This is a genomic window from Novosphingobium sp. (assembly GCF_027489515.1).
In the GTDB taxonomy this organism is placed as follows: domain Bacteria; phylum Pseudomonadota; class Alphaproteobacteria; order Sphingomonadales; family Sphingomonadaceae; genus Novosphingobium.
Window position 1 is genome coordinate 230686 of the sequence record NZ_JAIXZS010000083.1, and the last position, 46667, is coordinate 277352.

The window sequence follows — 46667 nt, forward strand, 5'->3', positions numbered from 1 at the left end:
CACGTCGGGCAGCTTGTCTCCAACCGCAATAGTCATGGGCAAGGATCCTCTTTCTGTTGATCTGTGCGTTGATGCGCGAGGGTGGATATAAGCGCGCAGTGTGACAGCGCAACCACTGCGGCAATCACCAGACAGCCGGTCCGGCGCATGGTTAAGTCCGCTTCACCGCGAGTCTTGAAGAACCGGTAAATCCTGAAAGCGAGAGTTGTTCCCGAAGCTGGGAGGCTTTGAGGGGAGATTCGGGACATGCGCCATGAAAAGCTTTCACGTACGATCACCGGCGGGGCCATCGCCTGCGCGATGGTGGCGTCGGCCACGACATCCGCCAGCGCGGCGCCAACATGCTGGTCGGCCGACCTCGTTCGGGCGGCAAAGCTCAGGCAGCTTGATGTCATGCTGATGGTCGGCTCGTTGCGCTGCCGCAGCACCGGACAGGATTATCGTGCCGCCTACGACCGCTTCCTGCTTCGCCACCGGCCCGCGCTGGGCAAGGCAAACATGGCTATTCTTGGCGAAATGCGCGGGCGCTTGGGTTCGGTCGGCGCGCTCGACACGCTCGACCGGGCAAGCGTGCGCATGGCCAATCGATATGGCGAGCAGGCAGGTTATGGCTGCGGCGATCTGGCCGAGGTGACTGCCGCACTGGCCGAGAGCGGCGGCGAGGCGCTGGTGTCCGCAGCCGAAACTCTGGTTGGCGAGGATGTGGCGCTCGAGGCCTGCCCGGTGCAGGTGGCGGTGGCCTCGCTGCCCGTCCGCCGCAAATAGCTGCGGGTTCGCCGCGGGGTGATATAAAGACTTCTTTATATACCAATTGCGCAAAGACGAGAGGCCCGCTAAGGGGGTGGCATGCGAGCCCACCTCCCGGCGGGCTTTTTGTCGTTTGAAATGCAATCTTGGAGACTGCCTCGTGGCCAGCGTGCTTGACGCCCGAAAAGACTATGTGATCGCCGATATCGGCCTTGCCGACTTCGGGCGCGCCGAGATCAGGATTGCCGAGACCGAAATGCCCGGTCTGATGGCGCTGCGCGAGGAGTTCGGCCCTTCGCAGCCGCTCAAGGGCGCGCGCATCACCGGTTCGCTCCACATGACGATCCAGACCGCCGTGCTGATCGAGACGCTTGTCGCACTCGGCGCCGAAGTGCGCTGGGCGACCTGCAACATCTTCTCGACGCAGGACCACGCCGCGGCCGCCATCGCCGCTGCCGGCATCCCGGTCTTCGCCGTGAAGGGCGAGAGCCTGGCCGATTACTGGGACTACGTCGGGTCGATCTTCGATTGGGGCGATGATCTCACCGCCAACATGATCCTCGACGATGGCGGCGATGCCACGATGTTCGCGCTGTGGGGCGCGCGCGTCGAGGCGGGCGAGACGCTGTTCGAGCCGAGCAACGCCGAGGAAATCGAGTTCGTCCGCGCGCTGACGGCGTTCCTGAAGAAGAAGCCGGGCTACCTCACCGCTTCGGTGAAGGCCATCAAGGGCGTCTCCGAAGAGACCACCACCGGCGTCCACCGGCTCTACCAGATCGCCAAGGATGGCAAGCTGCCGTTCCCCGCGATCAACGTGAACGACAGCGTGACCAAGTCGAAGTTCGACAACCTCTATGGCTGCAAGGAATCGCTGGTCGACGCGATCCGCCGCGCGACAGACGTGATGCTGGCCGGCAAGGTTGCCTGCGTTGCGGGCTTTGGTGATGTTGGCAAGGGTTCGGCCGCTTCGCTCCGCCAGGGCGGCGCGCGCGTGATGGTCACCGAAATCGATCCGATCTGTGCGCTGCAGGCGGCGATGGAAGGCTATGAAGTCGTCACCATGGAAGAAGCGGTGAAGCGCTGCGACATCTTCGTGACGGCGACCGGCAACGAAGACGTTATCACCGCCGATCACATGAAGGCGATGAAGCCGATGTCGATCGTGTGCAACATTGGCCACTTCGACAGCGAGATCCAGATCGCGGCGCTGTCAAACTACAAGTGGACTGAAGTGAAGCCGGGCACCGACCTTGTCGAGTTCCCCGACGGCAAGCAGATCATCGTGCTCGCCAAGGGCCGCCTGGTGAACCTCGGCTGCGCCACCGGCCACCCCAGCTTCGTGATGAGCGCAAGCTTCACCAATCAGACGCTGGCGCAGATCGAGCTGTTCACGAAGGCCGATCAGTACAAGAATGAAGTCTACGTGCTTCCCAAGCACCTCGACGAAAAGGTCGCGGCGCTGCATCTTGCCAAGCTCGGCGTTCAGTTGACGACGCTTTCCGAGAAGCAGGCGTCCTACATCGGTGTCTCGCAGCAGGGTCCGTTCAAGCCGGATCATTACCGCTACTGAGCCAAGCCTCAGGCACACGCAGGGGCCTTGGCGCCGCTGCAATCAGGAAGGCCCGCGCAGCTGCGCGGGCCTTCTTCGTATGCGGACCGCTAATGCCACATCAATCCCACAGCTTGTGGCTTCTGTAACATTGTATTTTGACGCGCCGCACCCTAGCCAAGCAGCGATGGTCCTGCCGCCGTTTGCCCTTGTTCTCGTTGCGCTGGTCCTTGCTGCCTGGACGCTGGCAGCCGCGTGGGCAGTGCTATCCGCGCGCGGACGGTTGGCCCGGGCCGAGGCGACGCAGCGCCTTGCCCGGCGCCTCTCGCGCATGATCGAGGAAGCACCCGCTCTGCCCCTGCTGGTGCGGGCGGATGGCCGAATCGAAGGGCCATCGCGGTTGGCCGGATGGTTCGGTCTCGATGCCGTGCCGGGATACCTCAGCGAACTCGACGCAGGTGAGAAGGGGCTCGACGAGGTTCAGCTTTCGCAGCTCAGCGATGCAGTGCGCAAGGCGCAGAAGACCGGAGCGCCGTTCGAGCTGGCGCTCACCCCGCGCGGCGGCCAGCGCAGCCTAGGCGCACGTGGGCATCTGGCGGACCCGCAAGTCTCGCCCGGTGGCGCAGCGCTGGTGTGGTTCTTCGACTTTAGCGACAGCGTGGCCGAACTGCGCCGCCTGCGCGCCGAAGCCGCGTCTGCGCGCGCCGATTTTTCCGCGTTGGCGGGTCTGATCGAGGCGGCGCCGCTGCCGATGTGGTTCCGCGGGCCGGACATGGCACTGCGCCTCGTCAACAGTGCCTACGTGAAGGCGGTGGGCGCCGCGAGCGCGGCGGATGTGGTCGCCGCCGGAACCGAACTGATCGAGCCGATCGACGGCGTGAGCGCGGCCAAGATTGCGCAGCAGGTTTTCAGTCGCCGTCTGCCGATCGAGCGGGTGGTCTCTGCGACCATCGGCGGGCAGCGGCGCTCGATCCGCGTTTCGGACCTGCCGCTGGGCGATGACGGCGTTGCGGGCTACGCGGTCGATACCGAGGAAATGGAAGAGCTGCAGCGCCAGTTCCGCCGCTTCCGCGAGGCGCAGCGCGAAATGCTCGATACGCTCTCGGCGGGGATCGCGCAGTTCGACGAGAAGCGCAATCTGGTCTTCGCCAACCAGCCGTTCCTGCGCATCTTCAGCGTGCCGCAGGCCTGGGTGGTCGATACCCCGCCGTTCGATCGTGTGCTCGACCGCATGCGTGACAGCGCGCGCCTACCCGAAGTGCGCGACTTCCCGGAATGGCGGCGCGAACGGCAGGGCTGGTTCCTTTCGCGCGAACCGCGTGAGGAATCCTGGCACCTCGGCGATGGCACCCACCTGCGCGTGATCGGACAGCCGATGCCGGATGGCGGCCTGCTCATGATCTTCGAGGACCGCACCGAGCAGCTGCAGCTTTCTGCAACGCGCGATACGCTGCTGCGCACCCGTACGGCGACGTTTGACAACCTGTTCGAATCGCTCGCGGTGTTCGGGCCCGATGGCCGTCTTCAACTGTGGAACCGGCGCTTTGCCAGCGAACTGGGGCTCGAGGAGGAGTTTCTCGCCACGCATCCGCGCGCCGACGTGCTGCTCAGCCGGATCGCCAAGCTGCTCAAGCGGCCCGCGCAGGTCAGCACGATCGGCCAGGTGATCCAGTCCGCCTCCTTGGAGCGCAAGCAGCAGAGCGGGCGCATTCTGCTCGCCGACGGGCGCTCTTTCGCGATTGCCGGGGTGCCGCTGCCCGATGGCAACGGCCTCCTCACCGTGCTCGACATCACCGATTCCGAGAAGGCCGAAGCGGCGCTGCGCGAACGCAATGCTGCGCTGGTCGAGGCGGACGCGGTGAAGACGCGCTTCATCGCCAACATGAGCTATGAATTCCGCACGCCGCTCACCTCGATCGGCGGATTTGCCGAGCTCCTGCAGAGCGGCATGGCGGGAGAACTGACACCGCAGGCGCAGGAGTATGTCAGCGCGATCCTCACGTCGGTCGAGCGGCTTGGCGAGCAAATCGAGAATGTGCTCGACCTTTCGCAGAGCGAGGCCGGAACGCTGCCGCTTGCCGCCGAGCCGGTCGACCTGTTCCCGCTGCTGGGAGACGTGGTGCGCGAACGCGCGGAGCGGCTGACGGCGGCGGGGATCACGCTTGATCTGCGCGGCAGCCCGGCCATCGGTACTGCGACCGGGGACCGCAAGCGGCTACGGCGCCTGTTTGGCCAGCTGATCGACAATGCCATCGCCGCGACACCCAACGGCGGCCGCATCCTTGTCGAGGCCTCGCGCCGAAAGGGCGGCAAGGCCGGCAAGGGTGCCCTGCAGGTGGTTGTCTCCGACAATGGCGAAGGCATGGACCCGGCGCAGCTGGCCCGCGCCCTCGAAGGGCTCAAGATCAGCGCGGATGGCCGGTCGGTCGAGCGTCGCGGCGGGGTCGGGTTGCCGCTGGTGCGCCAGCTGGTCGCGGCGCACGGCGGAAGCTTTGAACTTCTGTCAGAAAAGGGCGAGGGGACGAGCGCGATGGTGACACTTCCGTGATAGAGTCTGGCACATGATCATTCCGCTGCCCGATCTTGCCGCAACCGATGCGCTCGCCCGGCGCATTGCGGCGCTGCTGCATCCGGGCGACGTCGTGGCGCTGAGCGGCGGGCTTGGCGCGGGCAAGACGACGCTGGCGCGCGCGATTATTGCAGCGCTCGGCTATGCGGGCGAAGTGCCGAGCCCGAGCTTCGCGATCATCGAAGTTTATGATCCGCCGGCACTGCGGCTGCGGGTTGTCCACGCCGATTTCTATCGGCTTGAGGACCCTGAAGAGGTGGTCGAACTCGGTCTCGATGACTACCGCGCCGATGCCGTGCTGATTGCCGAATGGCCGGAACATGCCGGCGGCTTCGCGCAGGAACCAGCCTGCTTGTCGATAAGGCTCGAAATCCTCGAAAAGGAGCGTGTCGCCATTGTCGAGGCAGGGCCGCATTGGCTAGAGCGCAGGGGATGGAAGTGACCTCACCTGCTACACAGGCCCCTGAAAGCGCGCTTCCCGAAGGGGCGCACCCGTTTCTAGCTGCCGCTGGTTGGGGCACCTCCGTGGTCGAGCCGATCCCGGGTGATGCTTCGGCACGGCGCTATTTCCGCCTGCGCCGCCCCGCTGCGACGGCGATGCTGATGCATGCGCCGCCGCCGGGCGAGGATCCCGAGCCGTTCATCCGCGCGGCACGCTGGCTTGATGCCAACGGCATGCGCGCGCCGCAGATTTTTGCAGAGGACGTGGCCAGCGGTTTCGTGCTGCTGCAGGACTTCGGCGAAGTCCGCATGCGCGAGTATCTCGATGCCTGGCCGCAGGACGAGCGCGAGGTTTATTCGCATGCCGTCGACGCGCTGGTGCAGCTGCACCGCCTTCCGCCTGGGCCGTTCACACTCTATTCGCTGGCGGAATACCAGCGCGAGGCGCGGCTGTTCGTGGAATGGTACTGCCCGGTGCAGGGGCTTGGTGTCGATCTCGCAGGATGGACGCGGGCGTGGGAAGAAGTGCTTGGCCCGCTGCTGTCGCGCCAGCGCCCTGGTGTGACGGTGCTGCGCGATTATCACGCCGAGAACATCATGCTTGATGGCGGTCTCGGCAAGCAGGGCCTGCTCGATTTTCAGGATGCGCTGGTTGGCCATGCCGCCTACGATCTCGTCTCGCTGCTGCAGGACGCGCGGCGTGATGTCGATCCGGCGCTGGAGCGGGCGATGCTCGATCATTACATCGCCGCGAGCGGCGCCGACGCCCATTTCGCCGAGGACTACGCTCGGCTCGGCGCGCAGCGCAACGCCAAGATCGTCGGCATCTTCGTGCGGCTGTGGCAGCGCGACGGCAAGCCGCGCTACCTCGATTATATCCCGCGTGTCTGGGCTCTACTGGAGCGCGATCTGGCGCATCCGGCGCTGGCGCCGGTCGCGCGCTGGTTTGATGCCAACGTGCCCGTTGACCTGCGTGAGCGCTTCGGCGGGACATACAACGCATGAGCAAGCAGCGTTCCTTGGCCAGCGACGTCGCGATGGTGCTCGCCGCCGGTATTGGCAAGCGGATGCGCCCGCTTACCGCGACGCGGCCAAAGCCGTTGGTTCGCGTCAACGGCCGCGCGCTGATCGACCACAGTCTCGACAAGCTGGTCGAGGCCGGGGTTTCGCGCGCAGTGGTCAACGTTCACTATCTTCCCGGGCAGATCGAGGCGCATCTGGCACAGCGCAGCGCGCCGGTGATCGCGGTATCGGACGAGCGCGAAGCCTTGCTCGAGACGGGCGGCGGGATGTTGAAGGCTCTGCCACTGATCGATGCCGATCCCTTCTTCTGCCTCAACAGCGACAATGTCTGGCTCGATGGCCCGCAGACCGTGTTTGCCGCGCTCAGTGCCGCATGGGACCCGGAGCAGATGGATGCGCTGCTGCTGCTCGTCAGCCATGCGCGGGCGTTCAACTATACCGGGCGTGGCGATTTCCACCTCGATCCGCTTGGCCGGATCAGCCGGCGCAAGCCCGGCCGGGTAGCGCCGTTCATCTATACCGGCATCCAGATCGTTTCGCAGCGCCTGCTGCGCGATGCGCCATCGGGTGCGTTCTCGACCGGAGTGTTGTGGGATCGCGCCATCGATGAGGGCCGGCTCTACGGGATATCGCATAGCGGCCTTTGGTTCGAAGTCGGCGCGCCCGAAATGATTGCGCCGACCGAAGCCGCCTTGCAGCGTGGCTGATCGCAAACCTAACGTCTATTCCATTGCCGCGCACCGCGGCTTTGCCGACGCACTCGTGGCAGGCCTGATCCCGCGGTATCACGAGGATGGTTTTGGCCTTGCCCGGCTGACTCTGCTGCTGCCGAGCCGCCGCGCGGTGCGTATCGTTACCGAGGCATTTATCCGCGCCAGCGGCGGAGATGGCGGCGGCGGGCTCCTGCTGCCGCGCATGGCGGTGGTGGGCGAGCTTGATCTTGATGAGACGCTGGGCCCGCTGCTCGATCCGCTCGGCGAAGGCGCCGACCTGCCACCGGCCGCCGATCCCACTGCACGCCTGCTGGCGCTGGCGGAGATGCTTCGCAGCGATCCTGAAACCCGCGCGACCTCGGCGCCGGGGCTCTTGCGGCAGGCGCAGTCGCTGGCGCAGGCGATGGACCGGCTTGCAGTCGAGGATGTCGATCTGGAGGACCTTCTCGATCCCGACGTGGTCGGGCTTGTCGGCGACCTCGCCGAGCACTGGCAGCGCGGGACGGCGCAGTTCGCGCGTATTCTGGTGCACTGGCGCGCGCGCTGCGAGGCTCGCGGCGAAATCGATGCGCCGGTGCGGCGCAACCGGCTCCTCTCGCACGTGGCGGAGCGTTGGCGCAGCCAGCCGCCAGCTCAGCCGGTGGTTGCGGCAGGCGTGACGTCTGCCGCGCCTTCGGTAGCGCGTCTGCTGAGGGTGGTAGCCGATCTGCCGCACGGCGCGGTCATCCTGCCCGATCTCGATCTCGCGCTGCCGCAGTCAATCTGGGATGCGCTTGGCGCGGCGGGCAATACGGATCGCCCCGATGCGCCCGTTTTCGCGCGCGGTGATGTGGCGACGCATCCGCAGTATCACCTCAAGCTCCTGCTTGCGCGCATGGGGATTGCGCGCGGCGAAGTGCAGTCGTGGCACCGCTCCGGCCCGGCGGCTGCGCCGCCCGAGCGTAGCCGCGCGATTTCGAACCTGTTCCTGCCACCTGAGGCGAGCACCATCTGGGCTGATTTGCCGGCAGAAGCTCGGCGGCTTTCCGGCGTGCGCCTGATGGAAACCGCGCACCCCGAGGAGGAAGCGCAGGCCATTGCGGTGCTGGTGCGGCAGGCATTGGCCGAACCCGAAAGGCGCGTCGCGGTCATCACGCCTGACCGCGATCTGGCGCAGCGGCTGGTTGCCCATCTGGAGCGCTGGGGCATTGCTGCAGACGATACCGCCGGCCGTCCGCTGTCGCAGATGCCCGCTGGCCGGGTGCTGCTGCAACTCGCCGAGATTGCCGCAACTGCAGCCGCACCGGTGCCCTTGCTGGCGCTGCTCGGCCATCCGCTGGTGCGCCGCGGGGAGGGGCGCGCGGCATGGCTCGAGCGTGTGCGCGAGCTCGATCTCGTGCTGCGCGGGCCGCGGCCTGGGCCGGGTCTCGCCGCCGTGCGGAGCGCGGTGCTGGCAAAGGGGAAGGAGCATCCGGGCCTTGCCGCGTGGTGGCATGAGACCGCAGCGCTGCTCGAACCACTTCTCGACGATGCCGCGCCGCCATCGCTGGGTAGGGGGCTCGATACGCTTGCGCAAGTGGCCGAGGCGCTGTGCGGACCCGCCATCTGGGCCGAGGCGGACGGCCGCGCGCTGGCCGCCTTTGTCGAGCAATGGCGCGAGGCGGCGCTAGGCAGCGGACTGCCGGTTGAGGGTGCCGATCTCCACGCGCTGCTCAGCGATGCGCTGGGCGAGATCGCGGTGCGCCCGCCCTATGGCGGCCATCCGCGCCTTTCGATCTACGGTCTGCTCGAAGCGCGGATGAGCCGCGCGGAACTGGTGATCTGCGCCGGCATGACCGAGGGCAAGTGGCCAGCGTCGCCCGCACCCGACCCTCTGCTCGCGCCGCCGGTGCTGCGCGCTCTGGGCATTCCGGGCGCCGATTTCCGCATTGGCCTTGCCGCGCATGATCTGGCTGCCGCGCTGGGTGCCCCCGAAGTCGTGCTCAGCCATGCGGCGCGCGATGCGGCGGGGCCGGTGATCCCCTCACGCTTTCTGCTACGCATCCGCGCGATGTTGGGCCGCGAGTTGCAGCATGAGACCGCAGCGGTGCGCATTGCCCGCGCGCTCGACAAGGCACCGCCTGCGCCGGCCTATCCGCAGCCAGCGCCGATGCCCAGCGCGGAGCAGCGCCGCGTCAGCATAGCCTCGACCGCGCTCGACCGGCTGCGCGGCGATCCCTACCAGTTCTATGCGTCGGCGATCCTTGGCCTGCGCACGCTCGATCAACTCGACGCCGCGCCGACGCCGGCATGGCGCGGCACCGCGGTACATGAAGTGCTGCGGCTATGGCATGAAGGCGGCAGCAAGCGCGGCGAACTTCTGCCGCTGGCGGAGCGCACGCTGGCTGAAATGAGTGCGCATCCGTTCATGCGCGGGCTGTGGCGGCCAAGGCTGCTGGCGGCGCTGCAATGGGTCGAAGACTACAATGCCGGCCTTGCGCTGCAGGGCCGGGTGCCAGTGCTGTGGGAGAAGACCGGGGCTACCGAGATCATGGGTGTGAAGCTCCATGGCCGGGCCGACCGGATCGACCGCCTTGCCGACGGCACGCTGGCGGTGGTGGACTACAAGACCGGAAAGCCGCCATCGGGCAAGATGGTGCAGGAAGGCTATTCCCTTCAGCTCGGCCTCGTCGCCCTGATTGCAGAGCGCGGCGGGTTCGAGGGCCTTGGCGGCAAGGTCTATGGCTTCGAGTACTGGTCGCTGCAGAAGAAGTCGGATGTGTTCGGGTACTGCGAGGAGCCTGTCCCGGAGGGCAGGAAGAAGAACGGTCTACCGCGGGATGCGTTCGTCCCCGAAACGCTGCGCTATCTCACCGAGGCCATCGAGAAGTGGATTCTGGGCAGCGAACCCTTCACCGCGCGGCCCAACCCCGACCTTCCAGGCTATACCGACTATGATCAGCTGATGCGGCTTGAAGAATGGCAGGGCCGGGGGAAGGGCGGAGCGTGAGCAAGGTCTATCCGCTCAAGGACAACCAGCGCCTTGCCGTGCAGCCGAGGCGCACGGTCTGGCTCTCGGCCTCCGCCGGGACGGGCAAGACACAGGTGCTTTCCGCGCGCGTGCTGCGACTGCTGCTGCAGGATGGCGTTTCGCCCGATCAGATCCTGTGCCTCACCTTCACAAAGGCGGGCGCAGCCGAAATGGCGACGCGCGTTAACGATGTGCTGGCGCGCTGGGTGCGGTTGCCGGAAACGGAGCTTGCCCGCGAGCTAGGCGATATCGGCGCGTCGATGGGGCCGCAGACTGTTGCCCGCGCGCGAAGCCTGTTTGCCGCAGTGCTCGATTGCCCCGGCGGCGGGCTGAGGATCGAGACGATCCACGCCTTCTCGCAGTGGCTGCTGGGCGCATTTCCCGCCGAGGCCGGGCTCGTGCCGGGCACCCGCGCAATGGAGGACCGCGACCGTGATCTCCTGCTTCGCGAGGTGTTGGCAGATCTGCTGATCGAAGCGGAGGAGCAGGGCGACGAGGCGCTGTTCGACGCGCTCGAAGACCTCAGCCTGCGCATGGGCGAGGATGCCGTGCCCGCCTTCCTGCTGCGTTGCGCCTCGGCGCATGACCTCTGGGACGGTCCGGGGGCTTGGCAGCCGCCACTGCGTCCACGCATCAACCGGCTGCTCGGGCTCGATGCCGAGGAAGACGGGGCGGGCCTTGCCGATCTGGTGCGCGACAGCGTGTTCGATGTGCGCGCGGTCGAAATCTGCATGGAGGCCAATCGGCGCTGGGGGGCACGGACGGGGCTCGATGCGGCTGCGGTGATGCAGGACTGGCTGGATGCCGCACCGGCCGCACGGATCGCCGGGCTGGACGGCTTTGCCGAGGTGTTCCTCACCAAGGCAGGGCAGCCGCGCTCATCGAAAAACCTTGAGAAGCACGAACCAAACTACGCCGACTATCAACTGTGCGTGATCGAGGACCTGCAGCGCGTGCAGGAAATGCGGGCGCTGGTCGATCTGGCCGCCCGGCTTGATCCGGCACTCACACTGGGCCGCCGCTTCGCGCTTGCGTGGGCCGAAGCCAAGGCACGCGAAGGCTTCATCGATTTCGATGACCAGATCCGCGCGGCGGCGGACCTCCTCACCAAGCGTGCCCCGGCGGAATGGATCCGCTACAAGCTTGACCGCCGGTTTGATCACATTCTGGTCGACGAGGCGCAGGATACCAACGCGGCGCAGTGGCGCATCGTCCTCGACGGGCTGGTAGGCGATTTCTTCAGCGGCGAAGGCCAGAAGAGCGAGGAGGCCCTGCGCACGCTCTTCGTGGTGGGTGATTACAAGCAGGCGATCTTCGGTTTTCAGGGCACCAGCCCCGAAAACTTTGCCGCCGCGCGCGAACGGGTGCGACGCGAGCTCGGTGCGCTGGCTGAGGTTACAGCTGATCCTTCCAGGGAGCTCCTGCCGCTGGGGCTGGGACGTTCCTATCGCACTGCTGCTTCGGTGCTGGCGTTTGTCGACCGTGCGATCGCGGCAATTGGGCCCGATCGCTTCGGGCTTCCCGAAGCGCCCGAGCAGCATCAGGGCGACGAGGGGCGCCCCGGGATGGTCACGCTGTGGCGGACCGTCGGCGGCGCGGTGGACGAAGACGAAGAGGCGCCCCCCGGCGAGGGTGACGAAGGCGGAGAGGCGTGGCTCTCGCGGCCCGACCGGATCATGGCCGACCAGATCGCGCAGCAGGTGCGCCAGTGGCTCGATGACGGGTTCCCGCTCCACAAGGGCGGCCCGCGCCGGGCAACGCCGGGCGACATCATGGTGCTTGTGCGTTCGCGCAAGGCGCTCGCTGGGCTGATCGTTGCGCGGCTCCACGCGCGCGGGGTGCCGGTGGCGGGTGTGGACCGCCTGCGGCTTGGCGCACCGCTCGCGGTGAAGGACCTTGTTGCCGCGCTGCGCTTCTGCGCGCAGCCGCTCGATGATCTCAATCTGGCGGCGCTGCTGGTCTCGCCACTGATAGGCTGGTCGCAGGACATGCTTCTCGAACACGGCTACCGCGACAAGGGCGTCCGGCTGTGGGACCACTTGCGGGCCAACGAAGGCCCCGCCACTTACCCGGCGATGGAGCAACTGCGCGGGGCGCTTGGCCGGGCTGATTTCGGCACGCCGGCGCAGCTGCTGCACTGGTTGCTGGTCGGCCCGTGGCAGGGGCGGCGCAAGCTGGTCGCGCGGCTTGGGGCCGAAGCCAACGATCCGATCGACGAGCTGATCAATGCCGCCTCGGCTTATGCTACTAGCCAGACGCCGAGCCTCGTCGGCTTCCTGCAATGGTTCGATGCCGGCGATGGTGAACTTAAGCGCGAGGCGGGCCAGAAGGCCGATCTTGTGCGGGTTATGACGGTGCACGGCTCGAAGGGGCTGGAGGCGCCGATTGTCATTCTCGCCGATGCTGCCGCCGATCCGGATGCCTCGCGGCTGCGCGATCTCTCGCTGGAAGAGGCGGTTCTCGAAGATCGGCGCAAGGTGCCGCTGCCGCCCCTGAACAAGGCCGAGAAGGCCGGCCCCGTGCGCGAAGCGGCCGAACGCGCGGCTCAAGCCGAACGCGAGGAACACTGGCGGCTGCTCTATGTGGCGATGACCCGGGCCGAGGAAGCGCTGTTCATCGCCGGGGCCTTGGGCAGCCGAGCCAAGGAGCCGCCCGAAGAGAGCTGGTATGCGCAGTTTGCGCCGCTGTTTGGCGAAGAGGAGGGTGCCTGGCGGGAGGATCCGATCTGGGGTGCCTCGCGGCAGTTGGGCGGGCTGGGCCCCTTGCCGGCTTCGGTTGCCAAGGTGCAGCCGCCGACCGACCCTGACGAGCCGCTGCCGGACTGGCTCGCCGCGCCGCTCCCTGCCGAACCGCGCCCGCCGCGTCCGCTGGCGCCTTCGGGGCTAGGGGAGGCGGGTGATGCCTCCGATCCGCCGTCGCCTCCCGGCCCGGCAGCCCGCCTCGCCGCCCGGCGCGGCACGCTGCTGCACAAGCTGATCGAACGACTGCCGGAACTCGCTCCTGAACAGCGCGGGGAGGCGGCGCGCCGGTGGCTTGATCGCATGGCCGCCGATTTCGATGCAGATGCCCGCGAAGCCATGGCGGCCGCGGCGCTGCGGGTCCTTGCGGAGCCGGCCTGGGCCGAAGTGTTCGGTCCCGGCTCGCTGGCGGAAGTGCCGATTGCGGCCGTGGTCGGCGAACGCGTGGTGAGCGGAACGCTCGACCGGTTGCTGCTTGCAGAGAGCCACGTCCGCGTGGTCGATTTCAAGACCGACCGCCGCCCGCCGCAAGCAATCGCCGATGTTCCAGTGGCCAGCCTCAGGCAGATGGCAGCCTATGTTGCGGCGCTCGAAGTGATCTATCCCGGGCGGCAGATCGAGGCGGCGCTACTTTATACCCACACGCCGCTGTTGATCGTGATTCCCGAGGACGTGATCGCGGCGCACAAGCCAGCCCTTCAGGGCGCGCAGGAAAGCTTTTAGCGCTGCTTTCTTGCGCCGCGCGCCAGACCGCTTACATACCGGACCAACCCAAAGGAGTTCCCTGCTATGGCCACCAAAGCCGTTACCGATGCCAGCTTCGCCGCCGATGTGCTCGGCTCCGACAAGCCTGTACTTGTCGATTTCTGGGCGGACTGGTGCGGCCCCTGCAAGATGATCGGCCCCGCGCTCGAGGAGATTTCGGACGAGCTTGCCGACAAGGTTTCCATCGTGAAGATGGATATCATGGAGAACACGGCGATCCCCGGCGAAATCGGCGTGCAGTCGATCCCGCTGATGGTGCTGTTCAAGGATGGCAAGGCCGTCGCCCAGAAGCTCGGCGCCGCACCGAAGAGCCAGCTCAAGGGCTGGCTGGAGAGCGTACTCTAACCGAAGAAGCCGCTTTGCCGGTTGGCAAGCCCGAAGCGGGGTGCAAGACTGCGGTCCTGCACCCCAGCTTCGGAGCCAGTACCTGATGCCGACCCCATCCCATCGCCGGATTGCCCTTCTTCTTGCCGCGGGCCTGCTGGCCTCGGCCGTGCCGTTTCCCGCGCTGGCCGCGCCGGAGGGCGATAGTGCCGCGATCGCGCGGATCATCGATGAAGGCATGAACCGGAGCGAGGCGATGACCACCGCCTCTGCGTTGATGGACCGCATTGGCGCGCGTCTCACCAATTCGGAAAACCATCGCAAGGCGGAAGGCTGGGCGATGGAGCAACTGCGCAAGCAGGGTCTTGCCAATGTCCATGTCGAGCCGTTCGATTTCGGGCTTGGATGGAACCTCGACAGCTATTCGGTGGCGATGGTGAGCCCGCGCGTGCTCCCGCTCACGGCGATCCCGGTGGCGTGGTCGCCGGGGACTGCTGGGACCGTGCGGGCTCCGATCTTGATCGCGCCGATCTCGCGCGAGGAGCACTTTGCGGAGTGGAAGGGCAAGCTGGCCGGCAAGATCGTGCTGGTCTCGCTTCCGGGCCAGACGAGCGAGAGCAAGGGGCCGGTCTTCCAGCGCTACACCGATGCAGATATCGCCGAGCTCGATACTTATACCAAGCCGGTGTTCGATCCCGATGCCACCGCGCTGCAAGTGCGTAATCGCCGTTTTCAGGGCAAGCTTGCGGCCTTCCTCAAGGCTGAGGGCGCGCTCGCGCTGGTCAAGATCAGCTACCGCGATGGCAAGCTGGTTCACGGCGAAGGCTATGATTTCCAACCGGGCGAGACGCTGGCGGTGCCGGCAATCGAACTGGCGCAGGAAGATTATCGCCGGCTCGTCCGCCTCGCCAAGACGGGCGCAGCGCCGGAGCTGGCGATCACCGTTGCGGCCCGCTTTGACGACAGCAACTTGCGCGCGGAAAACGTGGTCGCCGAAATCCCGGGGAGCGATCCCAAGGCGGGCTTTGTCATGGCCGGCGCGCATTTCGACAGCTGGATCGCAGGCGACGGCGCCAATGACAACGGGGCGGGGAGCGTGACGGTGATTGAGGCGGCGCGCCTGATTGCCAAGCTCGGCGTCAAGCCGAAGCGCACGATCCGCTTCGTGCTGTGGAGCGGGGAAGAGCAGGGCCTGCTCGGCAGCCGCGCCTATATCGAGCAGCACTTGGCGAGCCGGCCGGTCGACCCCGCGCTCAAGGGCATCGATTCCTACGCGGCATGGCGCAATACCTTCCCGATCACGCCGAAGCCGGAGTACAACCAGCTCAAGGCGTACTTCAACATGGACAACGGTTCCGGCCGGTTCCGAGGCATCTACAGCGAGGGCAATCTCGGCGCGGAAAAGCTGCTCAAGGAATGGCTTTCGCCCTTCGATATGCTGGGCGCAGACAAACTGGTGGTGAGCAAGACTGGCGGCACCGACCACGTGTTCATGCAGGCGATCGGGCTGCCCGGTTACCAGTTCATTCAGGACCCGCTCGACTATGACAGCCGGGTCCACCACTCCAATCTCGATACGGTCGACCACATGCGCGCCGACGACATGCGGCAGGCAGCGGTCATCATGGCGGGGATGTTGTGGCAGGCCGCCAACAGCGACAAGGAACTGCCGCGCGCGGTCCTGCCGACACAGCCGGTGCCGACCGACCCGTTCAAGGTGCGCGATCCTTCGCAGTAACTGCTTAGCTGGCAGCGCTACTGCGCTTCACAAATTCCTCGAATAGCGCGGGCGAAGAGGCTGCAAACAGGCCTTTTTGCCCGTGCTGGTCAGTGCGGTAAGCTGAGCCATCGGGCCGCGCGGCCATGCCGCCCGCTTCGTTGACGAAGAGCACGCCCGCGGCGTGGTCCCAGGGCAAGGTGCGCTCGAACACCGAGATGTCGTTCACGCCAAGCGCGAGGCGCGGATACTGCTCGGCGGCGCAGCGCGGGATATCGACCAGAGTGTAGAATGGCGCGATGCGCTGCTGCACCGCGGCGCGGGCGGCGGGATCGAGAAAGACTGTGCTGATCGCGGCGATGGGCGGCGTCTCACCAGTAGGGCGCGCCATGACCCGCTCGCCGTTGACGAAGGCGCCCTTGCCCTTGTGCGCGATGCAGAGGCGATCCTGCAGCGGATCGTAGATCCAGCCGCTCTGCGTCTCGCCGCCGTCGCTGAGGGCAAGGATAATGCCGAAGGGCGGCTTGCCGGCAGCGAAGTTGTTGGTGCCATCCACCGGATCGATGATCCAACACAGGCCGCTATCAAGCCGCGCGGACAGCGTGGGATCGGCATGGACCGCTTCCTCGCCGACAATCGCCGCTTCGGGAAGGATGCCCGCAAGACCTTCAGCCAGCAGCACTTCCGCCTCGGTATCGGCAATCGTGACCATGTCATTGACCGCCTTGGCAATCACTTCGTGCGCCGCGAGGGTCTGGTAACGCGGCAGGATTGCTTCGGCGGCAACCCGGCGCAGCAGTGCGGCTATCTGGGTATCGAGAGCAGTCATGTGAGGGGGATCATCACGGTTTCGGCATATCCTGGCTGTTGCTGCAGGCGGGCGTACCACGCCGCAAGGTGCGGCAGATTGGCGCGCGGGATCGGCAAAGAATAGAACGTGTGGGCATAGACGCCCATCGGCATGTCCGCGATCCCGAAACGCTGGCCCGAAAGCCATTCGCGCTTGGCGAGTTCGGCATCAAGCACGGCCATCATGGAATTGGATGCTTCGGCGGATGCGGACACGGCCGGGTCGTCGGCGTCCTTGCCTTGCCGGACGCAACCGAGGAAGGCATCGCGCTGTGCATCGGCGAAGTGGAACTGCCAATCCATCCACTTGTCGCCCTGCGCGCGATCGGCGGGTTCGGCGCTGCGGAAATCAGGCGCGTAAGCATCCGCGAGGTAGCGCAGGATGGCGTTCGATTCCCACAGCACGACCGGCCCGTCCTCGATGGCCGGGATCATGCGGTTGGGATTGAGCGCGAGGTATTCCGGAGTGAAGCCGAACGCGCCGCCCATGTCGATCCGGCGGTGCGGCAGGCCCATCGCGATGGCAGCCCAAGCCACCTTCTTGACGTTGTGCGAATTGAGGCGGCCCCAGATGGTGATCATCGGGCGGCTCAGCTGCGGTAGTCGGCGTTGATCGCGATGTAGCCGTGCGTGAGATCGCAGGTCCATACCGTCGCGCGGCCCGCGCCGAGACCGAGATCGACTTCGATGGTGATTTCCCGCCCCTTGAGGTGCGCGGCGACCGGTGCCTCGTCATAATCCGGCAGAGGCTGGCCTTCGCGCGCGGCCCAGGTGCCGCCGAAGCCGATCGAGAGGCGGTCGCGGTCAGCCGGTTCGCCCGCCTTGCCAACGGCCATGACGACGCGGCCCCAGTTGGCATCCTCGCCGGCAATGGCAGTCTTCACGAGCGGCGAGTTGGCAATGGCAAGGCCGACGCGGCGAGCGCTCTCGTCGCTCACTGCGCCGCTCACGGTCACGGCAATGAACTTCTGCGCTCCTTCGCCATCGCGCACGACGAGGTGGGCGAGTTGGCGGCAGACGTCATGCAGCGCGGCGGCAAAGGCATCGGCGCCGGCGCTTTCGGCCGAGACGAGCGGCGCGTTGCCTGCGGCGCCGGTCGCAAAGGCGAGCACGGTGTCGCTTGTCGAAGTGTCGCTGTCGACGGTGATGCAGGAGAAGGTGCGGTTGTTGGCGTCCGAAAGGCAGGCCTGCAGGAACGCTGGATCGACCGCCGCGTCGGTGAACACATAGCCCAGCATGGTCGCCATATCAGGCGCGATCATGCCTGAGCCCTTGATGATCGCGCAGAGCGTGACCTTAACGCCGTCGACCATGACCGTGGCGGTCGCGCCCTTGGCGAAGGTATCGGTGGTGCCGATCGTGTTGGCGGCCTCTTCCCAAGAGCACGGCTCGGCAAGCAGGGCTGCTTCGATTCCCGCGCGGGCCTTGTCCTTGGGCAATGGCACGCCGATAACCCCGGTGGACGAAACGAACACCTGTTCGCGCGGGCAGGCGAGGTGCGCCGCGATCTGATCCATGATCGCCTCGACCGCCTCGCGCCCGCGATAGCCGGTGAAGGCATTCGAATTGCCCGCGTTGACGACCAGCGCCCGCGCCCGGCCCTGGGCAATGTTGATCCGCCCGAGTTCCACTTCGGAGGAGCAGCAGACATTGCGGGTGAACACGCCCGCGACTGCCGTACCTTCGGCCAGTTTGACGAACGTGAGGTCGCAGCGGCCCCAATCCTTGTAGCCGGCGCGGGCGATGCGCGGCGTGGCTCCGGCAATGGCAGGAAGCGCGGGGAAGGGCTGAGCCAGCGGGGAAACGGCATGAGTCATGCCGCGCTGCCTAGCGGCTCATGCAGGGTGCCGCAATTGACTTGGAGCCCGCCGCGGCAGCTTTAGGCCGGCCGCCAGGGGCGATCTGGCAAGCAGTAGAGCGAGTGCAGGCGCTGCAGCCAGGGCGGTGAGGCGCAGGCCAAGGCCTGCAGGCTCACCCGGCTGCGCAAACAGCACCTTCGGTACTTCGAGAACCGGGTAATGGATGGCGTAGAGCGGAAACGAAAGGGCTCCCAGCCACTGGCATGGCCCAACCAGCTTGTCCGGCAGTCTCGCTCCGGCAGCACACGCCATAATGGCGATGAACAGCAGGGCGACGAACGGATCGGCATAGCGTGCCGGGACGCCCAGCGCAGGCGGCGCAACCATGAGAACAGCCATGGCCGCCGGCGCCGTCCACCACGGCAAAGCCGCGCCCGCGCTCTGTCCTGCGCCGCTGCGGCGAAGGACGATGCCGAAAGCATAGGCAGACGTCGCCCGGAAAAGGCCCGCTATGAGCGTCGTGGGGCCAGCGCCAACATCGAGAGATCCATGCCCGAACGCGAGTACGGCGGCGAAGAGCCAGCACAGCGCGGCCGTGCAGAGCAGCGCGCGCATGCCCAGCTTGCGCAAGATCCAGAGATGCAGGGCGTTGAGGAGCAGCTCGCACCACAGCGACCAGTGCGCCTGATTGAGCGGAAAGAGCGGCAGATTGGGATCGCCACCCGGTGCGAGCAGCAGGTGAGCAAGCAACAGGCCTGCGGTGCCCGGCAGACGGGGGTCCGCCGCATGGACAAGCGCGCCGATCAGCGCGCCAAGCGCCAGCAGCGGCCAGAAGCGCGTCACGCGCCCCATCAGCAACCCGGTGGGACTTGTCCCGCCGCGACCGGCCTCGAAGACGGGAACGAGGACAAAGCCGCTGAGCATGAAAAAGAAATCGACGGCAAGGTATCCGCGCGAGAACAGCGATGTCTCTCCAGCGATATCGCTGAAGTGAAACAGCAGCACGAAAAGCGCGGCAAGCCCGCGCAGCCCGTCGAACTGGACGAGGCGTGTGCTTGTGGCGCTCTGCTGCAGGGTACTCGGGGCCGTCATCACCCCAGCCTAGACCGCCGTCTGATAAAAATGCCTAAACTGCTGGTCACCATGATGGGCGCGCATGAGAAATTGCCTTTTCTGCTGAAGCGCCCTATCTGCGGGCTCCGATGCGTTTGCTTCTCGTCCTTCTTGCCCTGCTTTCAGGCCTCTCGCTTTCCGAAGTGGGGGCAATGTCCGCGCGCTCCGAAGTCATCGGTGCGGCTGCAGGTACCGTGCTGGTGGCAAGCCCTCAGCGCACGGCTGCGGTGGGCCTCGCCAAGGCACAGCGCCCGGCGTGCGAACAGCGCTCGGTCCGCACGGTAGTCCTACCCGCTCTCGCGTTCATCCGCGCGATCAGCATCAGGATCTGGGACCGGCCGCTCGAATAGCGCCAAGTTTCCGCTTGCTACCCGCTCCGCGTGAACGCGGACGCCTGACTTGCGCGGCCTTTTTTCGCGCACCCCATTTCAGAACAGGAATACAGCCATGCTCGGCAGCATTGCCAAGGCCATTTTCGGCTCGTCTAACGATCGTTACGTCAAGTCGCTCGACAAGATCGTGCGCGCCATCGCCGCTTACGAGCCCGAAATGCAGGCGCTCAGCGACGCGGAATTGCAGGGCCAGACGGCCAAGCTGCGCAGCCAGCTCGAAGCGGGCAAGACTCTCGACGACATCCTGCCCGAAGCCTTCGCCACCTGCCGGGAGGCTTCGCGCCGCGTGCTGGGCATGCGCCACTTCGATGTGCAGATGATCGGTGGCATCGTGCTCCACCGCGGCGAGATCGCCGAAATGCGCACTGGTGAGGGCAAGACGCTTGTGGCGACGCTCGCCTCCTACCTCAACGCGATCGAGGGCAAGGGCGTCCACGTCGTCACCGTCAACGACTACCTCGCCAAGCGCGACGCGGAATGGATGGGGCAGATCCACAAGTTCCTCGGGCTCACCGTTGGCGTGATCGTGCCCAACATGAACGAGTACGAGCGGCGGCAGGCCTATGAGGCTGACATCACCTATGCCACCAACAACGAGCTCGGCTTCGATTACCTGCGCGACAACATGAAGCACGAGCGCAGCCAGATGGTGCACCGACCGTTCAACTTCGCGATCGTCGACGAGGTGGACTCGATCCTGATCGACGAAGCGCGCACGCCGCTGATCATATCGGGCCCGACCGACGACAAGAGCGAGCTTTACGTCTCGGTCGACGCGGTGGTGAAGCAGATCGACCCCTCGCTCTACGAGGCGGACGAGAAGACCAAGAACATCTCGCTGACCGAGGATGGAGTCGAATGGGTCGAGCGCAAGCTGGAGGAAGCGGGGCTGCTCGTCGGCTCCAACCTCTATGACGTCGAGAACACGATGGTCGTCCATCACCTCGATCAGGCGCTCAAGGCCAATGTCATGTTCAAGCGTGACATTGACTACATCGTGAAGGACGACAAGGTCGTCATCATCGACGAGTTCACCGGCCGCATGATGGATGGCCGGCGCTGGTCGAATGGCCTGCACCAGGCGGTGGAAGCCAAGGAAGGCGTCCAGATCGAGCCCGAGAACCAGACGATGGCCTCGATCACCTTCCAGAACTACTTCCGCATGTATCCCAAGCTTTCGGGCATGACCGGCACCGCCGCGACCGAGGCGCCGGAATTCTTCGACATCTACAAGATGAATGTCGTCACCATCCCGACCAACGTGCCGGTGCAGCGCCGCGACGAGGAAGACGAGTTCTACAAGAACACGCAGGACAAGTTTCAGGCCATCGCAAAGCTGATCCGCGAGCGGTACGACAGCGGCCAGCCGGTGCTCGTCGGCACCGTCTCGATCGAGAAGTCGGAGATGCTCTCCGAGTTCCTCAACAAGGAAGGCGTGAAGCACAACGTTCTGAACGCCCGCTTCCATGAGATGGAAGCGCATATCGTGGCGCAGGCCGGCCGCCTCGGCGCGGTGACGATTGCAACCAACATGGCTGGCCGCGGGACCGACATTCAGCTCGGCGGCAATGCCGAGTTCCGCATCGAGGATGAACTGCGCGACGTGCCGGAGGGGCCCGAGCGCGAAGCCGGGATCGCGCGGATCAAGGCCGAAGTCGCCGAGGAGAAGGCCAAGGTGCTGGCCGCCGGCGGGCTCTGCGTGATCGGCACCGAGCGGCATGAAAGCCGCCGCATCGACAACCAGCTGCGCGGCCGTTCGGGCCGTCAGGGCGATCCGGGTCTCTCGAAGTTCTACCTCTGCCTCGAGGACGATCTGCTGCGCATCTTCGGGCCGGATACGCTGTTTGCCCGCATGATGAATTCGAACCTTGCCGACGGTGAGGCAATCGGTTCGCGCTGGCTCTCGAAGGCCATCGAGACCGCACAGAAGAAGGTCGAGGCGCGCAACTACGACGTGCGCAAGCAGGTCGTCGAATACGACAACGTGATGAACGACCAGCGCAAGGTTATCTACGAGCAACGCGCCGATATCATGGATGCCGAAGCGGTCGATGATGTCGTGCTCGACATGCGGCAGGACACGATCAACGCCATTGTTGCCGATGCCTGCCCGCCGGGGTCTTACCCCGAGCAGTGGAATGTTCCGGCGCTGGCCGAGCGTGTGGACCAGATCCTGGGGCTTGAGCCGCCGTTCGATGCGTGGCTTTCCGAGGACGGCCTCGAGCCTGACGTCATCGAGGAACGCATCGCCGCGATGGCCGAGGAGAAGATGGCTGCAAAGCTTGAGACCGTCGATCCGGCTTCGTGGCGCAATCTGGAAAAGTCGGTGCTGCTCGAGCGGCTCGATCACCACTGGAAAGAACACCTCGCGACGCTCGATGCGTTGCGCCAGGTGGTGTTCCTGCGCGCCTATGCGCAGAAGACGCCGATCAACGAGTACAAGCAGGAGGCCTTTGGTCTGTTCGAGAAGATGCTCGAAGTGATCCGCGAGGACGTGACGCGCATTCTTATGACGAGCGAGATCCGGATGGGCTCGCCCGAGGACTTCCAGCTTCCGGAACTGCCAGACTTTCTGACCAGCCACATCGATCCGCTAACCGGTGACGACGACGCGCGGGCAGTGCCGGCGGGCCAGCTCTTCGGGACCTTTACCCCGCCGATGGCGGGCTCGGGCGCGCTGGCTGCGGCCGGGACCGATCCCTATGCCGGGACGGGCATCAGCCGCAATGCGCCCTGCCCATGCGGTTCGGGGCAGAAGTACAAGCACTGCCACGGTACTTTGGCATAACGGGCTCTGAGCGATCTGCAGTGATGTGCTAGGAATTATGCGCAAGGCATTGAAGGTAAATCCTTCAGCTTTATGTTGCGCCGCCATGACAGGTGACAATTTGATGCTTCGGGACGTGACTGTCAGAGTTAACCGGCCGTGTGACGACGTATTCCGAGTCGAAATCAGCAGCGTGCCGAATTGGCGCAGGCTTGTTGTAAGCACCTTATAATCAAAGGTTTATTGGCCTTCCAAAGGTGTTTGACTCGAGGACTTCGCACTTGCTACCCCCGAGTTAACGATAAGAGCGGGGCCGCAACGACCGCAGCATTGCAGATAAGGGCCTCAACGATGTGGGAGGGTGAGAGCGCCAGCAGACGGAGGGCATTTCGAGCCCTTGCGCGCTGGTTTTCGTTCGCCCTTTTTGCGGCGGCCGTGTCGTTCTCCGCTACTGTTCCTTCTGCAGCATTCGCTCAGGTCAGTACCCCCTCGATCACCGGCCCTAGCCGCGACGAACTGGGCGGCATCACACGTGCGCCGGCTGTGCAACCGCCGCGCTTGTCGGTGTCTGGTGGCATCGAGCGGTCGGGCTGTCCGCTGGCGGATCCTCAGTTTGCCCAGATCAAGACCACCATCGCGTCTGTCACCTTCAACGGGCTGAAGGGGGCAACCGCATCCGAGATGGAGGCGGCGTGGAAGCCGCTGGCCGGGACGTTGCAGCCGATCTCCGTGCTGTGCGAGATCCGCGATGCGGCTGCCACGATCCTGCGCACCAAGGGCTATCTGGCCGCGGTGCAGGTGCCGGTGCAGCGCATCGAGAACGGGCAGGTGCGCATGGAAGTGCTCTATGCCCGGATCACCGCAATCCGGGCTCGGGGCGAGACGCGCGGGGCCGAGCGCAAGCTCATGGCCTATCTGGGCCAATTGACTGAGGACGACATCTTCGATCGCAACAAGGCGGAGCGCTATCTGCTGCTCGCGCGCGATCTGCCCGGCTACAATGTGCAACTGACCTTGCGGCCGGCAGGAACCGCCCCCGGTGATCTCATCGGTGAAGTAACCGTTCTACGTCAGGCTTTTATTGCTGATTTCTCAGTGCAGAACCTCGCTTCGGCGGCAACCGGCCGGTGGGGCGGGCAGCTGCGTGCGCAAGCTTTCGGCATCACCGGTATGGGCGATGCCACGACGCTTTCGTACTACACCACATCCGATTTTCGCGAGCAGCGCATCCTTCAGGCCAGTCACGAGTTTCGTCCTGGCAGCGAGGGGCTGCTTGTGGGCGCTTCGTTTACGTATGCCTGGACCCGCCCCGATCTCGGGCAGGCAACCGGGGGTGCCGCGCTCGATGCAAGGACGCTGCTCGCCAGCCTCTACGCCCGCTATCCGCTGGTGCGTTCGCAGGCAGGCGATATCTGGCTCGGCAGCGGATTTGACCTGCTCAATCAGGATACCACGCTGATCGTGCCGCTGAGCCGCGACCGCCTGCGCGTGCTCTGGGCGCGGCTCGAGTTCAACCGCGTGGATCTCACCCGGGCGGAGCCGGCCTGGCGGATAGATGGCTCGCTCGAGGTCCGGCAGGGCCTTGCAGGGCTGGGGGCAACGCCGTCCTGCCTCGGCGCGGCCTGCGGAACGCGGGTTCCGACCAGCCGGTTCGATGCCACGCCCGCGGCCACGGTCTTGCGCGGCGAGGTCGAATACGAGCGCGCCGTGGGGCGTTTTGCACTCGCGCTGCATCCGCGCGGTCAGTACGCGTTCCGCAAGGTGCTGGGCTTCGAGGCCTTTGCGCCTGGCAACTACACGGTCGGCCGCGGGTATGATCCGGGTGCGATTACCGGGGACAGCGGTATTGGCGTGGCTGCGGAACTGCGCGGACCGCACCTGCCGATCGGGCGCGGCAACGTGCCGGTCGTGCAGCCGTTCGCGTTTGTCGACGCCGCCTGGGCATGGGATCGCGGCGCGGGCAAGCCGCAGCGGCTGAGCTCGGTCGGCGGCGGTGTCCGTGCCGATCTCGGCAGCCGCTTCCGGCTCGATGCCAGTCTTGCCGTACCGCTCGACCGGGCCGGGTTTCCGGGCCGCAAACCTGCGCCGCGCTTGCTGGTCTCGCTCACCACCCGTCTCGTGCCCTGGGGAGGCCGCTGATGCGTCGCCGCTTTGCCTCTGCCCCCTCGTTCCTCGCCATGGCGGTGATGATGATCGCGGTCCCGGACATGGCGGCGGCGCAGTCGTTCAATGCGACCGGCACGATCGTGGCCGGCGCGGGTGCCATCCTGACCGATCCCGGCACGACGACTGTCGCGGCGGATTCGCCCAATCTGGTGATCAACTGGTCGCCTAACGATACCGCGATTGGCGGCGGCCCGATCAATTTCCAGACGGCCGGCACAAGCGCGCTGTTCACCAACCGCGATGCCACCACGGTGACCGTCCTGAACCGGATCATCCCCACCGACGTGACGCGTCCGATCGTGTTCAACGGCACGGTGACTTCGCAGTTGGTCGATCTCGCTAGCGGCGCGATCAGCCGTGGCGGCACGCTGTTCTTCTACAGCCCCGGGGGCATTCTCGTTTCATCCACCGGCGTCTTCAATGTCGGCAATCTGGCGTTGACCGCTTCGGATCTCAGCTTCGATGCGGTGACCGGCAGCTTTGGAACTGGTAGTCAATACAACTTCTTGCCGGCCAATGCTGGGAGCCGGGTTGAAGTCCAGCAGGGCGCGCAGATCAACGCGGGCCCCTTCAATGCCTATGTTGCCTTGATTGCCCCCAAGGTCATCAATTCGGGCACGATCAACGTCGATGGTTCGGCCGTGATCGTCGCAGCGGACGCCTCGACGATCACCTTCCGCCCCGACGGCCTGTACGACATCCAGATTGACCAGGGGACGAGCGCCGCCGGCGAAGTCGTCACCAACGACGGAACGATCACCGGTCCCGTCGCCGGCGCCAACGCTGTCCACCGCGTCTACATGGTCGCCGTGCCCAAGAACGATGCCATCACCATGGCCATCAAGGGCGGCAGCGCACTCGGTTTCGATGTCGCGGGGGCTGCGAACGTCGATGGCAATGCGGTCGTGCTTTCGGCGGGCTATGACGTCATCAATGGCGTGATCGACACGGTCCGTGCGAAGAACAGCGGCAATGTTCCGGCGGCGCTCGCGATCGGGGCGATCGATGCGACTTCGCAGGTTACCGGCAAGGCAACAGGGCAGGCTTCACTCGCGCTCGGCGCTGGCGAGGGCGCGACGTTTGCTTCCGATCTTCTGCTCTCCGGTGTGCGCGATCCCGCTGCAGCGACCGACGATGGGGCGTTCATTTCCGTCGGAGGTATCGGCTCCACGCTCGATGTGCAGGGCAATCTGCAGATCACTTCGCTCGATGGCGGGGAGGTGGCTGGCGGTGCCTTTACCGACAGTGGCAATGCCTCGATCACCGTCGATCAGGGCAGGCTCACGGTTGGCGGAGCAACGTCGATCACCAGCACGCGCGCGCCCACAATCGACGTTCCTGCCGTTGCGGGTAGCGCCACGCTGACTGCGCGCAATGGCGCTGTGGTCGACGTGGGAACCGATCTGACGATTGCGGCGAACGGAGCGGGCAAGAACTTCGACGACTTCTCCTCGTCCGGACCGAGCACAGGAACTGGGGGCACCGCGCGCGTCTCGCTCGGAAGCGATTCCACGATCACCATCGGGCGCGACCTCGTGCTCAACGCAATTGGCGGCGGCGGCTCCGGGTTCAGTGACTTCACGGTCGGCGCCGACGGGACCGGCGGGCAGGCGCTGGTCGAAGGTCTTGGCAACGGCGGCACACTCAACGTCACCGGTGTCACCACCCTCGATGCACGCGGCATCGGCGGTTCGGGACAGAACTGCGTTACCTGTACTGTAGAGGGCGGCCGCGGCACAGGCGGCCGCGCGGGGATCAGCCTCGGCGCCGGTGTGATGTTCGCTTTCGGCGATGCTGTCACGGTCAACGCCTCGGGTGAAGGCGGAGCCGCAACTACCGATTCGGGCAAGGATGGCGGTGCCGGCCTCGGCGGAACGGCGTTCGTCCGGACCACCGGCGGAGCCGCGACCTTCGGGCAAACGCTTGATGTATTGGCATTGGGCGAGGGTGGCGCAGGCGCATTTGTGAACGCCGCAGTTTCGGGCGCCACGGGGTCGGGCGGCACCGGAGGGAGCGGGACGGGTGGCGAGGCGGTTCTGGCTGCCGGTGACGCTACGCTGCTGGGCGGCGGCGGCAGTCTGGGCATGACCGGAGCAACCATCGTCTCGGCAGCCGGCCTCGGCGGTGGCGGAGGGACCGGCGGCGCCGGGGCTGGCGGCACAGCAACTGTGTCGGCGCGCAATGGTACGGTCGATGGTGGCGCGCTCAGCGTGAGAGCCTATGGCGATGGCGGCGCGGGAGCAAACGGTGGCAATGGCGGTGCCGGGACGGGCGGAAATGCGGATGTGATCGCCTTCTCTGCGCTGGAAGGCGATGGATCGGTAACCTTCGCCGGCACGCTGGTTGACGCGCGCGGCCGCGGCGGTGCGGGTAGTGCGCCGGGGCTGTTTCCCGACCCCGGCGGTGCTGGCGGTGCAGGTACGGGCGGGCAGGCAAGGGCCGTGGCCGAGGCAGGCAATGCCAATCTCGTTCTCGCCGGGACCAGCGTGACAGCCAACGGCATCGGCGGCGTAGGCGGCTTGGGCGGAAGCATTGCGAGCGGCGCACCGGGCGGTGCCGGCGGTGCCGGCGGCGACGGACGCGGTGGGTCTGCCACGATTGGTGTGATTGCAGGGCCCGGTTCTGCCTCACCGACCGGCGCGGCTGATCTAGGGCCTGCGGGCGTCTTTGCCAATGGTGTCGGCGGTGCCGGCGGCACCGGCGGTCTCGGGACGACGACGGGGCTCGACGGCAATGGCGGCAATGCCTTTGGCGGCAGCGCGACAATCGCGGCTGCGGGCGGTGCACTCAACCTTGGCAACATCACGCTCGCGCAAGCGGGGGCATCCGGTGGCAGCAGCGGGACCGGTCTTGGCGGGAATGCTGAAGTGGGCGGAGCCGGCGGCCCGTCCGATCTGCGCGGGGTCCGCTTTGATGTCGGCTCAGGTCAGGTCATCGGCCAGGCGATCACCCTCAGCGCAAATGCCACTGCTGGGCTCGGTGCCACTGCCGGCACGGCCACCATCCTCGGCCATCCGCTGACCTGGCTTGTCGCTGGGGGGACGATCAACGCAGGTTCGCTCACGTTCACCGCGAGCGGCACCGTGGCGGGCGACGCACCGGCTTCGGTGATCGCGCTTGCGGGCGGCGATACCGTGCTGACCGGCGATCTGGCCTTCAGCACGCCCGGCGATCTTGCCGCAACGCTCGATGGGGCCAATGTCTCGGCGGTTTCCGCAGCGATCTCTGCTGGCAACTGGGTTCCGGGCGCCGTTCCTGCCGGGCCTGCAGGCACCGTATTCGGCTCGAACTCGGTCTCGCTGACGACGAGCGGCGATCTCTTCGCGCATCTCTCGGCCAATAGCGGCAGCGCGCTGACACTCTCCGCGGCCGGCCTTGTGCGGCTCGACAACCTTTCATCGGCGGCCGGCGTGTCCGTCACTGCCGGTTCGACGGTTTCGCTCGGGAACGTCCTTGCTGGCGCAGATGTCACGGTCAGCGCACCGGGCAACGTCACGGTCGGCAGCGTGACGGCGACAGGCGGCATCGACCTGAACTCGAATGCGGTGCTCACGAGTGGTGCCGCGACCGCCGGCCAGACGATCACGCTTGACGGTGCAACCTCCGTCACCGTTGGCGGGGCAATTCAGGCTGGCGACAGTGTGCGGCTCGTTTCCGATGGGGCGATCGGAGCGGGTGTGATCTCTGCTGGGCTGATCAGCCCATCGCCGCTGTCCAGCGCGACCTACGGGATCACCGTCGTCGGCCTCGGCAATGTAACGCTGGGCAATCTGGCGGCAGCGCACGATATCGTGTTGCTGTCTCCCGTTGCGATTACGAGTGGCTCGCTAGCCGGGCGCGAGATCGCGGTGCTTACTGGCGGCGCGCAGTCCGTTGGCGCCATCGCGGCATCGGGTCGGGTGCTCTTGGCCGACTATGCGATGGGCGCGATCGGTGGCGATCCGCTAGGGGCCTATGATCTCAACGCCGTCCTCTCTGCAGCGCCGATCGCAGCGGGCGGGCCGATCACAATTGCGGGCACCGCGAATGTCGGCGCGCTCGCGGCGGTCTCGACCGGTGCCGTTACGGTCGGTGCGATCACTGCGGTACCGGCACTTGCGGCGGACGGTTCGGTCAACCTGAATGCAGGTGCAGCGCTGGTGGCCGGGGCGATCGTTTCCGGCAGCCGCATCGATCTGTTGGCTGGAAACACCATCGCGCTGACCTCGGCAAGCGCCGTCAACGGCGTGTCACTCGGCGCTGCCGGGGCAATCACTTCGGGCAACCTCACTGCGACGATTGGCAGCGTTCTGGTCACTTCAGGTGGTGCCGCCACGCTCGGTGATCTCGCTGGGCAGGTACTGCCGGTCGGTATCGGCATCGGTGTCACGGCCGGGGGCGCGCTAAGCCTCGGCAAGGCCTCTGCCGCAGGCGGCGATCTGGTCCTCAGTGGCAGCAGTTCGGTCACGACCGGTGGGCTCGAGACCAGCGATGGACAGATCAGGTTGACGTCAACTGGCGCCATGACGCTGGGGACGCTCACCTCCAGCACCGAAATCGTGCTCAATGCTGGTGGCGCGCTTGTTGCGGGCGGGCTGCTGTCGCAGACGGGGGTCTCGGTCAATGGCGGGGCCGGTGCCGCGGTCGGCAAGGTCAACGCCTCGACCGGGACGGCAAGCATCAACGCAGCGGCGGGCCTTGCCATCGGCGATGTGACCGCATTCGACGGGATCGCGCTAGCTGCGACGACTGGCAACGTCAGCACCGGCAATCTTGTCACCGACAATGGCGCTGTCGCCGTAACGGCAGGTGGTGCGGTGCAAGCCGGCAATGTTTCTTCCGCAACGGGAGCGATCCTCGCAGCCGGTACGGGGCTGACGCTCGGCTCGGGATCCACGCTCGGCGGCGATCTTGGCTTGACCGCCGGCGGCGATATCACGGCCGCAGACCTGATCGCGACGGGCGGCAGGCTGACGGTGCAGGCGGGCGGTGCGGCGAGCCTCGGCAGTATCGATGCGAACGGCCTTGCCGGTGGCATCGGGCTGGATCTCGCTGCCGGCGGTGCGCTGCGCCTCGGCAATGCACGGGTTGGTGCCGGGGACATGCGCCTTGTCAGCGGTGGCACGTTGAACGCGGCGAGCCTGACGGCGGACACCGGTGGTCTTGTTCTGACCTCAGGTACGGACACGGTGCTGTCCGGAACGGCAACCGCCGGTTCCGGCGATGCGGTGTTCACGGGCGGCGGCAATCAAACGCTCGGCGCGGTCTCAGCAAGCGGAAGTGTCCGCCTGACCAGCACTGGCGGAGCGATCGCTGGTGGCGATCTGACCGCAACCGATGGCACGGTGCGCCTGACTGCAAGCACCTCCGGCTCGACGGGTAGGGTGACGGCAGCGAACGGGATCACGTTGTCCACCGGCACCAGCCTCGCGCTTGGGGCAGCGACGAGCGCGGCGGGCGACATTTCGGTTGCCGCCGGATCCGATCTTGCAGCGGTAGCCGTGACAGCAACAGCTGGGCGGATCACCGCAACGACCGGCGGCGCAGCAAGCCTGGGTGATCTGACCGCGGCGGGCCTTGCCGGGGCAAGCGGGATCACAGTGACCGCGGGCACGACGCTTGCGCTTGGCAATGCCAGCGCTGCCGCGGGCACCCTTGACCTTTCGAGCACGGGTGCGCTGACGGCAGGCAATCTTGCGGCCGCGGAAGGGGTGACCGTGACCGGGCGTAGCGCGGTAACGACAGCGCGGGTCAGCGCAACCGGTGGCGACATCGTGCTCTCGGCAACCGGCGATCTTCTGGCGGGAGACATGGTCGCGGCGGGCGGGCGGTTGCTCGTCTCTGCCGAGGGTTCGGCATCGCTCGGCACGCTGGCGGCGGCGGGGCTGGCCGGCAGCGTCGGTCTCAGGGTTGCAGCAGGCACCACGCTTTCAACCGGCAACGCCGTGGCGACGGCAGGCGAGTTGCGGCTCGTGAGCGGCGGCGCCATGACTACGGGCGATCTCACGGCCAGCGGCGGCGTTGTTACGCTGCGTTCCGGAGGCGCTCTCGGCAGCGGAGCACTTGCGGGGCGTGACGGCATTGCGCTGACGGCCGCGGGCGATGCCACGCTGGGCGGTGCGGCAACCTCGGCTGCCGGTGACGTGGTATTTGATGTGACCGGCGCGCTTGCGGCCGGGGCCGTCGGGGCAACGACGGGCCTTGTCAGCATTGCGACTGGTAGCGCCGCCGAGACCGCCGCCGTGTCTGCCGGCCAATCCGTGGGGGTGAGCAGCGCCAATGGCGGCATCGTCGCCCAGACGGTCACGGCAGGAACTGGTGTCACGCTTTTCGCTGCGGGTGATCTCGATGCCGGCACCGTATCAGCGGGCGCTGCCGCGCGGCTTGTCGGGCGCAACCTGCGCCTCTCCAATGTCAGCGGTACGGCGGTTTCGCTTTCAGCCAATGGCACGCTGAGATTTGGCGATCTGAATGCAACCGATGGCAATGTCTCGATTGGAACCGGCGGGGCAGTGCAGGGCGGCGCCATCACGGCGTTCGGCAATATCGAGCTGGCCAACACCGCAGGTTCCGTTGCGCTCGGCGATCTCGATGCGGCAAGCACCGTTCTGATCAACGCGGCGGGCGATCTCTCGGTCGGGAACGCCAACGCCGCGCAGACAACGGTAGAGTTGCGCGCGAATGCCGGTTCACTGACGGCAGGCGCGATCACGGCCACTACCGATGCCGCCCTGATCACTTCGGGCGACCTCACCGTGGGTACCATGCGGGCGCGGGACATGCTGCTGCTTGCCGGCGGATCGGTGCGCGCGGGCGCGCTTGATGCGCAGTCCGGGCGCATTCTCGCAGCAAACAATGCGGTCGGCCTCGCGGGCGGGGCGATCGGCGAGTTTAACTTCAACGCCGTCTTTGCCGAACCGCTCGTCGCGGCAGGCGGCGGGTTGACGCTGTCGGGGCCTGTCACGGCCGGAACGTTCACCGCCGCAGTGGCGGGGGATGCCGCCACGCAAGGCATTTCCGCCGCGCGCAGCGTGTTCCTCGATGCGGGCGGCACGGCGCGGCTTGGCGGCCAATGGCAATCGCCGTCGATCGAACTGCGCGCCAGTGATCTCGTCATGCCGGCGGGCTCCGGGCTCAATGCAGGCGCTTCGGGAAGCATCACGCTGATCTCGCGCAATACCTCGGGTCTTCGGATCGGCGACGGGCTCGATGGCAGCGTGGTGCCGACCAGCGGGTTCTCGCTCGACAACAGCGAATGGGGCCGGATCAACAGCGGCTCGCTCAGCGTGTTCGGGCTGGATGGGGCCAGCGCGGTCGATATCGTGATCGGCAAGCTCGATGTGACCGGGCCCGACGCTGGCAGCACGATCGATGATCCTGCCGGATCGGTCCGTTTCTCCACTGGCGCATCGCCGACGGCGGCCGCAAACGGAGCGATCCGCGTCGTTGGCGCGCTCAAGGCGGTCGGGATGCGCAGCGGCAATGCGCTCGTTTTCCGCACTGGCCAGTTCCAGATCGCATCGGATACCGGCAGCGTGGCGGTCCTCGGCCAGGGCGATGCGCTTTCGGGAACGCTCCGGATCGACGCACGTGATATCCATGTCGCGGCAGCGCCGCTGCTGGCGCGGCTTGCGGCGGATCCGTTCTTCGCAGGAGTCGAACCCGCACTCGACCGGGAGAGTGCGGGCGGGAATGGTCCCGTGCTGCGCGCTGGTACGCTCGATTTCACGGTCGGGCGCAGCTTCTACATCCAGCGCAGCGGCAACGGCATCGATCCGCTGGGCTTCGAGGAGCCGCTGGACGGGTTCAAGGTTCGGCCCGGCGGCGTCGCCCCGATCGCGGTGATCATCAACGGCACCTTCCGTACGGCCACCGGCATCGTCGGCGGCGTGGAAGCGTGGCGCCAGTTCAAAGCGAGCGGTGTCGATCTGTCCGGGTTCACCGCCGATAGCCGCCTCAACGGCTGCCTGCTGAATGCTGCGACCTGCGGGCTCGCGCTCATCAAGGGCCAGCCCGATCCGGGCATCCGCACGGTTATCGATGGCGTCGATACGCCGGTGCTCGATGATTCTCCGGCCGATCCGGACGAGCGCGAGCAACTGACAGGCAATGCGATCCTGCCGCCGCCGCTGCTCCTGCCGGTCCAGCCAGACGCGTTGCCGGGGCAGATCGACGAGCCGATTGCCGGCAGCGGCAATCCTGCGCTAATCGGTGGCGCTCTGTCCGACGGAGGCCGCCCGTGAGGCGTGCCCTCGGCCTTGCGGTAACGCTCGCCGCGCTGGGCGGCACATTTGCCCCGCTGGACCTCGCTGCGCGCACGGTGCCCCTCTCGGTGCGCAGCAATTTCCGCGTCGGCTCGGCGGGCGTGGTCTGCACGGCGCAGGTCGCACCGCGCGATCCGCGCCTCGCCGGCATGTTCGACCGCGGCTACACGATCTCGTGCCGCGATGCTGCCGGGCCGGTCGGCACGCTGGTCGCGGTCCGCCATGCGCTTCCGGTCGATGTAGCGCCCATGGCAGGGGTCCCCGCTGCTGCTGGCGCGCAGCGCGTCTGTGGCGCACCGGGCCGCGCGGTCCTTGAAGCGTTGGGAGAGGCGGATGCCTTGCTGTGCCGCGATCCGGCGAGCGGGCTTGACCACCGGCGCTATGCCCTCACGCGCGGGGATACCCGCTACTTCGTGGAGGGCCTTGCGGCCTACGATGCGGCGCTCCGCCTGGCGCTTGCAAGCGTGGTGCTGGGCCGGCCAGTGCCCGGCGAGATCAAGGTTGCGACCACCGAAGTGACCGATGCTGCCGCGTTTGCCCGGCTGCAGGCGGGGCTGCTCGATCCGCTTGGCGTGCGCGGGGAAGGGTACTTGCGTAACAACGGCAGCAGCTTTGCTGAATCCGCCGCGTTCTTCGAAGTGCTGGCGGAGAAGGCGCGCAGCCGGAAGGGCGAGCAGGACGTAACCGCTGAAGCACTCGCGAACGAGGGGCTGCAGCAGTCAAATCTCGGCAATTTCGATACAGCGCTGCGCCTTTTCGGTGAAAGCGCCAAAGCGCAAATGACGGGTGATGGCCTCAGCCAGCGGCTGCTGCGCAATTATCGCGCGCTCGATCAGCTTAACCAGCGCCGCCCCGATGCGGCCGTGACCGAACTTGCCAAGCCGGTGGACCCGGTGAATGCCGTGTTTGACGGCGTGCGTCTCGCCGAGGGGGTCATCAATCTGCCACTGGCCGAGGCGATCAACCGCGAGAACGCGGCGACCCGGCGCATGGGGGCACCCGACCCGGCGTTGACCCGCGCCGAAAAGGCAGAAATCCTCGACGGCCAGGCGTTGGCCATAGGCGCAACCGCCGCGCGCATGGCAGGCCGCACCGACGAAGCGGTTGCCGGCTTCGCCAAGGCGCGCGCGCAGCTTGCGACCGTGCGTGACGGGCAGGTTGCCTCGATCATCTGGCTCACCGCCGAGATCGAGATCGAGCTCGCCAGGATCGCTGGCGTTGCCGGGCGCCGCGCGGAGGCGGAGGCCGGGTTTGACCGCGCGATTGCCGCACTCGAAACGGCTTATCCGTCCTCCCCGGCGGTGCTTTCCGCCAAGGCCCGCAAGGCGGCTTTCCTGCTGTCCGCCGGTGATCGCGACGGAGCGGCAAGGCTGTTTGGCGCGGTGGTCGATGCGAGCGCTACAGTGCCCGATAGCGGCACCACCCTGCGAAACCTGCTCGCGCCCTATTTCGCCTTGCTGGCAGGCGAGGGCAGCGATCCGGCGAAGAGCGCTCCGGCCGCCTTTGCTGCGGCACAAGTGCTCGAACGACCTGGCATAGCGCAGACCCAGGCCATCCTCGCGCGGCAACTAGCCGAAGGCAACGACGCCGCAGCAGCGCTGTTCCGCCTCTCGCTCGCGCGCAGCCGCGACATCGCCCGAGCAGAAGGCGAAGTGGCCCGGCTCTCGACACTGCCGGAACCCGCCGCCGCCGAGACGGCCGAACTTGCCGCTCAGCAGGAGATGCTGGCCGGGCTGCGCCGCGAGCAGACCGAGATCCTCGCCAAGCTTGCAGCCTATCCGCGCTATACCGCACTTGCGCCGAAGCGGGTTGCGCTTGCCGAAATGCAGGCCGCGCTGAAGCCGGGCGAGGGATACTACAAGCTCGTTGCTGCCGGCGACGACCTCTACGGTCTTTATGCGACATCTGCTGCCACGCGCTTCTTTGCCGTGCCGCTTTCGCGCACAGACCTGACGCGCGAGGTGCAGCAGATCCGCAACAGCATCGTGACGATCGAGAATGGCAAGGCGGTCAACCGTCCCTTCGATCTCGACCGCTCGCGCGCGCTCTACAAGGCCTTGTTCGGGCCGCTTGCCTCCGACATCGGCGCCGTCCGGCATCTCGTGTTCGAGCCTGATGCGGCGATGCTCCAATTGCCGCCGGCAGTGTTGGTGACGGACGACGCGGGGATTGCAGCCTACAAGACGCGCACGGTCGATATCGATGCGGATGCTTTCGACTTTACCGGTATCGCCTGGCTCGGGCGGGGCCGGGCGATATCGATTGCCGTCAGCCCGCGCGCCTTCCTTGATCTGAGGGCCCTGTCACCGTCTTCGGCACGGCGGCCCTATCTAGGCTTTGGCAACAACGCCGTGCCGCAGCGGCGGCCAGTGACGGCGGTGGCCGACAGTTGTGACTGGCCGCTTGCGGTGTGGCAGCGTCCGGTCAAGCCCGATGAACTGCTGTTCGCGGCAAAGACCTTCGGCAGCACGAGCGTTGTCAGGACGGGCAGCAGCTTTACTGATGCCGGCCTTCTCGCCGACCCTGCGCTTGATCAGTATCGCGTACTGCACTTCGCCACCCATGGCCTCGTCTCGGCCCCGCGCAAGGACTGCCCCGCGCGCCCCGCTTTGGTCACGAGCTTTGCAGACAAGGGTTCGGATGGCCTCCTGAGCTTCCGCGAGATCTTCGATCTCAAGCTCGATGCCGATCTCGTGATCCTGTCCGCCTGCGATACCGCCGGCATGGCCACGGTTGCGGCAAGCCGGGAGGCGGGCGTGACCACCGGCGGCAACTATGCGCTTGACGGGCTGGTGCGCGCGTTCACGGGCGCGGGTGCGCGCGCAGTCATCGCGAGCCATTGGCCGGTGCCAGACGACTACGATGCCACGCGCCGGCTGATCGGTGGTCTCATTGCGGGCAAGCCTGGTGAATCGGTGGGCGATTCCCTCGCGGGGGCTGAGGCAAGGCTGATGGACGATCCGCAGACCTCGCACCCGTTTTACTGGGCGGCGTTCGTGGTAGTGGGTGATGCCGCCAAGCCTGCAGTGAGTGCCGGTTCGCAGCACTGATCGCTTTGCCGGGTATAATCGCCTGGGGGGCTGGACCTATTCACTTCACTGATGCAAAATGCCCGGAGTAGATCGGGCCATGACTCTGAGTCATGGCCCGCATCGCATCGAACACTGTTTTCGGCCATGTCCGGCCTTAGCCAAGGGAGAATGCCGCAACCACAGTCTTGATGACCGCATGGGAGAGTCCGGATGAAACCCTCGTTTCGATCCGGCGCCGACGGAGCAACCCCCCAGGAAACTCTCAGGCACCAGGAACCGTGTGGTCTTGACACTCTGGAGAGTGATGGCGTGGGCCCTGTCATCTCAGGGATTGCGGCCATCCGCCGACGGAGAAAGCCGTAAGGTAGGGTCATGCGCGAAGGCGCCTGATACCGAAGCGGTCAAGCTCTCAGGCACAAGCGACAGAGATGGGGAAATGAACGCCGCGCTGGCCCGAAGGGGCCGGCTGAGACGCATTTCACTCATCAAGGAGCAAGAGCTCATGTCGCATTTTGCGGTTATTGGCGCCGGCATTACCGGCATTACCACGGCTTACGCGCTGCTCGAGCGCGGGCATTCCGTCACTGTCATCGATCGCCAGCCCTTGCCGGCGATGGAAACTTCGTTCGCAAACGGCGGGCAGCTTTCCGCCAGCAACGCCGAGGTGTGGAACTCGGTGGGCACGGTCTTCAAGGGCCTGCGCTGGATGGCTCGGCGCGATGCGCCGTTGCTGTTCAATCCGCGCCCGGGCTGGCACAAGTTCTCGTGGATCGCGGAGTTTCTGGGCGCCATTCCCCGTCACGATGTCAACACCATGGAGACCGTGCGGCTCGCGATCGAGGCGCGCAAACACCTCTTCGATATTGCCGAGCGCGAGGGCATCGATTTCGATTGCGAGAAGCGCGGCATCCTTCACATTTACCGGAACGCAGCGAGCTTTGCCGATGCGGCACGAACCAACGAACTTGTGCGCGCGGGCGGGCTGGACCGGTTCCAGGTCTCTCCCGAGGAAATGCGCCGGATCGATCCGACGGTCACTGGTGACTACTGCGGCGGCTACTACACGCCGTCGGATGCCACGGGGGATATCTGCAAGTTCACCCGCGGCCTCGCGGCTGCCTGCGAGCGCAAGGGCGCAGTCCTGCAACTCGACCGAGCGGTGCAGGCGATTGCGGTGCACGATCGCGGCGTGACGATCCGCACCGCCAGCCTCACCGATGCGCGGATCGAGGATGTTGGCCATTTCGACGGGCTGGTCATCTGTGCCGGGGTCGGCAGCCGCCGCCTTGCTGCGATGGTGGGCGACCGGGTCAATGTCTATCCTGTCAAGGGTTACTCGATCACGGTGATGATGCGCGACGCAGACAGCCAGGCCGCCGCGCCTTGGGTCAGCCTGCTCGATGAAGACGCCAAGATCGTCACCTCGCGGCTTGGCAAGGACCGCTTCCGCGTGGCGGGCACCGCCGAGTTCAACGGCGAGAACCGCGACATTCGCGCCGATCGCATTGCCCCATTGGTTCAGTGGGTCCGTCAGCTGTTTCCCGGCGTGAGCGTGGGCGAGGTCCTGCCCTGGGCCGGCCTCCGGCCGATGCTGCCCGACATGATGCCCCGTGTTGGCGCAGGAAAGCGGTCGCGGGTTTTCTACAACACCGGTCACGGCCACCTCGGATGGACGCTGAGCGCCGTGACCGCGCAGATGGTGGCGGCCTCCATCGACCAGTCGCTGGAAGCAGAGGCCCCGCTCCGCGTGGCGTGATTACGTAATGCACCGCATAGGCGGCCCGGTTGCCCTGCTTGCCTAAAAGGCAGGGTTACCGGGCCGTTCTTCCTTATCGAGCACCGATCACCCGATCTTGCGCGAGGGACGAACCACCATGCTGGTCAAGCAAGCTCAAGGAACCGAGGCCAATCCGTGGGGCACCGCGCCTTGCGGCCCGTTGATCACCGCGACCTATCGCCGCGGCGTGCTGCGCGCGAAGGTGACGCTCAGCGACCTGACCTGCCGTTCAGCGCGGATCGATTCGATGGAAGCGCTGAAGCCTGGAATGCTGGTGTGGATCACGCTGCCGGGGATCGAGGCGCGGCCGGCAATCGTCGACTGGACCAGCGGCTTCACCGCCGGTCTGCGCTTTGAGGCGCCGCTGCACCCGGCCGTGCTCGACGCGATCCTCGACGGGCGCATCGGCTCGGTCCATTGATTTTTGCGATGTTGAGGGGGTGGCTCCCTGAGTAGGATTCGAACCTACGACCACTCGATTAACAGTCGAGAGCTCTACCGCTGAGCTATCAGGGACCAGACCCGGTTGCCCGGGGCAGGAGCGGGCTAATAGCAGGCGTTTCGGGTTTGGCAAGCGCCTGATTGCCCAAAAATCCACACCATCGTCACACCAGGAACTGCTCGGCGAAAATCCGTTCGTCGAGGCTCTTGCCCTTGTCGAACAGGAGCGTCAGCCGGTGCTCGCGCGCAGCGCTCACGCGCACTTCGCTAATATCGCGCACTTCCTTCTGGTCAGCCACAACCGACACGGGTCGCTTGGCCGCCTCCAGCGAGCGGAACAGGATCTGGCAGCTTTCGGGCAGGATCGCGCCGCGCCAGCGCCGCGGACGGAAGGGGCTGATCGGGGTGAGCGCGAGCATCGCGCTGCCCAATGGCAGGATCGGCCCGTTGGCGGAAAGGTTGTAGGCGGTCGAGCCCGCAGGCGTTGCCACCAGCACACCGTCGCAGGAAAGCTCGGGCATACGGACCTTGCCGTTGACGGAAACTTCGAGCTTCGCCGTCTGGCGCGTTTCGCGCAGCAGCGAGACTTCATTGATCGCCCAGGATGAATACTGCTCGCCGGTCTGGGTAATCGCTTCCATCCACAGCGGCGCCACCGCGACACCGCGTGACTTGGCGACCCTCTCGGCTATCGGGCGTGTGGCCTTGTGCCGGTTCATCAGGAAACCGACGGTGCCGAGATTGAGTCCGTAAGCCGGGATCACCCGGCCGGTATCGAGCATGTGGTGCAGCGTCTGCAGCATGAAGCCATCGCCACCGAGCACGACGGCAATATCGGCTTCTTCAAGCGGCACCCAGTCATGTGAGGCCGTAAGCGCCGCTTCTGCTTCCTGAGCGCGGTCGGTAGGTGAGGCGAGCAGCGCCAGCCGGGGGCTATCGGGCATTGGTAAAGCTCTCCTCGCGCGTCGCGCTGTTTTTCGGCGTCTGCCGCGCAACTGATATGGAGCGACCCAAATCGGTGCAATGCCAAATGGCACAGCATGGATGATTTCGCCGATCCGATCGCCTAAGACGGCAGGAATGACTGGCACCGTACTTCTTCCCGGGCACGACCGCGACGTGCTGACCGGCCTTCCCGGGCTGGAAACCGCGGCCTTGTGGCTCGACCGTGCAGGCGACACCGGCTTCGTCCAGGCGATGATGGTAAGCCTGCAGCGGCTCCCGGCGGTTAATCTGGCCTATGGCATGGCTGGCGGGGACCACGTACTGGTGGAAGTCGCGCGGCGGCTCAGGGATTTCGTGGCTGACGAGCTTGGCCCCCAGGCCCTCGTCGCGCGGGCGGCGGGCGGCGCGTTTCTGGTCGCGAGCCGCGCGGCGCTCTCGCGCGAGCGGTGGCAGTGGCTGGCCGAGGCGCTGGGCCGCGCGATCGCAAGGCCGCTGATGGTCGAGGGCGAACGGCTGAGCCTCGCGCCGCGCATGGCGCTGCTGCGGGGGCGCCAGGGCGAGACCGGGGCCGCGCTGCTCGACCGGCTTGATCAGGTCTCGGGTGATCTGCAGCGGCGCAGCGGGCGCCGCGTGCTCTGGGCCGATGGCAGCCATCCCGCACGCGGCCGCAGCGCGGCGAGCCTTGAGGGTGACCTCCTCGGCGCACTGCACCGCGACGAGATCATGGTGCTGTTCCAGCCGCAGTTTCATGTCGGCACCGGTTTGCTGGCCGGGGCGGAAGCCCTCGCACGGTGGGAGCATCCCAGCTTTGGGCGGATCTGCGCCGAGACACTGTTTGCCGTGGCCGACCGCGGCGATCACGTGGCGCAGCTTTCGCGCCATATCGGCAAGCGCTCGCTCGCAATGGCTGCCGCCTGGCCGCAGAACCCCGGAATGCCGCTGCGGCTCTCGCTCAACGTCACGGCCGAGGACTTTGCGGTGGGCGATTTCGCAGCAACCCTCAAGGCGGCGCTGGACTCAAGTGCGTTTCCGGCGGAGCGGCTGACCATCGAGATCACCGAGCAGACCCTCATCAGCGATTTCGAAGCCTGCGCTGCGGCACTGCGCGAATTGGCGACGCTGGGCGTCAGTGTGGCGCTCGATGATTTCGGGACCGGCTTCTCAAATTTCCGCGCGCTGAAGGCGTTGCCGCTCGATGCGCTCAAGCTCGATCGCTCGCTGGTCTGCGACATCGAACACGATGCGCGCGACCGGGCGATCCTTTCGGCGATGGTGGCCATGGCGCGTGCACTGGGGCTGAAGGTGATTGCCGAAGGGGTGGAGACGGCGGGGCAGCTGGCAATCCTGCAGGACGAAGGGTGCGACCTCTTTCAGGGGTTCCTGCGCTCCGGGCCGATTGCGGCCGAGGACTTTGAAGCGCTGGCCGCGGGCGACCGCTGAGCTGCCGCTTCAGGACAGCTGGACACAAGGCATGTGTCAGAACCACGAGACGAGCAGGCCTGGCCTTGGACAATGGGGAGCGGTGCGCAGCACCGCCCGGGCTCCGCAGCGAATGCGAGAGGCATGGCGTACTCTTGTTAGTCGACGCAAATAGATCGCGGCCTCTCGGGGGAAGCCCCGGGTCGATCAATCGCGGTAAAGCCGCAGCGCTGCGGCAGGAAGGCCATACATGCGGCGGAACGAGCGGCTGAAATGCGCTGAGTCTGCAAAACCCGCCTCGTGTGCCGCCTCTGTCAGCGAATGGCCTGCCGCATAGAGTTCGACCGCGCGTTCGATCCTGAGCCAAAGCACATAAGACTTGAACGGCAGCCCGGTCTGAGCGGCAAACAGGTGGCGCGCTCTACTTGGCGACAGACCGACCTTGGCCGACGCAGCAGGCAAGGTCACAGGGCCATCAAGATGGTGCCGGGCATAATCGAGCATCGCGAGCACACGGGCATCAGGCATCATGAGGTCGGCGGCAGTGGGGAGGGTAGCGAGAATAGCCTTGCCGATGCGTCGCATCTCCGAAGCGGAACCGGCGCCGGCGTTGCATGCGCGCAGTGGCTCCAGCGCTGCGGCGAGCGGGCCATCGGTTATCTCTGCCCAGAGATGCTCTGCGAAATACTGCCGCGAAAGCGCGATGCCGACCGCGCTTTCGGGGGCGATGAACAGGAAAGCGACCGCGCCGCTGGCCCGGAAGCCGTGCAACGCATCGGACGCCACGGCGGCAACCGGTCCTGCAAGTTTCTCCTTGCCCAGATTGATCTCGAACCAACCGTGGAGCTGAAAGGTGATCTGGATCGCGTGGTGGGCATGGAGGTGCAGGTTCGCAGTCTCCGAGCCCTCCATGATCCAGAGCGCGGCTCCTTCCCAGATAGCGATCCTGCCTCGTCCGGCGATCAATGTGGTGCCTGCTCCGTCTGATGGACTGCCCGGGCGCCGTGACGCATGCGGCCTTACCGTGCAATTTCAGCCGCTACGTTCAATCGCCCGGACGAATCCTACCATAGTTGGAGCGCTCCACCAACCAAACCGGAGGACTTGAACCATGACCGATACCTGCAACTGCAACCCTTGCACCTGCGCTCCCGTCTGCAAGTGCGCCGCCGCACCGAAGGCTTGCAACTGCGGCCCCTCTTGCCAGTGCCGCAAGGGTGACTGCACCGCGAAGTGACGTCAGGCGGGGCGAAGCGCCGACCGGTTCGGACGGTTGCGCTTCGCCCCACGTCCTGCGAGCCGGGCCTTGCCCTGATTTGATTCATACGGACACTTCGCGGTTGTTCGTCGCGCGCAAAGTCCGCAAGATTGCATGATGGCCATCGACCACCGCCTTGCGACTTACGGCACGCTCGCGCCCGGACGGGTGAACCACCACCAGCTGGCCGGGCTGACTGGCACGTGGACGACTGGCATGATCCGGGGCCGGCTGATCGAAGCGGGGTGGGGTGCGGCGCTGGGTTATCCGGCGCTCGTGCTGGACGAGGCCGGGGAAACCATCGAAGTCCATCTGTTTACCTCGTCTGATCTGCCCACGCATTGGGATCGGCTCGATGCTTTCGAGGGCGCGGAGTACCGGCGCGGGGAGGTGCTGGTCGAGACGCCGGAGGGCCCAGTGGCAGCCTGGATCTACCTGTCGGCGTTCTGAGGGGTAGCTTGCGTTTAATCGCTCGATTAACTAGCCTCCTGCAATTGTCAGCCGGCAGACAACGCCCGGCCATTGGGAAGAGGCATGAACATGGCGCAGGGCGAATTCGATTACATCGTGATCGGGGCAGGAAGCGCAGGCGCAGTGCTCGCAGCGCGGCTTTCCGAAGACCCCGCCGCGCGGGTGCTTCTGCTGGAGGCAGGCGGGCCGAACACCTCCGTGCTGGTACGCATGCCGGCGGGCGTCGGCACGCTGATCAAGCAAAAGAGCAAGCACAACTGGGGATTCTGGAGCGAGCCCGAGCCGCACATGGACGGGCGCCGGATGTGGCATCCGCGCGGCAAGGGGCTGGGCGGGTCCTCGGCCATCAACGGGATGGTCTATGTGCGCGGCCATGCCCGCGATTACGACCAATGGCGGCAGCTGGGGCTTGAGGGATGGTCGTATGCCGATGTGCTGCCCTACTTCCGCAAGGCCGAGGACAACTGCCTTGGCGAGAATGAATTCCACGGCGCGGGAGGCCCGCTCAAGGTCAATTGGGGTGAGCAATCGGACCATCCGCTCTACACGAGTTTCCTGGCCGCCGGGCAGCAGGCGGGGCATCCCTTGACCGAGGATTTCAACGGCACGAGCCAGGAAGGCTTCGGCCGCTATCAGCTGACCATCAACGACGGACAGCGCTGGTCTGCAGCGCGCGGCTACCTGACCCCGATCATGGGCACCCGCCGCAACCTTGAGGTGGTGACCGGCGCGCGGGTGCACCGCATCGTGATCGCGAACGGACGCGCGGCGGGGGTGGAATACTCGCTCGGGCCGGGCAAGCCGGTGCAGACCGCGCAAGCGAGCCGCGAAGTCCTGCTTTCAGCCGGCGCGTTTCAGTCTCCGCAGATCCTGCAGCTTTCGGGCGTCGGCGATCCCGAAAAGCTGAAGGCCGCGGGGGTGGCGCCGGTTCATGCGTTGCCCGGGGTGGGCGCGAACCTGCAAGATCACCTCGATGTCACGCTCAATTGGGCCACGACGCAGCCCGTCTCGCTTTACCACCAGATCCGGGGCTGGCGGCAGTACAAGGTGGGGCTGCACTATCTGCTGACCGGCAAGGGCGGCGGGCGACAAAACGGCCTCGAAGCCGGCGCCTTCCTCAAGTCGCGCCCCGATCTCGACCGGCCGGACCTGCAGCTGCATTTCGTGATCGCGATTATGCAGGAGCACGCCAAGGTGCGGGTGGAGCGCGACGGGTTTACCGTCCATGTCTGCCAGCTGCGGCCGGAAAGCCGGGGCACCGTCGGGCTGCAGAGCGCCGATCCTTATGCGGACCCGGCGATCCTCGCCAACTTCCTCGCGACCGAGGAAGACCGGCGCGTGGTGCGCGAAGGCATCCGGATCGCCCGGGAAGTCGTGGCACAGGATGCCTTTGCCCCTTATCGCGGAGAGGAAATCTGGCCGGGGCCGGCGGTGCAATCGGACGAGGATATCGACGCCTGGGTTCGCGCGCGGGGCGAGACGATCTATCACCCCGTCGGCACCGCGAAGATGGGGCACTCGAGCGACCCGATGGCGGTGGTCGACAAGGACTGCAAAGTGATCGGCCTCGAGGGCCTGAGGGTCGTCGATGCCTCCGTCATTCCGCTGCTGATCGGCGGCAACACCAATGCGCCGACGATCATGATTGCTGAGAAGATCGCCGATGTGATCCGGGGACGGGCAGTGCTGGCGGCGGCGGCATGAAGGCCTGAGCTGCGCTTACTCGTCCTCGTCCGGAGGGCGCTTGGCCCAGAAGGTACCAGTTTCGCCCAGGCTCCGGCCATAGGCAAAGAGGCCGCGCATGAAGGCGGTATCGAACAGGTTCTTGCTGTTCGCCGGGTAGTCCTTGCCGATGAAGCTGAGGTTGAAATCGATGCCTTGCGCCTTGGCGTAGAGGTAGCTGAGGTTCACCGTGCTCGCCGTCGCGCGCCGCAAATTGAGCGAGATGGCCTGGCTCGCGATGGGCACGGTGCGGGGCTTCACCAGCTTGAATTCGCCGTTCAGCTTGTTGTTCACGATCATGTACATGTGCAGCGGGCGCGCGGCGGCGGGGACCTGACCGGTCACGATCGCCTCATCCGGGAGGGTGAGGATCTGCGCGGTCGTTCCGCCATCGACATGCATCTCGCTGATCGTGCGCCCGCCCGCCTCGGCCTTGATCATCACCGGCGGGAAGAACGCGGGGATCGCCGAGGAGGCCAGCAGGACCTGCCGGAACAGGCCGTAGCGCCCCGGCGCCTTGCTCGCGGCAATTGCGCCCATGTTCCAGATCACCATGCGCTGCGCATCGAGATTGGCCGTGCCGACGAACAGCCGCCGCCCCCGCGTGTGCTCCGCACCGATCTGGTCTATGAGGGCATCGGTCAGCACCGTCTCGATCATCCGCGCGAGCGGCTTGGTGCTGGCGATGCTGGGGGAAAGCGGAATGACGAGGGGAAAGCGGTTCTTGTAGATGTTCTTCGCGGAAATGCCGGTGAACAGCGCTTCGAGCGTCGCATCCTGATCGGAACCGAGAAAGGCGAAGGGCGCGATGAGCGCGCCGGTGCTGACCCCGGTGACGACCGCGAATTCAGGCCGCGTGCCGGACTTGGTCCAGCCCTCGAGCAGCCCCGCGCCATAGGCCCCGTTGTCCGAGCCGCCGGAGAGCGCGAGCATCGAGCGTTCGCCCTGCGCGCCGGCATAAGCCGGCGCCATCAGCCGCGCGGCGCCCGGCGCATCGGCCCAGAAGCGCGCCTGCGGCATGCCGGGGATGGTTGCCTCGGCCTGCTGGCGTTCGTTGAAGGGTTCGCGGTGGATCGTGGCGCAGCCTGAGAGCGCAAGGCTGGCGGCGAGGAAGACGATTTTGATGAATGAGGGCCTGATGGATGCGGGCAAGCGTGGTTCTCCGTTCGAGAGCAGCGCTTAGCACAAGGTCGCAGGATCGGGGCATGGTATCGCGCAGAGGCCCGCTACGCGCTGCGTGCGGCTCTGCGCCAACCTATCGCTGGCACGGCCTTTGGTGCATGCAAGGGGCGACCGCCCGGCACCCTTGAGGAGAGAACGCGCCATGACCGTCAAAGTGATAAGCATGGAGCCCGATCCGCTGGCGCCCTATGCGATTTCGCCGGGGTGGCAGGTGGGGAACCTGCTGTTCCTTTCGGGGCAGGCGGCGATCAGCCCGGAAGGCGCGATCGTCGGCGTGGGCGATTTCGAGGCACAGCTGGCGCAGACGTTCGCCAATATCGACGCCGTGCTGGCAGCGGGCGGGAGCGACCGCAGCAAGATCGTGAAAGTGACGATCTACCTGACCGACATGGGCAACTTCCCGGCCATCGTGGAAGCGCGGCGCAAGTACTTCACGCCGCCATGGCCGGCGGACACGATTGTGGAGGTGAAGAGCCTCGCGCTGCCAGAGCTGATGGTGGAGATTGATGTGATTGCGGTGGTGGGGTGAGGGGGCCGCATGGGCATTTTTCAGGCACAAACCCACATTTGTGGTAATGTGGGTGTGTGCAGAGGAGTAACCCCATGAGTCGGCTGACCATCGACCTTTCCGATCAGCAGCACCAGAGCCTGAAGGCGCTGGCGGCGCTGCAGGGCAAGACGATCCGGCAATACGCCATCGAACGCCTGTTCCCCGCACCGGCGGAGGACGATTCTGCGTGGCAGGACCTGAAGTCCTTGCTCGGCCAGAGGATTACAGAGGGCCTTTCGGGCAAGGTCTCACCCTCAAGCCTTGCCGTCATCGTCGATGAGGAACTGGCTGAGGGCAGCCGCGCTTGAGCGCACATTATGTGCTGACGCTGGCGGCGGAGGCCGACTTGCGCGGCATTGTGCGCTACACCCGCAAGGAGTGGGGTGATGCTCAGGCCCGCCGGTATGCCGCCCAGCTTGAGCGCGGCATTGAAGCGGCGGCAAGCGGGCAAGGTGCGTTCAGAGACATGAGCGCGCTCTATCCGGGGCTGCGGATGGCGCGGTGCGAACATCACTTCATCTTTGTGCTGCCACGCGATGGTGCGCCCGCGCTCGTCGTGGCAATCTTTCACGAGCGGATGGATTTGATGGTGCGGCTGCAGGAGCGATTGTAGGTTTGGGTTGTGGGTGTTGTGGAGGGGTTTGGGGATTGTTGCACCTGTCCCCGTAATCCTAGGGGCTCTCTGCAACGAAGATGAACGCGACGCCTTGCTCATTGAGAAGCCCGGCACAGATATGTGATTTCTTATCGGCCGATGAAATTATGTGATTGTCTAGGAGGGCTACAATTTTGCGAAGCCATTGAGTGATGGCGTCAAGGTCTACATCAGGCCCAGAGCGTGCCTCATTTAGGCTCAGGACCTATTAAAATGCTTGCGTAGCGTGCGATCAGTTGATTCAATGACGGCGCTGAGGAGGCGTTGTCATGAGCGATTTGATCTGGTTGTCAGAGGCGCAGATGCGCCGG

31 protein-coding genes, 1 tRNA gene and 1 riboswitch (1 of these 33 running past the window's edge) are annotated in these 46667 nt (G+C 66.1%); of the genes, 23 read left to right on the forward strand and 9 right to left on the reverse strand.

Translation table 11 applies throughout. The annotated features are described in order from the left end of the window. Positions 1-36: the 5' end (the start) of a peroxiredoxin gene (locus Q0082_RS14990; RefSeq protein ID WP_298194117.1), read on the reverse strand. 444 nt of this gene lie to the left of the window's left edge; the window shows 36 of its 480 coding nt (coding positions 1-36); the start codon lies at positions 34-36; its stop codon lies off the left edge, out of view. 210 nt (positions 37-246) lie between these two features. On the opposite strand from Q0082_RS14990, the gene Q0082_RS14995 reads away from it, so the two are divergent. The 10 genes from Q0082_RS14995 to Q0082_RS15040 all read left to right on the forward strand — a co-directional run bounded on the left by Q0082_RS14995 (position 247) and on the right by Q0082_RS15040 (position 15596). Then, positions 247-765, forward strand: a complete 519-nt coding sequence (locus Q0082_RS14995) for a hypothetical protein (protein WP_298194119.1) — start codon at positions 247-249, stop codon at positions 763-765. A gap of 142 nt (positions 766-907) precedes the next feature. Beyond that, positions 908-2317, forward strand: coding sequence for an adenosylhomocysteinase (gene ahcY, locus Q0082_RS15000; protein ID WP_298194121.1), 1410 nt, complete (start codon positions 908-910; stop codon positions 2315-2317). Positions 2318-2483: 166 nt separating this feature from the next. Further along, the gene (locus tag Q0082_RS15005) at positions 2484-4844 is read left to right on the forward strand and encodes a PAS domain-containing sensor histidine kinase (protein ID WP_298194123.1); all 2361 of its coding nucleotides are present in this window, start codon (positions 2484-2486) and stop codon (positions 4842-4844) included. Between the two features lie 13 nt (positions 4845-4857). Continuing rightward, positions 4858-5307, forward strand: a complete 450-nt coding sequence (gene tsaE, locus Q0082_RS15010; protein ID WP_298194125.1) for a tRNA (adenosine(37)-N6)-threonylcarbamoyltransferase complex ATPase subunit type 1 TsaE — start codon at positions 4858-4860, stop codon at positions 5305-5307. Next, positions 5304-6311 (forward strand): phosphotransferase, encoded by a 1008-nt coding sequence (locus tag Q0082_RS15015; protein WP_298194127.1) that lies wholly within the window; start codon positions 5304-5306, stop codon positions 6309-6311. The genes tsaE and Q0082_RS15015 overlap by 4 nt, the downstream gene beginning before the upstream one ends. After that, positions 6308-7036, forward strand: coding sequence for a nucleotidyltransferase family protein (locus Q0082_RS15020; RefSeq protein ID WP_298194128.1), 729 nt, complete (start codon positions 6308-6310; stop codon positions 7034-7036). Before Q0082_RS15015 ends, Q0082_RS15020 begins: the two co-directional genes overlap by 4 nt. Beyond that, positions 7029-10010 carry a double-strand break repair protein AddB gene (gene addB, locus Q0082_RS15025; protein ID WP_298194130.1) on the forward strand — a complete coding sequence of 994 codons (2982 nt, stop codon included), beginning with the start codon at positions 7029-7031 and terminating at the stop codon, positions 10008-10010. Before Q0082_RS15020 ends, addB begins: the two co-directional genes overlap by 8 nt. Further along, positions 9980-13492, forward strand: coding sequence for a double-strand break repair helicase AddA (gene addA / locus Q0082_RS15030; protein WP_298194133.1), 3513 nt, complete (start codon positions 9980-9982; stop codon positions 13490-13492). The genes addB and addA overlap by 31 nt, the downstream gene beginning before the upstream one ends. Before the next feature lie 66 nt (positions 13493-13558). Next, a complete protein-coding gene (gene trxA, locus Q0082_RS15035; RefSeq protein WP_298194137.1) occupies positions 13559-13879 on the forward strand; it encodes a thioredoxin in 321 nt (106 codons plus the stop codon). 85 nt (positions 13880-13964) lie between these two features. Beyond that, the gene (locus Q0082_RS15040; RefSeq protein WP_298194140.1) at positions 13965-15596 is read left to right on the forward strand and encodes a M20/M25/M40 family metallo-hydrolase; all 1632 of its coding nucleotides are present in this window, start codon (positions 13965-13967) and stop codon (positions 15594-15596) included. A gap of 4 nt (positions 15597-15600) precedes the next feature. Here the strand turns inward: Q0082_RS15040 and Q0082_RS15045 are convergent, their stop codons facing one another. Genes Q0082_RS15045 through Q0082_RS15060 form a run of 4 tightly spaced genes read right to left on the reverse strand, consistent with a single transcriptional unit; the run spans position 15601 to position 19315 of the window. Then, a complete protein-coding gene (locus tag Q0082_RS15045; RefSeq protein WP_298194142.1) occupies positions 15601-16404 on the reverse strand; it encodes an inositol monophosphatase family protein in 804 nt (267 codons plus the stop codon). Continuing rightward, on the reverse strand, positions 16401-17006 hold the full coding sequence (locus Q0082_RS15050; RefSeq protein ID WP_298194143.1) for a glutathione S-transferase N-terminal domain-containing protein: 606 nt from the start codon (positions 17004-17006) through the stop codon (positions 16401-16403). Before Q0082_RS15050 ends, Q0082_RS15045 begins: the two co-directional genes overlap by 4 nt. An 8-nt stretch (positions 17007-17014) precedes the next feature. After that, on the reverse strand, positions 17015-18241 hold the full coding sequence (argJ, locus tag Q0082_RS15055) for a bifunctional glutamate N-acetyltransferase/amino-acid acetyltransferase ArgJ (RefSeq protein WP_298194146.1): 1227 nt from the start codon (positions 18239-18241) through the stop codon (positions 17015-17017). Positions 18242-18259: 18 nt separating this feature from the next. After that, positions 18260-19315, reverse strand: a complete 1056-nt coding sequence (locus tag Q0082_RS15060; protein WP_298194148.1) for an acyltransferase — start codon at positions 19313-19315, stop codon at positions 18260-18262. Positions 19316-19425: 110 nt separating this feature from the next. Between Q0082_RS15060 and Q0082_RS15065 the strand changes: the two genes are divergently transcribed. From Q0082_RS15065 to Q0082_RS15095, 7 genes are all read left to right on the forward strand, one after another. Then, complete coding sequence (locus Q0082_RS15065) at positions 19426-19686, forward strand: hypothetical protein (protein WP_298194150.1); 261 nt, start codon at positions 19426-19428, stop codon at positions 19684-19686. Positions 19687-19783: 97 nt separating this feature from the next. Next, entirely contained in the window at positions 19784-22516 is a 2733-nt protein-coding gene (secA, locus tag Q0082_RS15070) for a preprotein translocase subunit SecA (protein WP_298194152.1), read from the forward strand. A gap of 543 nt (positions 22517-23059) precedes the next feature. After that, complete coding sequence (locus tag Q0082_RS15075) at positions 23060-24634, forward strand: ShlB/FhaC/HecB family hemolysin secretion/activation protein (protein ID WP_298194153.1); 1575 nt, start codon at positions 23060-23062, stop codon at positions 24632-24634. Next, positions 24634-32883, forward strand: a complete 8250-nt coding sequence (locus tag Q0082_RS15080) for a hypothetical protein (RefSeq protein ID WP_298194155.1) — start codon at positions 24634-24636, stop codon at positions 32881-32883. Before Q0082_RS15075 ends, Q0082_RS15080 begins: the two co-directional genes overlap by 1 nt. Beyond that, positions 32880-35954: a CHAT domain-containing protein gene (locus Q0082_RS15085; protein WP_298194158.1), complete on the forward strand. Its 3075-nt coding sequence runs from the start codon at positions 32880-32882 to the stop codon at positions 35952-35954. The genes Q0082_RS15080 and Q0082_RS15085 overlap by 4 nt, the downstream gene beginning before the upstream one ends. 169 nt (positions 35955-36123) lie before the next feature. After that, positions 36124-36225: riboswitch (glycine riboswitch) on the forward strand. A gap of 213 nt (positions 36226-36438) precedes the next feature. After that, positions 36439-37692: a D-amino acid dehydrogenase gene (locus Q0082_RS15090; RefSeq protein ID WP_298194161.1), complete on the forward strand. Its 1254-nt coding sequence runs from the start codon at positions 36439-36441 to the stop codon at positions 37690-37692. 118 nt (positions 37693-37810) lie between these two features. Beyond that, positions 37811-38134: a PilZ domain-containing protein gene (locus Q0082_RS15095; RefSeq protein ID WP_298194164.1), complete on the forward strand. Its 324-nt coding sequence runs from the start codon at positions 37811-37813 to the stop codon at positions 38132-38134. 20 nt (positions 38135-38154) lie between these two features. Here the strand turns inward: Q0082_RS15095 and Q0082_RS15100 are convergent. Then, positions 38155-38229: transfer RNA gene (locus tag Q0082_RS15100), tRNA-Asn, on the reverse strand. 89 nt (positions 38230-38318) lie between these two features. Beyond that, complete coding sequence (locus Q0082_RS15105; protein WP_298194167.1) at positions 38319-39098, reverse strand: NAD kinase; 780 nt, start codon at positions 39096-39098, stop codon at positions 38319-38321. A 136-nt stretch (positions 39099-39234) separates the two neighbouring features. Here Q0082_RS15105 and Q0082_RS15110 point away from each other — a divergent pair, with 136 nt between their 5' ends. Beyond that, on the forward strand, positions 39235-40539 hold the full coding sequence (locus tag Q0082_RS15110) for a bifunctional diguanylate cyclase/phosphodiesterase (protein WP_298194169.1): 1305 nt from the start codon (positions 39235-39237) through the stop codon (positions 40537-40539). 186 nt (positions 40540-40725) lie between these two features. Here the strand turns inward: Q0082_RS15110 and Q0082_RS15115 are convergent, their stop codons facing one another. Beyond that, positions 40726-41430, reverse strand: coding sequence for an AraC family transcriptional regulator (locus Q0082_RS15115; RefSeq protein ID WP_298194172.1), 705 nt, complete (start codon positions 41428-41430; stop codon positions 40726-40728). 460 nt (positions 41431-41890) lie between these two features. Here Q0082_RS15115 and Q0082_RS15120 point away from each other — a divergent pair, with 460 nt between their 5' ends. Continuing rightward, positions 41891-42226: a gamma-glutamylcyclotransferase gene (locus Q0082_RS15120; protein WP_298194174.1), complete on the forward strand. Its 336-nt coding sequence runs from the start codon at positions 41891-41893 to the stop codon at positions 42224-42226. Between the two features lie 84 nt (positions 42227-42310). Beyond that, on the forward strand, positions 42311-43951 hold the full coding sequence (locus Q0082_RS15125; protein ID WP_298194176.1) for a choline dehydrogenase: 1641 nt from the start codon (positions 42311-42313) through the stop codon (positions 43949-43951). A gap of 15 nt (positions 43952-43966) precedes the next feature. On the opposite strand, the gene Q0082_RS15130 is transcribed toward Q0082_RS15125, so the two are convergent. Next, positions 43967-45121, reverse strand: coding sequence for a patatin-like phospholipase family protein (locus Q0082_RS15130; protein ID WP_298194179.1), 1155 nt, complete (start codon positions 45119-45121; stop codon positions 43967-43969). Positions 45122-45293: 172 nt separating this feature from the next. Between Q0082_RS15130 and Q0082_RS15135 the strand changes: the two genes are divergently transcribed. The 3 genes from Q0082_RS15135 to Q0082_RS15145 all read left to right on the forward strand — a co-directional run bounded on the left by Q0082_RS15135 (position 45294) and on the right by Q0082_RS15145 (position 46314). Beyond that, positions 45294-45680 (forward strand): RidA family protein, encoded by a 387-nt coding sequence (locus Q0082_RS15135; protein ID WP_298194184.1) that lies wholly within the window; start codon positions 45294-45296, stop codon positions 45678-45680. A 74-nt stretch (positions 45681-45754) separates the two neighbouring features. Next, positions 45755-46009, forward strand: a complete 255-nt coding sequence (locus tag Q0082_RS15140) for an antitoxin (protein WP_298194186.1) — start codon at positions 45755-45757, stop codon at positions 46007-46009. A gap of 11 nt (positions 46010-46020) precedes the next feature. Then, a complete protein-coding gene (locus Q0082_RS15145; protein WP_298194189.1) occupies positions 46021-46314 on the forward strand; it encodes a type II toxin-antitoxin system RelE/ParE family toxin in 294 nt (97 codons plus the stop codon). The last annotated feature ends 353 nt before the right edge of the window (positions 46315-46667 follow it).

Excerpts from the sequence above, each read along its gene's own strand:
- Q0082_RS14995 (WP_298194119.1), top strand. The coding sequence starts at position 247 with ATGCGCCATGAAAAGCTTTCACGTACGATCACCGGCGGGGCCATCGCC.
- Q0082_RS15005 (WP_298194123.1), top strand. The coding sequence starts at position 2,484 with ATGGTCCTGCCGCCGTTTGCCCTTGTTCTCGTTGCGCTGGTCCTTGCT.
- tsaE (WP_298194125.1), top strand. The coding sequence starts at position 4,858 with ATGATCATTCCGCTGCCCGATCTTGCCGCAACCGATGCGCTCGCCCGG.
- Q0082_RS15020 (WP_298194128.1), top strand. The coding sequence starts at position 6,308 with ATGAGCAAGCAGCGTTCCTTGGCCAGCGACGTCGCGATGGTGCTCGCC.
- addA (WP_298194133.1), top strand. The coding sequence starts at position 9,980 with ATGGCAGGGCCGGGGGAAGGGCGGAGCGTGAGCAAGGTCTATCCGCTC.
- trxA (WP_298194137.1), top strand. The coding sequence starts at position 13,559 with ATGGCCACCAAAGCCGTTACCGATGCCAGCTTCGCCGCCGATGTGCTC.
- Q0082_RS15040 (WP_298194140.1), top strand. The coding sequence starts at position 13,965 with ATGCCGACCCCATCCCATCGCCGGATTGCCCTTCTTCTTGCCGCGGGC.
- Q0082_RS15045 (WP_298194142.1), bottom strand. The coding sequence starts at position 16,404 with ATGACTGCTCTCGATACCCAGATAGCCGCACTGCTGCGCCGGGTTGCC.
- Q0082_RS15050 (WP_298194143.1), bottom strand. The coding sequence starts at position 17,006 with ATGATCACCATCTGGGGCCGCCTCAATTCGCACAACGTCAAGAAGGTG.
- argJ (WP_298194146.1), bottom strand. The coding sequence starts at position 18,241 with ATGACTCATGCCGTTTCCCCGCTGGCTCAGCCCTTCCCCGCGCTTCCT.
- Q0082_RS15060 (WP_298194148.1), bottom strand. The coding sequence starts at position 19,315 with ATGACGGCCCCGAGTACCCTGCAGCAGAGCGCCACAAGCACACGCCTC.
- Q0082_RS15065 (WP_298194150.1), top strand. The coding sequence starts at position 19,426 with ATGCGTTTGCTTCTCGTCCTTCTTGCCCTGCTTTCAGGCCTCTCGCTT.
- secA (WP_298194152.1), top strand. The coding sequence starts at position 19,784 with ATGCTCGGCAGCATTGCCAAGGCCATTTTCGGCTCGTCTAACGATCGT.
- Q0082_RS15080 (WP_298194155.1), top strand. The coding sequence starts at position 24,634 with ATGCGTCGCCGCTTTGCCTCTGCCCCCTCGTTCCTCGCCATGGCGGTG.
- Q0082_RS15090 (WP_298194161.1), top strand. The coding sequence starts at position 36,439 with ATGTCGCATTTTGCGGTTATTGGCGCCGGCATTACCGGCATTACCACG.
- Q0082_RS15095 (WP_298194164.1), top strand. The coding sequence starts at position 37,811 with ATGCTGGTCAAGCAAGCTCAAGGAACCGAGGCCAATCCGTGGGGCACC.
- Q0082_RS15105 (WP_298194167.1), bottom strand. The coding sequence starts at position 39,098 with ATGCCCGATAGCCCCCGGCTGGCGCTGCTCGCCTCACCTACCGACCGC.
- Q0082_RS15110 (WP_298194169.1), top strand. The coding sequence starts at position 39,235 with ATGACTGGCACCGTACTTCTTCCCGGGCACGACCGCGACGTGCTGACC.
- Q0082_RS15115 (WP_298194172.1), bottom strand. The coding sequence starts at position 41,430 with ATGGAGGGCTCGGAGACTGCGAACCTGCACCTCCATGCCCACCACGCG.
- Q0082_RS15120 (WP_298194174.1), top strand. The coding sequence starts at position 41,891 with ATGATGGCCATCGACCACCGCCTTGCGACTTACGGCACGCTCGCGCCC.
- Q0082_RS15125 (WP_298194176.1), top strand. The coding sequence starts at position 42,311 with ATGAACATGGCGCAGGGCGAATTCGATTACATCGTGATCGGGGCAGGA.
- Q0082_RS15135 (WP_298194184.1), top strand. The coding sequence starts at position 45,294 with ATGACCGTCAAAGTGATAAGCATGGAGCCCGATCCGCTGGCGCCCTAT.
- Q0082_RS15140 (WP_298194186.1), top strand. The coding sequence starts at position 45,755 with ATGAGTCGGCTGACCATCGACCTTTCCGATCAGCAGCACCAGAGCCTG.